Source organism: Bradyrhizobium murdochi, from assembly GCF_000472965.1.
In the GTDB taxonomy this organism is placed as follows: Bacteria; Pseudomonadota; Alphaproteobacteria; order Rhizobiales; family Xanthobacteraceae; genus Bradyrhizobium; species Bradyrhizobium murdochi.
In genome coordinates, this window is sequence record NZ_AXAU01000001.1 from 1016702 (window position 1) to 1070900 (window position 54199).

Consider the following 54199-nt stretch of genomic DNA (forward strand, 5'->3'; position numbering starts at 1 on the left):
ATCGAACCAATCCTCCTGTTTGGCATACCCGTCGATTTTCTGCTGTTCGCGCTGACGCTGCTAGGCGTCGCGCTGTTCCATCATCACACGCTGCCCGTTGCGCTGACGGGACTGGCCGCCATCGTGATCTACAAGCTGATCTTCACCGGCTTCAAATACGGTGCGGGTCTCAATGGCCTCGGCCACCACATGGTCCATGAATGGGTTACGCTCGGCAATCTGTTCCTGCTGCTGATGGGCTTTGCGCTGCTGTCCCGGCATTTCGAGGAAAGCCGGATTCCGGATGAGATGCCGGCATTGCTGCCGGACGATTGGAAGGGCGGCGTCGTGCTGCTCGGCCTTGTGTTCGTGCTCTCGAGCTTCCTCGATAACATCGCCGCGGCGCTGATCGGCGGCACCGTCGCGCGCCACGTGTTCCGCGGCAAGGTTCATATCGGTTATCTCGCCGCGATCGTCGCAGCCTCGAACGCCGGCGGTGCCGGCAGCGTCGTCGGCGACACCACCACCACCATGATGTGGATCGCCGGCGTCAGTCCGCTCGCTGTTATCGAAGCCTACATTGCCGCCATCGTCGCGATGTTGATTTTTGCGGTGCCGGCCTCGATCCAGCAGCACCGCTATTCGCCAATTCAGAAAGACGCGCCGAAGGGGCTCAGCATCGACCCGACCCGGGTGTTCATTGTTGCGGTCATCCTCGCTGCAGCGCTGGTGGCAAACGTCACGGCAAACCTGAAATTTCCTGCACTGCTCGATACCGTTCCGGTTCTGGGCCTTGCGGTCTGGGCGGCCATCCTGCTCACGGCAGGATTACGCGCGCCGGATTGGAAGGTGATGCCGGAAACCTTCAAGGGAACCATCTTCCTGCTCGCCCTCGTCACGGCGGCCTCCCTTATGCCGGTCGAGCGGCTGCCGGTGGCGTCATGGCCGACCGCGCTTGGACTGGGCTTCGTCTCCGCGGTGTTCGACAACATTCCCCTCACCGCGCTTGCCCTGAAACAGGGCGGCTATGACTGGGGCTTCCTGGCTTACGCCGTCGGATTCGGCGGTTCGATGATCTGGTTCGGCTCATCGGCCGGCGTCGCCTTGTCGAACATGTATCCGGAGGCGAAGTCCGTCGGGCGCTGGGTTAGCCATGGCTGGCCGGTGGCGGTGGCCTACGTCGTCGGTTTCCTGGTGATGCTCGCTATCCTTGGCTGGCACCCCGACGCCCGGCTTTAGCGCGGTCGAAGGTGATTGCCGGCCTCGTGTCGGCGATCATCCATTGGCCGACAAGGCTGTACCGACTCAGGCCGCAATGTTATCCAAGTTTCCGACTAGCTCTCGCACGCAACAACTCTGCCGGTGATTCGGCAGCAATCCGCGAGGTGATTGCAATGGCATTTTTCAGGCGCGAGCTCGGCCCGATCGAGCGCTTCGAGGTTGCGCTGAAGGACAAGCTGACGGCGCGGCAGAAGTTGGCCGATCGATTGAGCGTCGCCGAATCGGAACTCGCAGAAAAGCGTGCCGCTGCCGAACGGCTGGCGGTAGCCGGTGCCGACAATTCCCGGCTCGATCGGGCCGAAGCCAGCATGCGCGCCGTTGAAGACCGCGCCAAGACGTTGCGCGCCGAATTGGTGGAATTCGACGATCAGGTGGCCTCGGCCGAGCGCGCCCTCGCTGACGCCAAGGCCCAGCGCGACCGTGACGCGATGGCTGACGAGATCGAGGCGATGGCTGCGGCGATCGAGCGGGCGGCGCCCGGATTCGAAGCCGGCACCACAGCGCTCGTCGAGGCCGTTGCAAAAAGCTCGCTGTCGATCCCTGAAGCCACCCGGTTTTCGGCCAGCGTGGATGCGGTGCGTAGTGAAGTCCGCGCGGCGGCGGATTTGATCTGCTGGGAGCTGCGTTCCGCCGCGGTGCGCACGCGCGCGGGCAACGCCAACCTCGCCAACCCCGCGCCATCCCTGTCGGAGGAGCCGCGATCGGCAGAGACCGAGCGGCAATTGATGTACACCCTCCATCCCCTGTGCTGGCGCGAGGACGGCAAGGTGCGCAAAGTTCCCGCCTTTGCGCTGGTCGGGTTGCCCAAGGCGCTGCTGCCGGTAGCGCTGCAGCATCAGCACGTAGACCATCTCAATGCCCGCCGCGTGCAGACGTTGATGCATCTTCATGGCAGCGCAGGAAACGGCGAACCGCAGGACGACGATCCGCAGCTTGTCGATCTGGACGCCTTGCTCACCGAGGAAACGCAGAGCGCGCAAGCCGACGTTGCCTGAGCCAGCGCAGGCGGGCACCGGCAAGCGGCGCTGAACCAACCGCTCCAGCGGACGTTGTCGGGTTGGTACATGAAGCCGGCTTACGAGGATGCGGCTACGCGTCGTCACGCTCAACGTCTGGAATCGGCAAGGCGATCCGAAACGAACCGGTTTGATCAATCTGGAACTGCGCCGGCTGGATCCCGATCTTGTATCATTCCAGGAAGTGGTCAAATCGCCGGACCATTCGCAACTCGACGAGTTGATCCACGACACCGGTCTGCATGGAACACATCAGGCTGACGTGCTGCGCACCATCCCGCCCGATGCCGATCGTTTTGGCGGAAGCGCCGTCGCGACGCGATGGCCGCATCGCGTCGAGGAAGTCCTCGATCTGCGCATGTCGGATGCGAACGATGTCCCCTGGTGTTCGCTGGCAGTAACGGTGCCGCTACCCGGCGAAGGCGATCTTTTGTTCATCGCCGCTACGACCTCATGGCGGCTCGCCGCGGAATCGGCCCGGGAACGGCAGGTCGTTGCGCTGACGGACCTCGACGCGCGTCACCGGCAGCCGCTTCCCACCATCATCGCCGGCGACTTCAACGCAACGCCTGACGCGGCCAGCATTCGCTACCTCACCGGACTGCAGTCGCTCGGCGGACGAAGCGTCAAGTATCACGACGCCTGGGAAGTCGCAGGCGAAGGTCAGGGGTACACCTGGAGCGTCGACAATCCAAATGCACAGTCGGAGATCGGCAGGATCGTCCGTCAGCCGCGTCATCGGCGCAGGGTCGATTACGTCTTCGTGGGCTCCTGGGACGCCCACCCGGAGGCGGGCTGCGAGGTTCAGGCCGCCTCGCTCGCATTCGACCTGGCGGTCGACGGCATCTGGCCCAGCGACCATTTCGGTGTCGTGGCCGATCTGGAAATCAGCGCCGCTCACTCCGCGTGAGAAGGTTACCCCGCCCCTTGCAGCCGGATTCGAAATCGTCTACGGCAGCATCGTCACCACAGTTCCTTCGGGAATCGGGTGGCGGCGACGCCTTCATCCTGCGATCCCCAAGCTCACGAACCAAGCCGTGCCGTTGAACCAAGGCAAGGCGACTGCAGTTGGAGAAGGCCAATGAAATCCGAAAGCGATCTCACGACCCGAAATCCGTTCGGCGTCATGGACGTTCCAAATCCCGGTGATGACGACGTGATGCAGTTCGCCCGCATCACGATGCCGGAAGAATCCGCCACCGACGAGAATGCAAAGCCATGGAGCCCTGGAGATGCGAGCTACCAGCGCGGCACGATCGATGGTGAGTGGTCGAGCCGCTGGAAGGGTGCCGCAGACCCTACCATCCCGGGCGACGCCCCCGATAAATGGAAACAGGGCCGGGGCGAAGCAAGAACCGTGGGAGACCGCGTGTACCTGTTGTTCGACTGGAATTCCGGCGCGCGCCGGGGACTGATCGAGGCACGGCGCGAAGGTCCGCGGCGGCTGGTCGGCAAATATATCAACCTGAACAATCCGGAGATCACCGTGCCCTGGGTCGGCCTGGTGGTGAGCGATCAGCGAATCGACGGTTACTTTGCGCAAGGCCGGGTGGATTTCCGGAGGTAGCGGCTTCCATTCACCCTGCCCGCGCCGCGCGGCGCAGCGATTGCGGGGGCTGGCCGAAGGCGCGGATGAAGGCGCGGCGCATCCGCTCGGGGTCGCGGAAGCCGGTGGTCTGCGCGACGCGCTCGATCGCCTCGCTGGAGGACTGCACGCGTTGCCGTGCCACCTCGATCCGCAGCCGCTCCACCGCCTTTGACGGCGTGGTGCCGGTCTCGGCCATGAAGGCGCGGGTGAAATGGCGCGAACTCATACCGGCCTGCTCCGCGAGATCCTCGACGGTGAGCGGCGCATCGAGGTTTTCGCGCGCCCAGGCCAGCAGCGGCCCGAAGCGGCCGTTCGGCGCCTTCAATTCCAGAAGCGAGGAGAATTGCGACTGGCCGCCGCTGCGGCGGTGATAGAGCACGAGCTGCTTCGCGGTCTTCTGCGCGATCTCGTCGCCATAGTCCTCCGCGATCATCGCCAGCGACAGATCGATGCCGGCCGATATCCCCGCCGAGGTCCAGACGTGGCCGTCGCGCACGAAGATGCGATCGGGCTCCAGTTTCACCTGCGGATAGGTTTTCAGAAAATGCCGCGTGCGCTGCCAATGCGTGGTGGCGCGGCGGCCGTCGAGCAGGCCGGCTTCTGCGAGGACATAGGCGCCGGAGCAGACGCTGGCGATGCGGATGCCGCGTTTGGCAATCATGCGCACGAAGCCGATCGTCTTCTCGCAGGCGGCGGCCTGCCGCACGCCCTCGCCGCCGGCAACGATCAGCGTCGTGATCGCGGAAGCCGACTTTAATCCTCGCGCAACGATTTCGACGCCCGACGAGGAGCGCACCGGCCCCGGCGTCACCGCCAGGACGCGGATCGCGGGTGCCCCCTCGGCAAAGCGCGCCGCGATCTCGAACGCCGATATCGGCCCGGCCGCGTCGAGCAACTGGAAATCCGGAAACACGAGAACGCCGATCATGATGCTTGCCTGTTTTGGGTGGATGTCCTGAAACGAGATGCCCTACGAGATGTCCTGAAATGAGGGAAATATGCCATTTCGGACAAGAAGCGACCATGGCACGATGCCCTTCGTCAAGCCAAATTTTCCGGAGGTCACGATGTCCGCGCCATCTCAATCGTCCACGCCACTTCAGATCGGTCTCGTGCTGTTTCCGCGCGTCACCCAGCTCGACTTCACCGGTCCCTTGCAGGTGTTCTCCAGCCTGCCCGGCGCCAACGTACATTTGATCTGGAAACGGATTGAGCCGGTGACGAGTGATTCCGTGCTGGTGCTGACGCCGACCACGACCTCTGCCGACTGTCCTCAACTCGACGTGATCTGCGTGCCCGGCGGGTTCGGCACCGACGACATGATCAACGACGAGGAGATGCTGGCCTTCCTGCGCAAGCAGGCGCCGGGCGCGAAATACATCACCTCGGTTTGCACGGGGTCGCTGGTGCTGGGCGCCGCCGGCCTGCTCAAGGGTTTTCGCGCGGCGACGCACTGGACGGCGATGGATTTTCTGAGCGCGTTCGGCGCGATCCCGACCAAAACGCGCGTCTGCGTCGACGGCAACCGCGTCACCGGCGGCGGAGTTACCGCGGGGATCGATTTCGCGCTGACGCTGGTCTCGCTACTGCACGATCAGAAGACCGCGGAGGCGATCCAGCTCCGGCTCGAATACAACCCGGCGCCGCCGTTCAATTCCGGTTCACCCGACACCGCGCCGCCGGAAGTGCTTGCCTTCATGAAGGATAGAATCGCGCCAGCGCAAATCCGCCGCGGCGAGATGATCAACCGCGCCGCCGCACGGCTGGGGTAGCGCTGTGCCTCTGCAATCGTGTCCCGCACGCGGCACCAGCAGCGCGTTTACGCGCGTCTTCGACGCGCTATGGTGACGCGACGCGGAGCCGGGACCCATCTGAATAGGTCCCGGCTCTGCGGCGTAGCGTACCGGACGATGCTTCGCATCGCCGGGAGAACGCTGCACCGCGTCCGGGACACGAACCGGTGCAAGCCCCTCTGGCGTTTGGCACAAAAGAAAAAGGCCGCCTGGTTTCCCAGACGGCCTTTCCTGTCCTACGGCAGCCACACATTGGCGGGCGATTTCAGAACTTCTGCACCGGGGGCCTATCTCCCGGCCGTGTCCTACTCGGTGACCGCTGCAAATCGGGGCAGTCGCGACTGGAGCCCGACACCGACGCGATGGTTTCCCATCTCCGTAAGATGGCTACATTGAGCCGCGATAACGCGGATGACGCAAGGCGGCTGCGGCGGATGTCCCCGCTGATCCCGTTATTCACAGACCTGGACCAAGCTCCAACGTGACCTCGCGGCGCACGCGGATGGCCGACCGTCCGACGCACGGTCATCGTTGCGCGGCCTCGCCGCCTCTACCGGACCACGCCAGTTGCCCAAAAATGACAGCGTGCACGATCAGGAACATCGGCACCAGCACGGTCGGGATCAGCGACCATGGCAGCATCTGCACCGCTTCCGAGCCTGCCCCGGCGTGGATCATCTGCAACGGCGAGCCGTTCGCCGAGATGACGCCGAGCGTGATCGCAGCCACGAGATCAAGCATGCCGAATCCGTTCCAGGCCCAGACCAGCGCTTTGCCTTGCCCGCGTAGCGCGAGCCAGGCCACTGGCAACGCGAGCACGCCGGTGATGATATCACCCCAACCTGCCGAATAGGGAAATGGTCCGCCAAGCCGGCCTTCGGCCGCAAGCAGGATGAAGAGCCCTCCCGCCACGCGCCAGACGTTGAGGCCGATCAGGAACGGCATCGGCATCCCGAGCAGCGAAGCTCGTACTGGCGCGGAAATTGAGGTCGCAACGGCAGTCGCCACCAGCGGAAATGCGATCACGATGCCAATCATCAGGGGGCCCAGCGGACTGGCGCCGCGGAATTGGTTCGCGGCTGCCAGCGCGGCGGCCAGACCCGTCCAAAGACCGGCGCCGACCGAAAGGGCGATACCCTGCGATGTATTAATCGGCATCGCGCCGGTAAGCGCATTGATGCTGACAATGATTGCGGGGGCGAGAACGATGGTTCCGATGAAGTCGAGCATGACGTCTCTCCTTTACGTGTAACTACACTCATTGAGCCAAACGTCGGACGAAGTCCCTTCGTCTCATCCCAAATTCCGGGAGTCCAAAAGCTTCAGCGCGGCCTGGCCGTCAGCGCCGAGCAGCTTGCCGATATGCGCCTGCGCCTTCGACCAGAACGGAAAGCTGCGGCGCACCACGCTCCTGCCCTGCCCGGTGATGCCGATCATCCGCGCGCGCGGGTCGTCGCCGGCCTTGATCGAAATCCACTTTTGCTGCTCGAGCACCGCGAGATTTCGCGTGAGCGTCGTGCGCTCCATGCCGAGAATGCCGGCCAGCCTGCCGATCGGCATCTCCCCTCGCAGCATCAACTGCGACAGGATAGTGAACTGGGTGATTCGAATTCCGGATTCCTGCATGTACGAATCGTACAGCCGCGTGATCTTTCGTGCAGCCTGCCGCGACGCCAGACAGAAACAGCCGGCGGTGGCCATATAGTCAGCGGTGCCGGGGTCGCTTGGCTGCTTCATGAAATGAGTGTATCTACACCTATTTGCCTCCGCAAGCGCAACCCGAAGCTGTTCCCGCTAAAATAAATGTGAAGTCAGCTTCCCGGCGTCCAGGGCTGGTAATCGCCGGTCGCCTTGGGGCGGCGGCCGCTTGCCAGAGTCGAACCGGAGGGGCGGTAGGCGGCGGGCGTGCCGGTCAGGTTCGGCACGTGCGGCTTCTCCCACTCGCGCGGGGTATAGCTCTCTTCGGTCGGCGCGGTATCGACAACGTGATGCAGCCAGCCATGCCATGACGGCGGCACTCGGCTCGCCTCGGCAAGCCCGTTGTAGATCACCCAGCGCCGCTCGAAACCCAGCGTCGGATCGATCTTGCCGCCCTTGGTGCGGTAGTAGCGGTTGCCCTGCTCGTCCTGGCCGACCAATTCGCCGAACCGCCACGTCCACAATTGCGTGCCGAACGTCTGGCCGTTCCACCAAGTGAAAAATTTCAGCAGAAACAGCTTCATGAGGGCTCGGCCGGTTCGAGATATCGTGCCGCTCTGATGCCACCGGCGGGACGGATTGTCCAGACAGAGGCTGATCGGCCCTGCCGGAAGGGCGGCTTGCCGCCCGTCCATGGTCGCGGAATCGGCGCAATCCGGTTCATCCGGCCGGATACAAGTTCCGCGATCCGACAGGCTGAATTCGCGTGCAATCAATGCGCGGGCTCTGGAACGTCCGCCCTTTGAGCGGGTTAGGGCCTATATCCCGCAAATGGAGCCTAAAATGATCAATCTAAAGGTTTTGAGTGCCGCGGCAGCGATGGCGCTTGTGTTGCCGGTGGTCGCGCCAAGCCTCAGCGCCGTTCAGGCGCAGGATAGAGGCGGTGGCGGTCCTTCTATCGGTGGCGCCAGGGGCGGTGGCGGCGGTGGCGGTGCAGCCATCGGTGGTGGTGGCGGCGGAGCTATCGGCGGCGGCGGTGGCGCGGCTATCGGCGGTGGCGGTGGCTTTAGAGGCGGTGGCGGCGGCGCCGTCGCACCCGGCGGCGGCGGCTTTAGAGGCGGCGGCATGGCCGTTGCACCCGGCGGTAGAGGTGGCGGCGTGGCCGTTGCACCCGGTAGTCCCGGCTTTAGGGCTGGCGCCGTCGCCAGCACAGAAGGCCGCGGAACCGGCTTTGTCCGGCCCGGCGTCGGTGGAGGTACCGTCACGGGTGGCACTTGGCACGGGGGCGGCCGTCATTTTCATCACCGCCACCGGCACGGCGGCTTCTGGCCAGGCTTCGCGATCGGCGCTGGCATCGGGTCTGCCTACGGCTACTACGGCAGCCCCTATTATTACGACGATCCCTATTACTACGACGACACCGTAGTCGCAGCGGCGCCGGTCGGCGATGATGCCGTGGCGTATTGCATGCGGCGGTACAAGTCCTACGACCCGGCGTCAGGAACGTATCTCGGCTATGACGGGCAACGTCATCCCTGCCCGGCGCAATAGCAGGACACATCGTGAGTTCGAAGGGCGGCGCATTCCGGTGCGCCGCCTTTTCGTTTGAAATTACTTACGAGCGCAGCGCCACCGCGACGCCGCCAAGCGTAAACACCAGTGCCGCGACCTCGCGCACGCCGAGCGGCTGTCGCCGCTCCGCGCCGTCGCGCTGACGGTCGGGCTTGCCGGCATCACCGTGCTACGCGGCACGCTCAATTTCTGCCGCCGTGCGAGCGCAAACAGGGCCAATGCCGCGGCGCCGACGATGCCGCACAGGCCGCGCGAGGACAATTGCGGCCATTCGGTCAGCAAAAGTTTCATGATCGGAAAGTTGAGGCCCCACCCCACTGACGTCACGGCGAACAGGATGAGCCGAGTGGCGACAGCCGGGCGGCAGCGGCGCGCCTCGCATGGTTGATCGGCGACATGACGGGATTGGGTCCGGAACTGGCGGTTGAATTTGTTATCGTTCTGATACAGCGAAACGGAATTGCCCTCGGCAACTTTTATGGGCACTCTACCATGCAGACGACCTGTCGATGTTTCGACTTAATCGTCACATGGGACGTGGACTTGCCGCCGCCCCGAGGAAGAAGGAATCATCGTGCCGCGCGTTCTCGTGGTCGATGACGACCCGATGGTGTGCGTTGCCATCGAGGTTTGTCTGACGCGCAAGGGTTTCGAGGTCACCGTTGCCGACGGTGGTGAAGCGGGAATGCGCGCGCTGGAAACGTCCGATTTCGATGTCATGCTGATCGATGTGTTCATGCCGCATATGCGCGGCTTCGAGTCGATCCGGATGTTCCACGAGCGCAAGCCGGATGTACCGATCGTTGCGATGTCAGGCTACGCCTTCGCCAACACCGAACGCGCACCGGATTTCCTGCGGATGACCATCGAGCTCGGCGCGGCATGCTGCCTGCGCAAGCCGTTCACGCCGGACGCGTTGTTGACCTCGGTCAATCAATGCATCACCAAACCGAAAGCTTCCGCGCAGCAGTCGAAATCGTGAAGTAAACAACTGGCAATGGCCTCGCAGCGTATCATTCTTGGAATTGGCCTCGCGATCCTCCTCGTTATCGGCGCTGCCTCGATCGGTCTCGACCTCAAGTCGCGGTCCGACGCAGCCTCGGTCGACCGTGCGCTTGGAATTCTCAGCAAAATCTCGGATATGCGCCCGCTGCTGCGCCGGACGGAAAGCGCGGCGCGCGCCTTTGCGCTATCGGGCGATCAGGAATTTGCCAGGGAATACCGCGAGGCCAGCGACGCGACCCTGCCGGCGCTGGCGGCACTGGTCGAGGCGGTCCAGGATAATCCCACCGAAAAGCGGCTGATCGAGGAAACCAAGGCGCTGGTCGAGCGGCAGATTGCCGTCAATGGCGAACTGATCAGGCTCCGGACCGCGGGAGATGGCGCCGCTGTCGCGGCGCTCGTCAACCAGGAGGACCGTGCGGCGACGGCCGCAATTACTGGAAACCTCGAGAAAGCGGTTGCGGAAGAGCGCAGGCTGCTTTTTGCCAGACGCGCCGAATCCGAAACCAACGGGACGCTCCTGCTGGCGATCGATCTCGCCGGCGTCCTGCTGATTCTGGTCCTCGCCACTCTTCTGACGGTCTCAACCCGCCGCTCGCGGCGGGAACTGCAGGATTCGCTGAGCGCCACCAAGGCCACCAACGAAGCATTGGAGGCCGCGGTCGCCGAGCGCACCGAGCATCTGGTTGCCGCGCACGAGGAACTCAGGCTTTCGGCCGCGGTGTTGCGCAGCACCTTTCACAGCATGGCGGAGGCGGTGCTCGTCATCGACACCAGGGGCGAGGTTTTGCTGTCGAACCCGGCCGCCGAGAAGATGCTGCGCTACCGGCCGGGCATGACGGTCGAGCACTTACGGTCGCTCAGCGCGGTTTTCCATGCCGACGGCGTCACGCCGCTACCTGTCCATGACATGCCCGCCTCGCGCGCGCTGCGCGGCGAAGCGTTCGACGCCAGCGAAATCGTGTTGCGCCCGGTCAGCGGCAATTCGCCTGTCCATCTCGTAATCAGCGGCCGGCCGCTGCGCGATGCCTCGGGCGCCATCAGCGCCGCGGCGCTGGTCTACCACGACATCACGGAGTCGCGCGAAACCGAGCACAAGCTGCAGCAAGCGCAAAAGCTCGACGCCATCGGCAAGCTCACCGGCGGCGTCGCGCACGACTTCAACAACATGCTGACCGTGATCACCGGCACCACTGAAACGCTGGTGGCCAACCTTGCGCATGAGCCGGCGTTGCAGAAGACCGCCGAACTGATCGACCAGGCGGCGGAGCGCTGCAGCGAGTTGATCCAGCATCTGCTCGCCTTCGCCCGCCGCCAGCCGTTGCAGCCGCGCAATGTCGACATCAACGCGACCGTGCTCGATATCGCAAAACTGCTTCGCCCGACGCTCGGCGAGCAGATCGAGGTCAACTCCATTCTCGAACAGGAAGTGGCGATTGCCCATATCGACGCATCGCAGCTCGCCAACTCCCTGCTCAACATGGCGATCAACGCGCGCGATGCGATGCCGAACGGCGGCAAATTGCTTTTGGAGACGCGCAACGTCGTGCTCGACGAGGCCTATGCGCAGGCCAACCCGGACGCAAAGCCAGGTCCCTATGTAATGCTCGCGGTCAGCGACACCGGTGCCGGCATGCCGCAGCACGTGCTGGACAAGGTGTTCGAGCCGTTCTTCACCACCAAGGAGGTCGGCAAGGGCTCAGGCCTCGGCTTGAGCATGGTCTACGGCTTCGTCAAGCAGTCCGGCGGGCACATCCGGATCTACAGCGAGGTCGGCCACGGCACCACGATCAAGCTCTATCTGCCCCCTGCCCGCGGCCAGGTCGAGGCCGCGCCGCCGGCGGCAGCGGCACTGCCGCATGGCAACGAAACCATCATGGTGGTGGAAGACGACGCGCTGGTGCGCAACTTCGTCACCACGCAATTGCAGAGCCTCGGCTATCGCACGGTTGCCGCCGCCAACGGACCGGCGGCGATGAAGCTTATCGAAGGCGGCCAGGCGTTCGATTTGCTGTTCACCGATGTCATCATGCCCGGCGGCATGACCGGACGCGAACTCGCGGACAAGGTGCTGAAGCTCCGGCCCGGCATCAAGGTGCTATATACGTCCGGCTATACCGACAACGCGATCGTGCACCAGGGCCGCCTCGATCCCGGCGTGCTGCTGCTGACCAAGCCGTACCGGCAGTCGCAGTTGGCGAACATGGTCCGCCGTGCGCTGTCGGGATAAACGAGGCGCAAGCCTCTCCTCCTGCGGCGTCGTTTTCAATGCCGACTTGATGTATGAAAGGGTGAGACGTTGGACGAAGAGATTCGGGGGAAGAGCCAAGGCTAATGGCCGACGTGATCTACAAACGCTGCTATTTCGATTGGGGCGGACGATGCGCTTACTGCGACGTTGGACTGCCCCGGCAAAAGACGGGCGGCAAGGTCAAGGCCAGCATCGACCATTTCATCCCGCTCTCCAAGGGAGGCCAGAATGGCAGGAGCAACCGCGTGCTGTCCTGCTACCCCTGCAATCTCGCCAAGGGCGATACCGACCCGCGCGAGACGAATCAATGGCCGCACGTCGAACAGCGCCTCGCCGAGATCGCCGCTTCGCCGCTGATCAGCCACGGCAAGCTCAGACAACTTATTCCCGAATTGGTGAAACAAATCGGCGTAGAGGCATGACCCCGCACCAGAAGGGCCGTTGGTGTTCATCTATGACGGCAAGCCACCAACCTGTTGTTGACGCACCGCGTCTATTCGGCGCTCTCGTCGGGGACAGGTGGGAGATGACGCTGAAGGTCCATTCTGTCATGCAGGATTCGCACGATTTCGATCGTCATTCCTGGTGCCACCCGGTACATCAGGAAGTGACTTCCGCGCCGACCGTGCCGCGCGATGTGGAGCGTGCGAAGACCTGACATAATCTCGCCTCGCGCTTTGGAGCCCGCAACCTCCGGACCGTCGGCAAGTTCGCCAATCGCCTGAACGAGCGTGTCCCGATAGACACGCGATTGCCGCGCACCAAAATTCTCAGTGATCCACTTGACGATGTTCGCAAAATCGACTTCTGCAGCAGCGCCGAGGCGGACACGCCATTTCCGCTCGACCATTGGCGGAATCTATCCGGCGGTCTTGGAGATGACCTTCTCCGAGAGGTCATTCAAATAGTCTCGCAACTCTTCGATGTCTCCGAACTCTTTGAATTCGCCTCGATCCAGTGCACCAACACCGACCCGAGCCGCTGATCGCAGGGCCTTCAGCTTGCTCGCGTCTTCCGCCTCGCGTTGCTCCACGAGCCGCAACCCGTCGCGCAGCACTTCGCTGGCGTTTTGGTAGCGGCCGGACTCGACCAGGGACTCAATGAGGTCAGCTTGTCGCTCCGTCAGCACAACATTTCTGGTGGGCACTGCCATCCTCCCAACTTGCTCGAGCTCCCGCGCTGATGGCATAATATGCCATCACACGTAGTCACCTCAAGCCCCGATATGTACGCGTCCCCGCGGCAGCCAGCGCGGAACACCATCACCCATCTTCATCCGCCGTGACGCGCCATTCCCGAACTGCGATCGCGAGCCGCCTACTGCGCCCCCGATCCCCCCGCCACGATCTTCTCGTTCAGCTTCTGGTCCACGATCTCGACGGTGCGGTCGATCTCGGCGCTGGGCGCGCCGAGCTGGTGCGAGATCAGCTTCACGAGCAGGTCGACGCGCTCGATGAACGGCGCGCCGGCCGCGACCGCACGGGCCGCCGATGACGGCTTGAGCAGGCTCTCGGCCGCCTTGGCATACTTCCCGAACGGCACCTGGTCCTGCGGATCGGCGCCGAGGCGCCGGGCGATGCCATCGACATGATCGTAGATCGACTGCGACAGCTTGAGATCGCCGTGCACGGCGTCGCGGATCGACTGCGGATCGTTCGGCGTGATGCAGCGGTAATTTCCGGTCAAGAGCATCGACCATTTGGCGAGCGGCACGAACAGCGAGTCGAACACTTTCAGCTTCACCGGAACGTCGTGGCCATCCAGCGTCACCGCATCGATACCAGCTTCCAGCTCGCGAAGCAGCTTGTTGTGCTTCTCGTCGGCAAAGGCGGCAGCCTTGAAGTTGGTGGGCAGGCCGACATGCAGCACGTTTGCTGCCTCTTCCGGCGGCCGGAAGGCCTGCGGATCGGGCGAGCACAGCGTCACCAGTCCGGGCTGGAAGCGTTCCCACACCTGCGCGTTGGTGTAGGCCTCCTCGAGGTCCATGTCCGCCAGCGCCGGAATGCGCTTGAGATAGGGTAGCGGCGGCATGTTCATGATCGACAGACAAGGCAGCTTCGCCTCGGCGATCTTGATCATCAGAACGCGGATCGTGTGGTTGGTATATTGCGGCTCCTGCATCGCAAGACCGACCAGGTCATAGCGGGAGAGGTCAACCTCGGCAGGCGTCGTCGCATCCAGTCTGCCCGGCAGGTCGCGCGAAAAGATCGCGCGGTGCACCGCCTCGTCGCGCAGCTTGATGCGAACTTCGGTGCCGTCGCGGTTGATGAGCTCTGCCGTCTTCTTCCGGCACACCAGGGTCACGTTGTGACCCGCCATCAAAAGCTTCGTCGCCAGCAAGGAGCCATACGAGGCCCCGAGGATCAAAATGTTGCGCGCCATTCTCTCTCTTTCACAGATAAAACCAGGCCCCCATAGGTCTGGCACCCATTATACCAGAACTATCTCAGCAGGAGGCGTACTGCAAACTGGGAGATATTACAATCAGATAGCGGCTCTCAATTTTACCGTCCGGCTACGCCGTCGGTTTGCCAATGATGCTGTAGGTTAGATTGGAACGCCGATAGAAGAATCGACTTCGTGAAAAATGGAGCGCGCAATGAGGACGATCATCCTTGTTCTTTTGTCTCTCGCGATTTCATGTGAAGTGTCTCTTGCGCAGCAATTAAATCGGTTCTGTATCGGAGAACGACGTTGCCCGATCGGCAGCCACACGCTGTACCCATGTGGGTCGGATGCCGACACTATTGCTGAGGAGCTCTGCACGGTTCGGCTGGGAGGCGGCCAGACAAAAGTGCTCCCGCATCAGCTCCGGAAGGATGGCATGAAAGCCGGCAAACGGTGCGGATACGCTTGGTACAGCGTGAGTTGTATGAAGAATTAGCCAGGTCAGGCATACGCCCAAGCTGCTGATTTTCCTTCTCAGATCATGGCGCCGTAGTCGTCGCACCATCTTCTGCCGCCACAGCGCCCGGCAAACATGTAGCGAGCATTGATTTCGCAACGCCGTCATCTGGAAACCGCTCAAGGATTTCGCGGTAGCGACGCGCAGCGCCTTGAAGGTCTCCGGCTTCAAAACGCTTTGAAGCGAGCCAAGTCATTTCACTCAATACTTGATCATCGCGCCGGACTTCGAGTTCCGGATCGCGGCTGTTTGCAAATCCGAGCAACTCGTAAATCATGAAATCCTGTTTCCGCCCTTTAACCCGAACACGACGCAAGGGCCTTGCTACGACTGCGGATGCGACAGCGCCAAATACGCTATCGCTGATACAAATCCTGGTGCCGAATGCCTTGTTCGTTCCTTCAAGGCGCGCCGCAGCGTTCACGCCATCCCCAATTGCAGTATAACTGAATCGGTTCGTCGCGCCGACGTTACCAACCAATACCTCGGCGCTGTTAAGCCCGATTCGGATTTCAAAGGTTGGCCTGCCTTCCGCGCGCCATGCCTCGTTGATCCGCTCCATTCGCCGCGCAGCCCGCACGGCTCCTGCGCAAGCGCGCAGCGCGTGATCCGACAGGGCGATCGGTGCGCCCCAGAACGCCATGATGCCATCGCCAATGAACTTGTCGACCGTCCCCTGTTCGTCTGAAATCGCGCCTGAGACCTGCTCAAAATACACCGACATCTGGTCGAGCAGCGTATCCGGCGGCAACTGCTCTGCGTGCGTCGAAAAATTCTCCAGGTCGGCAAATAAAATCGTCAAGGACCGCCGTTCCACGCCAAGGGCCAGCGGAATGCCGGACTTGATCAGGCCACGAACCACATCGACCGGTGCGAACGAGCAGAAGGATTGGAGCGAGTTGCGGAGAAGCGAGGTCGCAGACTGAAGCTGGGCAATTTCGCGCACTCTGGACGGACGGATCGCCGGCTGATCGAAGGATAGAGTCTCGACAAATTTCAGGTCCCTCGAGATACTTTCGATCGGATGCGACAAGCCCGTGACAGAAAGTAGATCAGCAAAAGCTCTGCCACCGAAAGCGCGACAATTATAACAACGATCTCCTGGTTCGTGGCCTTGAGCTCGCCGATGAAGTCGTCCGTCGGGGTGAGGATGATCGCCTGCCACGGACGTCCGAAGCTTTCCGGAAACCGGGCAAACGATGCGCTCAACTCCTGTCCGTCCCGGGGGGATCGAAACACGAACTCGTTCTCATTTGATTGCGTTCGCAATCGATACGCCTCGCGTGCGTCTTCATCGTTAATATTGGCCAGCCGCGCCACTTCGAGGCGGCCGTCCACCATCCGAACGCTCTTTTGCTGCTCTGAGGCCGCTATGATCTCGCCGTCCGTCAGGTCCGCAATGATTGTCCTGCTGTGCGGACTGACCCGGTGCGTAGCCAGAAATCTCGACAAGATACCGAGTGTGATGGTGGCGCCAGCACAGCCTATGAAAGCGCCGCTGTGGTAGACTGGCACTCTGAGATTGATGATCGGATAGCCGGTATCGACATTAACCTGCGGCTTTGTGACAGCCAGAGTTCCCGCGTGCTTCGCTTCCGGATAGCCGGACGTCGTTCGGTAGTCGGTCGTTGTCACAACGTCGTACTCGCCGACGACATGTCCCCAGGTATCGAAGAATGTCCGATGTCGGCGACGGTTCTCGCTCAGCGAGAAATCATCGATGAAGTTTACATGCCAGTTCGCGTTCGGCGGTATCTTGGAATCGGAGCGCCTGCGGTCATCATCAATCCTTGTCACTGCTCGATGATACCCGTCTTCGAAGCTTACAACGGCAGCGTCGATCTCTTCGGCCGTGGTCAATGCTCGAAATAGGATTTCGTGACTCCGCTCGGTTCGGAAGAAGCCGGGATCGGCCGCCGCCACTTCTGCGAGCAGGCCGACAGTCCCCGCCACGCCCCGTATCATGGCTTCCACATTTTCGATGCTGATCTGGCGCGTCTTAGCGACTTCTGCGTGCAAAGTAGCAATGATAGTTTGGGAGTTTCGGTGGTAATTGTAGACCAGGATAAAAATCAGGATAGGAATACTGAGGCAGACGAAGAAGCCCGCCATGATCGCACTGAGCTTTGGCTTTTTCATCACTCGTGCGAACTGAGCCCCAGCTCGCTGCGACAGCAAGCCGCCGATCGACTTTAGCCGTGCTCCAGACGACGCTCGCATCGTGATGCACCCCGCGAGTGATGACGAGCCTGATCACCACATGATAGCCGAAACGAGGTGTCTATCCAAGACGGTCGCTAAGCTGGTGAGTTTCTCCCAATGCTATGCCTAACCCTCGGGCTCCATTGTGAAGCAGAATAGCGCAACAACGACGTTATGAGCACGTCGCGACGCACCATCAGCGAAAGATCAGCATACCTCAGGACTTGCGACAACGGCGCTTCAGTCAAAGAACTCCGCCGCACCTGTCTCCAGATTGTACATTGCGCCGGCGATCTTGATTTCACCCTTCGCTTCCAGCTCGGCAAGTACGGGGCTGTCCTTCCGGATGCCCGCAACGGTCATTTCTACGTTCTTTCTAGCGACTGCATCGACGAAGGCGTAGTTCTTTGCCAGGCGCTCGCCGGTATAGGTCGTCTCCTCCACTGCCGGTTTGATCTTGGTCAGCAAGCCCGTCAAATTTCCCAATTCGGCATTATCAATGGCGCCCTTGATGGCGCCGCATGCGGTGTGGCCCATTACGAGTACGACCTTTGCCCCCGCCAATTTGCAGGCGAATTCCATGCTGCCCAGGATGTCCGCGTTTCTGACGTTACCCGCAACCCGGCAATTGAAAATGTCGCCAAGTCCAAGATCCATGATCACCTCGGCAGGCGCGCGCGAATCTATACACGTCAGCAAGACGGCCGCGGGGTATTGACCTTTTGCACTTGCTTTCTGTTCGCGAAGGTAATTGCGCTCCTTTCTTATCCCCATGCGAAAACGCTTATTACCGTTCTTCATTGCCTGGATGATTTGCTCCGGCGTCAGCTTGTCGCGCAGCTCCTTGGTAAGGGCGTCTGCACGTGCCCGATCTGCAAGAAAGACGCTGCCACCGCTAATGCCGACTGCAGCAGCTCCGGTAGCTAGCTTGAGAAAACCACGGCGACCCAGGCAATCGCAGCCAAGAGGATGTCCAAGCGTCTGGCGCATGTGCGATCTCCCTTCCTACAATTGCATCTCCAACGCGGCCACAATCGCTAGGTTTGGCCGGTGAAGGCCAGCGGGATCACAAAAAAGCGTTTCAAACGAGCAACTCAGTGTCCGCTCAGCACAAGTGTCTTGATCGGAAGCAGCAGGGCCTGGATGCGCAACAGCATCGCGTGCACGATGCCGACGGTGTCAACGGCATGCAACGCAAGCCGCTTGAAAAAGCCAGTCTCGTTCGAGGCAATCCGTTCGTGGTTACTGGTATAGGCGTTGACGATGCAACTGCTTCCCGGTGTCACGCCGCTAAGGCCGCCTTTATAGATCGGCTCCAGATAGGTGAGAATGGTGCCTGGACGCATCACCTGCTGCGCGTCGAGCAACTGCTCGCCAGCGCGGACCTGGCCTGCTGCGATGTAATCCTGCACACCGGTCACCACCATCGGAATGACAGTCCAGGGCTTCGAGATGCATGTGGCCTCAGCGACCATTCCAACCTTCATGACCTGCGCCTCGATCTGTCCAAAGCCCGCAAAAAGCGCGCGTTGTCCTGCCCCCTCCGGAATGAGAACGCCAGCCGAGCGCATCATAGGATTGACGACATCGCCCACACGCAGCGTGAACTGCTCTACCCGGCCGGCGACACCGGCTCGAATGTATGATTTGTCCAGATCCACCTGCGCATCGGCCAACGCCGCCTCCGCGCTTGCCTTCTCCGCGGGCAGAAGCGCGCTCACGCGAGTCATTGCTGATTGTTTCGAAGCTGTCGCGGAATCAAGGCTCCCTTGCCGACCCGCAAGCAGCACCTCGAGCTTTTCGATGTCACGCTGCGGGACGATGCCGGGATTGCGCCTCTGAAGTTCGCGTTTGGTGTCCAGCTCATCCGAAGCTTGCTGATAGGCGCCCTTGGCCTCCTGAATCTGTCCTTCGGCCTTGAGGATGTCGGCCTGCGCCACGAGCAAAGCGGCCTCGACTTCGGCGATCTTGCGCCGGGCCGCTTCGATTGCTGCTTCCTGCTTTGACGTGTCCAGCTTGAAGATCACATCACCCTGTTGGACGGGAGCGCTGAAATCAGCGCGAACTTCTGCGACCCGCCCAATTCTCTCAGGAACGATCGGAATGGTCCTGTAGAACAGCGTCGCCGTGTTGGTCGACGGATGAAAATAGAAGATGACCGTAATCAGGCCGACCGTCAGCATGAGGCAGGTGACGATGCCCCACCTCAGCTCAAACCATACTGAATAGAAGGTGATCTCCCGGCCGAGACGCTTCCCTTGCCAGTAGCGACGATAGAGGTAATCCGGAAAGATCGTGACCAGGGAGCAGAGCAGCAGTTCAAGCATGGCTGCGCACTCCCCTGACGCCGGCTTTTGTCGCATCCGGTCCCTCGGGGCGAGCGGCGTGGGCCGGGCCTTCTTCGGCTACCTCAGCCGCTTCGTTTCCCGGCGGAACGCCGGCCATCTTCTCGACCGACCCCGCGATGCTGCGCAGCGGCGTGCTGAAATCAGGTAAATCGATCATAGCGAGCAACAGCCCGATTACCCAAAACAGGTGGATGTGGGTAAAGAGCGCCAACAAACCCAACACAGCCACGATCTCGAATTGCAGCTTCTGCGATTTGTGCGCCATCCGCTCCGGCAAAGAGTGCAAACGCAGATAAAGATTACCGACCAGCAGAACGACACCGAGCAGAACGATGCCGACCACCACCATGAGGATATCGGTGCTGTCAGGAGCGGTGATGAAGCCCGGCAGGTGATGCGGGGCGTTTGGATGAAGTAACTCGCTCACGGCATACTCCATTCCAAAATGCAGACTGTTGTACTGATCCGAAGCCAGACACTCAGCTTCGCCGAGCAGTTGTATCTTTGCACAAAACTGAAACTTGGCAAGCTCGGGCTGGGGGCTCAGATAAGCAACACGCCGCTAGCTTTGCGGAGCCATCAGGCCGGCGGGCGGCACCGGCAGCTTTTTCGCCAGCACCGTGCCGAGCGCAAAGCCGAACGCGCCGCGCAGCGCCATCACCATGCCCGGCAGCTTTTTTCATCTTACAATCTTATTGATACTCAACCGCGGGCTTGCACCGGGAGCTTGCAAAGTCTTGGGCCAAACGCTGTTTTGCAGAGCAAATGCCTGCAAGTGATTACAAATTTCCCATCCTCGTTGAGACGTTCTTAAGCCGACTTGCATGAACCTCTATCGGGAAAAGTATGCAATTGCGCGCAGGAGAGGTCATGAGCCTGGGAAAGATCTGCAGCCGCGTTGGCCGAATTTCACACCAATCGTCGCAGGATCAAGTTGGTCGGCGCCCGAACCGGATCCATCTATTTCGTCACTTCATTCGTGATGAATCGGGCAGCTATGTGATCCTCTCTGCGATGATGATGCCCGTTTTGGTTGGTGCCGCCAGTCTTGGCACCGAGGTCGGATGGTGGCTCTACAAGCACAAGAACATGCAGAGCGCGGCAGATTCTGGCGCGGTGAGCGCAGCGACCGCTGGCAGCAACCTGATGGCTGAAGCCAATGCGGTCACCGCTACCTATGGCTACGCAAATGCAGTGAACAACGTAACCATAACCGTCAACCAGCCACCGAAGACGGGCAACTTTACTTCGAACGCCCAGGCAGTCGAAGTCGTCGTCAGCCAGCCGCAGCCACGGCTCTTGTCCTCGCTATTCGGATCCGACCCCGTGCTCATCACGGCGCGCGCGGTGGCGCTGCCAAATGCCGGAACGGGCTGCGTGTTAGCCCTCAACTCGACCGCCAGCCCCGCTGTGAACGTGAGCGGCAGCAACAAGCTCAATTTGGTCAACTGCAATCTCTACAGCAACTCAAGCGCCAGTCCATCGCTGAACGTCAGCGGCAGCGCCACAGTTTCTGCCAATCAGGTCGGCGTTGTCGGCGACGTCTCGGGGGCGGGCAACATCACGGCAACCAATGGCATCCGCACTCACGTGAAGCCGACCGCTGATCCCTATGCGGACGTATCTCCTCCCTTCAAGCCGAGTTGCACCAGCGCCAAGATCACCGTGAACGCCAATAACAAGACCAACTCCCTCAGCCCGGGTTGTTATAGCGGCGATATCACCGTTAATGCAGGAGCGACGCTAAACCTGGAGCCTGGAATTTACTATCTGGACGGAGCGAACCTGAGCGTGGCGGGCAATGCCACGATCACAGGTACCGGCGTGACCCTGGTCTTTACCGGTTCGGGCAGCAGCTGGGGCACAGCTTCGATTGGCAGCAATGCGATCGTTAATCTGACGGCGCCAACCTCAGGAACGATGCAAGGCATTGTCCTGTATGGCGACCGTAAAATGACCGCGGGTACGGCGTTCAATCTGACGGGCGGCGGCACGCAGAATTTCGGTGGCGCCATTTACCTGCCAAGGGCGAACCTAAGCTTCAGCGGCGGAAGTGGCACGACCACCTCCTGCACAAAAATCATCGCAGATACTGTCACCTTCACCGGCACGTCAAATGTTCAGGTCAATTGCTCCGCGCTTGGCACCGCGACCATCGGCACGCTGACCGCGCAACTGGTTCAATGAGGTTGCCCACATGAGCGCTCGAAACTTGTCATGCGACGCCCAATTCCGACGATTTGGCTCACTTCATCGCCTTTTTCGGAACGTCCTGCGCGATACAGGCGGCGCCGCGGCGATCGAATTCGCAATCATGATCCCGCTATTCTCCCTGATGGTGATCTCCGTGACCGATATCGGTCTCGCGGTCTACCGCAAGATGCAAGTCGAGAATGCCGCGCAGGCTGGGACTCAGTACGCCATTGTGCGTGGCTTTAATAAGACCGCCATCTCCAACGCCGTGATCAGCGCCACGAATTCCTCCGCGGTCTCTGCATCACCTGAGCCGGTTCAGTTTTGCGGCTGCCCGACGGGCACGGGGATCAACACCGTGAGCTGCGGTACAGTCTGCCCGGGCGGCGCAGTGGCCGGAACATATGCCAAAGTTTCGGCGCGGGCGACGTACTATACGCTCATCGATTATCAGCTCGTCGCCAACACCTATAGTTTCAACGCAGAGTCCACAGCGAGGCTGCAGTGAAGCTCACAAGGCTATGGCGCGACAATCGCGGAGCTTCAGCGCTCGAATTCGGTTTGACCGCTCCGGTTTTCTTCCTGTTCATATTTGGAGTAATCGAGCTTGGGCTGCTATTGTGGACCCAGATCGGCCTGCAACATGGGGCCGAAATGGCAGCGCGCTGTGCAACCGTCGATTCCACGCTTTGCAGCAATCCAGACGCTATTACCAGCTACGCTGCCCAGCAGACGTTCGGCCTCGTTCTCCCTTCACAGACGTTCACCTACTCCACGCCGGATTGTGGCAATCAGGTAAGTGCAAGCTATTCGTTTCAGTTTCCGGCAATTCTCAATCTCTCTCCCTTAACGCTGACCGCGCAAGCTTGCTTTCCAAGTTAGGAGCTTGCGCGGCCCGGGTCGAGCGCGGATAGGTCCACTATGATGCAGCCTAGCTGACGCAAGGAGTAATTGCTTCTAAGACCTTGTCGCCAGCACCACGCCCGCCAGCGTGAACAACAGAGCTGCGATCTGGATCAGCCCGAGCGGCTCGCCGAGTGCGATGGCCGAGGCGACGACGCCGATCACGGGCACCGCCATGGTGCCGATCGCGGCGACTGATGCCGGCAGGCGGGCGAGCGCGGCGAACCAGCTCACATAGGCGATGCAGAACTGGATCACGGTGGAATAGATCAGGAGCCACCAGCCGAGCTGTGTCACATCATCGATATGCGTGGTCTCGACGGCGAGGCCGATGATGACGATCGGAAAACATCCCAGCCCGATCTGCCAGGCCGCGGCCGGGATCGGCGGCAGCGGCACCGGCAACTTCTTCGCCAGCACCGTGCCGAGCGCAAAGCCGAACGCGCCGCCAAGCGCCATCACCATGCCCGGCAGCTTTGCAGCGGTCGCGCTGAAGCCGTTGCCGCCCATGATGGCGGCAAGCCCAGCGAACGCCATCACCAGCGCCACCGTGCGCAGAATAGTCGGCCGCTCGCCGAGCACCGGCCAGGCCAAGAGCGAGGCCCACACCGGCATGGTGTAGGCGATCAGCGCCGCTTCGCTGGCCGGCAGCCACAACAACGCTAGCCCCATCAGCACCATCCATCCCGTGACGTTGAGCAGCGCCGAGAGCATCAGCCGCGGCCACAAATGCCGCTCGACCTTGAGGCTTTGCGAGCGCGCCAGCGCCAGCACGGCCAGGAGCGCCGCGCCGATCACCCCGGTCGAGCCCCGCAGCGTCAGCGGCGGCAACTCGCTCAACAGATACTTCGTGACAGGCCAGTTAAAGCCCCAGCCCACCGAGGTGATGGCGAGGAACATCAGGCCTGCGGGCGCGATCCGCATCGGCGCGCTGGTCGGTTTTGATTCTGTCATGGAGCCCGGCAGGGACGGAAAAAACGGTGGAATCGGCCGCACCTTGCCGCTTATCGGCGGGCGCGACCACGGGCTCGCGGGCATGCCAGCCCTCCCCGTTCCGTAGCGTTACGTGAGTCTTTCGAACGCAATCCCGAAGGGAGAAAAAATACCTGCCCTGTGAACAGCGGGACGAAGCCCGTTTCCACATGCGAGGAACAAATTTTTGGGTTGGGAATCCCTGAGGACTCACCGATACTTGGCACCATCACAGGCGCGGGAACACCCCTGTTATCCCTCACTTTCCACCATATTTAGTATTTGATTCAGGAACTCGTACTACTCCTTGACGGGCGCAACGGGTTTGGCCTAGCCTTATTGCTGGACGGCGCGAGTTAAGTTCTGGGTCCCGCCGATCGCTCCCAAATGGGTTCCGAACGAACACTCCGTCAGCCGGTTAAGGCACGGATCGAGGGCTTGTCTGCCCAAAATTCGGGGGCGATCCGGGCCTTAAAAAACGAGCCGAATGGCTCAAGGCGACGAGTTGCGGCGTTGAGTTGGAGCATGGTCCGGAAAAGTGGGTACCGGTTTTCCGAACAGACCATGCTCAAACCGAAGGAAGGGGTTGGGCTCGCCGAGAAGGCGGGACGAGCCCTTGGGGTGGCGAAGACAGAAACAGGGCCGGGTCCACCGGTAGAGCTTGCGGATCTCAAGGGCCAAGGTTGTCTTCAACCTTGGTCCCGAAGGTTCGCTCACTGAAACATCCGGCAACCGCAGGAAATGCGGACCGGGCAAGAAGACGGGGCACGACAACTATGCGAATCGAACGGCGCAACACCACTTCCGGCCAGTCACCCTATGCAGGGATTGATTTCAGGCTGACGACATCGGAGATCCGCAACCCCGACGGTTCGGTCGTGTTTCGGCTTGAGAATGTCGAAGTGCCCCAGTTCTGGTCGCAGGTCGCCTCCGACGTGCTGGCGCAGAAATACTTCCGTAAAGCCGGCGTTGCCGCGCGCCTGAAGAAGGTCGAGGAAGAGACCGTCCCATCGTGGCTGTGGCGCTCGGTGCCCGACACCGAGGCCCTCGCCCTGCTCCCTGAAAGCGAGCGCTATGTCGGCGAGACCAGCGCAAAACAGGTGTTCGATCGCCTCGCCGGCTGCTGGACCTATTGGGGCTGGAAGGGCGGCTACTTCTCCAGCGATGAAGACGCGCAGGCGTTTTACGACGAGCTGCGCTACCAGCTCGCCAAGCAGATGGTCGCGCCGAACTCGCCGCAATGGTTCAACACCGGGCTGCACTGGGCCTATGGCATCGATGGCCCCGGCCAGGGCCACTATTACGTCGACTGGAAGACCGGCAAGCTGACGAAATCGAAGTCGGCCTACGAGCATCCGCAGCCGCACGCCTGCTTCATCCAGGGCATCGAGGACGACCTCGTCAACGAGGGCGGCATCATGGACCTCTGGGTGCGCGAGGCGCGCCTGTTCAAATACGGCTCCGGCACCGGCTCGAACTTCTCCCGCCTGCGCGGCGAAGGCGAGCGCCTGTCCGGCGGCGGCCGCTCGTCCGGCTTGATGTCTTTCCTCAAGATCGGCGACCGCGCAGCGGGAGCCATCAAGAGCGGCGGCACCACGCGCCGCGCGGCCAAGATGGTCGTGGTCGACGTCGATCACCCCGACATCGAGACCTATATCGACTGGAAAGTGAAGGAGGAGCAGAAGGTTGCAGCCCTCGTCACCGGCTCCAAGATCAACCAGAAGCACCTCAAGGCCGTGCTGAAGGCCTGCGTGAACTGCGAAGGCAGTGGCGACGACTGCTTCGACCCCGAGAAGAACCCTGCCCTTCGCCGCGAAATCAAGCTGGCGCGCCGCGCGCTGGTGCCCGACAATTACATCAAGCGGGTGATTCAGTTCGCCAAGCAGGGCTACAAGGACATCGATTTCCCGATCTACGACACCGACTGGGATTCGGAAGCCTACCTGACCGTCTCCGGCCAGAACTCCAACAACTCGGTCTCGCTGAAGGACGATTTCCTCCGCGCCGTCGAAACCGATGGCGAGTGGAATCTGATCGGCCGCACCAACAAGAAGATTACCAAGACTCTCAAGGCCCGCGAGCTCTGGGAGAAGATCGGCCACGCTGCCTGGGCCTCGGCCGATCCCGGCCTGCACTTCAACACCACCATGAACGACTGGCACACCTGCAAGGCGTCTGGCGACATCCGCGCGTCGAACCCGTGCTCGGAATACATGTTCCTGGACGACACGGCGTGTAACCTCGCCTCCGCCAATCTGCTGACGTTCTATTCGACCACCACCAAGCGGTTCGACGTCGAGGCCTACGAGCACCTGTGCCGGCTCTGGACCATCGTGCTCGAAATCTCCGTGATGATGGCGCAATTCCCTTCGAAGGCGATCGCCGAACTCTCCTACGAGTTCCGCACGCTGGGCCTGGGCTTTGCCAACATCGGCGGCCTCCTGATGACCATGGGCCTGCCCTATGACTCGAAGGAAGGCCGTTCGCTGTGCGGCGCGCTGACCGCTGTGATGACCGGCATCGCCTACAAGACCTCGGCCGAGATGGCGGCCGAGCTCGGCACCTTCCCCGGCTACAAGAAGAACGCCCAGCACATGCTGCGCGTGATCCGCAACCACCGCCGCGCCGCGCACGGCCACGCCTCGGGCTATGAGGCGCTCTCGGTCAACCCGGTGCCGCTCGACCACGCCTCCTGCCCGCAAGGCGACGTGATCGCGCATGCGACGAAAGCCTGGGACGACGCCCTGGCGCTCGGCGAAGCCAACGGCTTCCGCAATGCGCAGACGACGGTTGTGGCGCCGACCGGCACCATCGGCCTCGTGATGGATTGCGACACCACCGGCATCGAGCCTGACTTTGCGCTGGTGAAGTTCAAGAAGCTCGCCGGCGGCGGCTACTGGAAGATCATCAACCAGGCCGTGCCCGAAGCGCTGCGGGCGCTCGGCTACAGCGAAGCGCATATCGCGGAGATCGAGGCCTACGCCGTCGGCCACGGCTCGCTCTCCAACGCGCCCGGCATCAACGCCACCACGCTGAAGGCAAAAGGCTTCACCGACGAAGCGCTGGCCAAGGTGGAAAAGGCGTTGCCGACCGCCTTCGACATCAAGTTCGCCTTCAACAAGTGGACCTTTGGCGAAGACTTCCTGCGCGACACGCTGAACCTTGCGCCGGAAGCGATCGCCGCCCCCGGCTTCGACCTGCTCGCCGCGCTCGGCTTCACCAAGCGCGAGATCGAGGCTGCGAATGTGCACATCTGCGGCGCGATGACGGTGGAGGGAGCTCCCCACCTCAAGGCAGAACATTACGCGGTGTTCGACTGCGCCAACCCCTGCGGCAAGATCGGCAAGCGCTACCTCTCGGTCGAGAGCCACATCCGCATGATGGCGGCGTCGCAGCCGTTCATCTCGGGTGCGATCTCCAAGACGATCAACATGCCGAACGACGCCACGGTGGAGGACTGCAAGGCGGCGTATCTCTTGTCCTGGAAGCTCGCGCTGAAGGCTAACGCGCTCTACCGCGACGGCTCAAAACTCTCCCAGCCCTTGAACTCGCAGCTCATCGCCGACGATGACGACGAGGACGATGCGGTGGAGGCGCTCTACGAGAAGCCGATGGCGGCGCGCACCGCGCAGGTCTCGGAAAAGATCGTCGAGAAGCTGGTCGAGCGCATCGTCGTGATGCGCGAGCGCGAGAAGATGCCGGATCGCCGCAAGGGTTACACCCAGAAGGCGGTGGTCGGCGGCCACAAGGTGTACTTGCGCACCGGCGAATATGACGACGGCCGTCTCGGCGAGATCTTCATCGACATGCACAAGGAAGGCGCGGCGCTTCGCTCCTTCATCAACAACTTTGCGATCGCCGTCTCGCTCGGCCTGCAATACGGCGTGCCGCTGGAGGAATATGTCGACGCCTTCACCTTCACCCGCTTCGAGCCGGCCGGCCCGGTGCAGGGCAACGACTCCATCAAGTATGCGACCTCGATCCTCGACTATGTGTTCCGCGAGCTCGCGGTCAGCTACATGTCGCGCTTCGACCTCGCCCATGTCGATCCGACCGAGTCGAATTTCGACGCGCTCGGCAAGGGCGTCGAGGAAGGCAAGGAGCCGTCCGACCAGGGCCAGCAGGCCACCAAATATCTGTCGAAGGGCCTGACTCGCTCGCGCACGGACAACCTCGTCGTCATGCGCGGCGGCGATACGGACGCCCGCGGGTCCCACAACGTCACCGCAATCGGCGGCCACGGCCCCAGCGCCCGCGCCTCCGATGCGCACGAAGGCGCGGTGGCCTTAAGGCAGGAATCCCAGCACGACCTGTCGCCGACAGAAAAGCTGGGAGCCCTGCAATGGAGCAAGGCCGGCAGCGCTGCGGTAGCGGTCGCGCCGAGCAAGGCCGAACGCCGGGCAGAAGCCAAGGCCAAGGGCTACGAAGGCGAGATGTGCTCGGAGTGCGGCAACTTTACCTTGGTGCGGAATGGGACGTGTATGAAGTGCGATACGTGTGGCAGCACGACGGGGTGTAGCTGATAGTCGGCTGCCGCCGCCATTGAAGATGACCCTCGTCCCTGTGCCTTTTAATCATGGGGACGAGGGTTAGAGTCCCTCCAATTCGCGATCCACCAATCCAAGGAGCACCAAACACGATGCCACTTCTCTCGGATGAAGCCTGCACGGTCGTCGCATCGGACGGCACGATCCGAGCCACGCGAAAGGCCAAGTTTGCAGGTCGCGATCTCATTATTGTAGCCGCGACGGCAGATGCCGTTGTTGAGCCCGGCGATGAAATTCGGCGGAAGCTTCCCAATGGCACCGAGGAAACCTTCGAGGTAATCGATCCCACGTTCTACAACGTAGGCGTGGCCGGCATGGGTCCACATTTCCAAATCAAAGTAAGGCGCAAGGGCACCTTTCCGCTCAATTCCGGAGGCAACTACACCTTTCATGTGAGCGGATCGAACTCTCGCGTTAACGTTGGGTCGCAAGACAATTCGGTGAACGTTGTCGCTGACAGTGTTTTTGGCGATGTGGCCGCCGCTCTTCGGAATGGCGTTGGTGATCAAAACAAGCTGGACGAGATGCTGGCAGCGCTCGAAGACATGAAGCGCGAGCGCGGGCGAGGTGGATTCTTGCAGGCCTATCAAAAATTCATTGGTGTCTGCGCGGACCACATTGGCGTGGTTAGCCCCTTTCTTCCAGCCCTTACAAGTTTCATTGGCGGCGGAGGTTAGTCATTGGATCTCAAAACTTTCGTTGCACGGAGCCTCACACAGATCCTCGATGGAATCCGCGAGGCACAGAAACTCCCCGGAGGGGATAACGTGGCGGCTGAAGGGTATATTGGCTCTGAGGGCAATCTCATGTCAGGCGGAACGAGCGGTTTTTTCACGCGAGTTGATTTCGACGTGCTTGTTCTTGCGGAGACCAAGGACGGTGAGCCCAGCGTTCAGGTCGGTGACTCTCACATCGTATCTACGGCATCCAGTACCGATCAAAGAGCCAGTAGAGTAAAATTTTCAGTTCACGTCCGCCTCCCCCAAGGCGGAGCTGTCAGAGAGCCATTATCCCGTGGTGATCATCAATATCGCTATGATCCATACGAGGATGCATGAGACGCAAAAAGTGAGAAAGCCCGCCTAGTTACGCAATTGCGGCATTACGGTGCCAGCACTGTCACCGTAATCCGACGTCGACCACATCAAGGTGTTCGCTAATCAGGATGCCGCTGAAACGTGGTTTGCGGAGAACGACCCTGAGGGCGTGGCCTTCGAGTATGAGGTTCTGAAAGAGGCCGCCAACTGAGGCGGCCTTACCTTGTTAGCCTATCCAGCGCGCGCAATCGCGCGCTGGTGTAGCTTGTCCCGCTACTTCTTCTTCATGCCGGAGTCGCGTTGATTTTTCTCATATAGCTCGCGGTCCTTGGCACTAACCTGGCCCAACATGGGTGGAGCTGCGCCAACCGTGGTCGTGGTCGTGGCGGCGGCGGCAGGTGCCTTCGGCTTCGTCGTTTTCTTAGCTGCCAAAGCGCCAGAAGTGGAGACAGCGAAGATCGCAAGACCGACAAGAACTATTTTCTTCATGCTCAGCTCTCCCTTAACTTGGAAAAAGGACGCGCCGGCAGTCGAGCATAAAGCTCGCATCACGGCAAGCTGGAGTGCTGCGCTCTAAGCATGACATGTTCCCATCGCGAAAGGCCGCCAGCGTGAACCGGCGGGCCTTGATTTTTTCTCACTTGCGAAGGGTGAGCACGTTGTCGGACAAGGGCTCTGCCGGATGGCCATTACGGTGACAGTGCACTCAATTTTCGGAAAGTCGGTAGCAAGGCCGTACGGCCCGAACATCCGAATTACGGTGACAGTGCACTTAACTTTGCCAATGATGCACCGGTAATGGACGGCGCAATACGCTTCGCTATTGCGCCCTACAGACCTAATCAGCCGCAATTCCAGATCGGCGATTACGGTGACAGCAAGCGTAGGGCGGATTAGCCGAAGGCGTAATCCGCCGTTCTCCGCGACTGAGCCGGCGGGTTACGCTTCGCTAACCCGCCCTACTTGCTTGAAAATTTGCGTCGATTTATTTCGACGAACCAGCGGGGGAGCAGGCTCTCCCCTCCGCTGACGACGGAGTCGTCGTTAGGGTCCGGGTGACGATACTCGCAGGGAAACTATGCGGCGCGGGTTTTGCTTTTCCCCGATCGGGCAGTCTTTGCCTTAGCGGATTTCGTCGCAACAAATCCCGTGTCGAGGGGTGCTGCGGCGGGAGCGTTGCTGCCCGAGCTTTCAAGCGATGTCATGAGAATTTCGCGTTGAGCATTGAGCCAATAGATGTCTGCCTGGCCCTCGGGCTGACCGTCGGCCATCCACAGGTGGTAGGCACGTTCGCGGATGGCCTCTTCCAGATTTGGCATGGGGTTTTCCTTTCATGATGCGCCCAGCCCCGGCAGGCAAAGTCTTGCTCTCGTAAGGTTAACGAAATCTTACCAATTGCTAGCGCTCGGGTCGTTGTAAGGCCCGCCGGAATGGCAGGCCGCAATGGAGGCGCTGATCGACACCAGCAAAGACGTTAACGACCCCGAGCACGTCTTCGCAAGTGCGGACGCCGCGCAAAACTGGTTCGACGAAAACGACCCTGAAGGCGTGGGAATTGCGGCGACAGTGCATTTAATTCACCGGGGAATTGCGGTGACAGCGCATTCAATTCACCGATGACGAAGTGCTAGTTTACTGCACTGTCATCGTAATACATCTGCGCTTTCCCTAGGGTTCGTCAGTCCCATCACCCACGCACAGACAACGGCGGGTAACCCCCACACAAGTGCCACATAGAACCAGTCCTGCCGGAAGGTCTTCGCATGCTCGGCCGCCGAGGGGCCCTCGTGCATGAGGCCGTAGTACAGGACGAAAGCGATTCCGAAGCCCGCCAGGCCACAGGCGAGTGAACGCCACCATCTGTCTGACAGGCGGCGGTCCACCCACGCGGTAAAGAGCATGGGAAGAATCGAGAACGCGTAGCAGACCATGAGAGACGGCAGCCAATACCGCCCATCCTCGAAAATCGGCCCGTCAGTCCGGGCGGCGAGAAACGCGATGCAGTAGAGCCAGGCAAGAAACGGCCCGAGGGCGGCAAAGAGCCGAAGCCTTGTCGTTTCGGTCACGATGGCAGCGATTTCCATTTCGGACTTGCCGGGATGCTTTCTCCAACTCGATAAACCTTTGTCGCTGCGAGGCCTCCTCTCGTTCAGGCTCAAGGGTTTTCCGCCTCACCGCTGCCTTTGCGCCAGATAGAAGCCGAGCAGCACCGTGACCAGTCCGGCCGCCTGCAGCGCGGTCGGGGGCTCGCCGAGCAGGAGCCAGCCGGCGAGGATCGTCAGCGCCGGCACGGTCGCGGGGAACACCGCGGCGCGGGCGACGCCGATGGTCTGAACCGAGAATGCGAACAGATACAACGCAGCGGGGCCGGCCAGGATGCCCTGTGCCAGCGCCTGCAGCGCGTTTTCGCCAAGGCCCAGCGCCGCCACGCAGGCAAACCCACTAATAACAGCATAGAGCGGCAGCAGCGTCAGCGACAGCACGCTGATGACGGTGGCGGCCGAGAACGCGGAGACACGCCAATGGCGCAGCAGCGTGCCGAACACGGCGAACATCAATCCGGTCATCACGAACAGCAGATCGCCCAGCACGCCATCGGCGCCGATATGGCCGATCGACTCGGCGCCGATCACCGCAAGGCCGCCGATGATGACGACCGCCCCCAGCACGCGCGAGGGCGGAACCCGCTCGCGCAAGAACATCGCGGCCAGCAGCAGGCCGCCGAGCGTCGCGCTGGAAGGCTGGATGACGCTGCCATGTCCGAGCGGCACGAACAGGAAGCCGGTATAGCTGATGAGCGACATCACAGGCCCGCCCAGCACCATCAGCACCAGCCCGCGGCCCCATCCTATGCCGCTGAGATTGGCGATGCCGGCGCGAAGCACGAACGGCAGGAACACGAGCCCCGACCACACGAAGCGGTGCATCAGCAAGTCCGGCGGCGTGAAGCCGACCTTCAGCCCGTGCCGGGTCGCGACAAAGCCGAGCGCCCAGAACAGCGCCGCGCCAGCGCCGCACGCCACCCCAAGCAGGGCCGATTTCGTGTCAGGTTTCTGGGCTGGAGCATCGCCGCCGCTGGTCGGCTGGTTCATTGGGGACGCTTACGTCACCCTGCATCCCTGTTCAACCCACGCTCCTGCAGGGCTGACGGGCGCGCCGCCGCAAGCACAGGGGTGAGAACACGTCGCAGGTTTCGCAAGCAAGCGCAGGACGAGAAGGCGTCATCCGCCCTACGCTCGCTACTTTGCATGGGGTTGTTTTCGCGATTTTGTATCTGGACCCTGCGGTGTACTGCAGAAGAGTATCTGCACCGGGTCCGGGAGGCGATATCGTCAGCAAGCAGTAAGTAGCCCGGATGAGCGAAGCGACATCCGGGACAACTCTAGCACCGCCCGGATATCGCTTCGCTCATCCGGGCTACGGCGCCACTCACTATTCACTTACTTCGCCAGCCCGAGCGACTTCAGCGCCTTGCCGTTGTCCTCGTTGTCCGCCTTCATGAACTCTCCGAACTTCGCCGAGTCCAGATAGATCATGTCGAAGCCGCGCCTGTTCATGAACTCCTTGAACTCTTCGCTGTCCCAGATCTTCTTGATTGCGGTCTCGTACTGCGCGGCAATCTCCTTCGGCAGGCCCTTCGGCGCCGCAAAGCCGCGCCACACACCCTTGTGCCACTTGTGACCCGTCGCCTCCTCGGTGGTCGGCACATCAGGGAAGTTCGGCGCGCGGTTGGGTGAGAAGAACACGAGGCTGCGGATACGCCCCGCCTTGATCAGCGCCTCGGCTTCCGGCATCGAGCACGCGACGAAGTCGACGCCGCCGGCCGCCAGATCGGTCAGCGCGGTCGCGGCGCCGGTGGACGGCACCCAACGGATCGAGCTGGGCGAAACGCCGTCGGCCTGCATCAGGCCGGCGAGCGCGACATGCCAGCTTCCGCCCTGCCCCGTACCCGAGGCCACCACCTTGTTCGGGTTCGCCTTGATATGCGCGAACAGCTCTTTGACGGTCTTGTAGGGCGAGTCCGCCTTGACGTGGATCGCGGCGGGGTCCTGATTGACCAGCGCGATCGGCGTATACTTCTCCCAGGTGAGATCGGTGAGCCCCACCCAGTGCATCAGGTTGATCTCGAGCGTGATGAGACCGAACGTGTAACCGTCAGGCGCGGCGGTGGCGATCGCCTGGTGGCCGACCACGCCCGACCCGCCCGTGCGGTTCACGACGTTCACCGGCTGCTTGAGATCGCGTTCCAGCATGCTCGCGATCTGGCGCGCGACCGCGTCGGTGCCGCCGCCGGCGGCCCACGGCACGATCAGCGTGATCGGCCGCTCCGGGAAGGCCGCTTGCGCGTTTCCGGCGCCGAGCAGGCTTGCGGCCGCAAGCACCGCAAGCGCGAGATTTCTGACCAAATTGCTGACCTGGCGAAACATCCGCAAACCCTCCCGTTTTTTTTGCGCCGGGTGAGACACCGCGACGGGCGCTTATGCGCTGTTCGCCATTCGGGCGGCGGAGCGCTGACATGTCAAGGAGAAGCAAGCGTAGGGCGGATTAGCCGAAGGCGAGCCGCGGACATCCCTCATTGCGACCTTCAGCGAATCCGCCGATCCTCCGATCGACATGGGGTGATTCGTGCTCGCTGAAACTACCGATCAATACCTGGAAAGCCTCAATCCCGAGCAGCGCAGGGCCGTCGAGCATGGTATCGCCCCGGACGGAACCATAGGCTCGCCGCTTCTTGTCATTGCCGGCGCTGGATCGGGAAAGACCAACACGCTTGCGCACCGGGTTGCCCACCTGATCATCAAGGGCGCGGATCCGCGCCGCATGCTGCTGATGACGTTTTCGCGCCGTGCCGCCGCCGAGATGACGCAGCGTGTCGAACGCATCGCGCGCCGCGTGCTCGGCGACAAGGCCGGTATCATGACGGAGGCGCTGACCTGGGCCGGGACCTTCCATGGCATCGGGGCGCGGCTGCTGCGCGAATACGCTGAAGCTATCGGCTTCGATCCGGCCTTCACGATCCACGATCGCGAGGATTCGGCAGACCTGCTCAATCTGGTGCGCCACGAGCTCGGATTTTCAAAGACCGAGAGTCGTTTTCCCACCAAGGGCACATGCCTTGCGATCTATTCCCGTTGCGTGAACGCGCAGATGCCTATCGATGCGGTGCTCGGGCAGCATTATCCGTGGTGTTCGGGCTGGGCGGACGAACTCAAGCAATTGTTCGCTGGCTACGTCGAGGCCAAGCAGAAGCAGAACGTGCTCGACTATGACGACCTCCTGCTGTGGTGGTCGCAGATGGTATCCGAGCCGGGAATCGCGCAGGAGATCGGCGGCCGGTTCGATCATGTCATGGTCGACGAATATCAGGACACCAATCGGCTTCAGGCAACGATACTCCTGGCGCTCAAGCCGGATGGACGAGGCCTTACCGTGGTGGGGGACGACGCCCAATCGATCTATTCGTTTCGCGCGGCCACCGTCAGAAACATTCTGGATTTTCCCGATCACTTCAGCCCAAAAGCAGAGATGGTCACGCTCGACCGCAACTATCGCTCCACGCAGCCGGTTCTGGCGGCCGCCAATGGCGTGATTGGACTCGCCAGAGAACGGTTCACCAAAAACCTCTGGACCGAGCGTAATTCGGCGCAACTGCCGCGTCTGGTCACGGTTCGCGATGAGGCCGACCAGGCGCGCTACATCGTCGAGCAGGTGCTGTCGAACCGCGAGGAAGGATCGCGTCTCAAGGAGCAGGCTGTTCTGTTCCGGACGTCCTCACACAGCGGCCCGCTGGAGGTCGAGCTCACGCGGCGCAATATTCCCTTCGTCAAGTTCGGCGGCCTGAAGTTTTTGGACGCCGCCCACGTCAAGGATGTGCTTGCGCTGCTCAAGTTCGTCGAGAACCCGCGGGACCGCGTCGCCGGATTCCGCGTGCTTCATTTGCTGCCCGGCATCGGCCCCGCGTCGGCCCAGCGCATTCTCGATCAAACCACCGTAATGGCCGATCCGATCTCCGCGCTCGCAGCGCTTCCGACGCCTCCCCGCGCCGGCCAGGATTGGAGCGCCTTTGTCGAAACGCTGACTAACCTCCGTTATTCGGAATGGCCTGTTGACATCGAACGTATCAGGCTCTGGTACACCCCGTATCTGGAGCGAATCCACGAGGATGCTGAGGTCCGGCTCGCCGACCTCTTACAGCTCGAGCAGATCGCCTCGGGTTATCCGTCGCGCGAGCGCTTCCTGACCGAGCTCACGCTCGATCCGCCTGATGCGACCAGCGATCGCGCCGGGCCACCACTGCGAGACGAAGACTATCTGATCCTGTCCACGATCCACTCTGCAAAAGGACAAGAATGGAAGTCCGTATACGCCCTGAACGTTGTCGACGGCTGCATGCCGTCTGATCTCGGCGCCGGCACGACGGCTGAACTCGAAGAGGAGCGCCGCCTTCTCTATGTCGCGATGACGCGCGCCAAGGACGATCTGCATCTGATCGTGCCGCAGCGCTTCTTCGTGCATGGTCAGCATGCCCGCGGCGACCGTCATGTCTATGCATCCCGGACACGTTTCATACCGGATCATCTGGTCAAGCTGTTCGAACGGCAGATATGGCCGGCGGCGACACCGGCGGCACGCCCGACGTCAGGTCAAAACGTGCAGATCGACATTCGCGAACGCATGCGCGGCATGTGGCGCTAGTAGCGTAGCAAACGTAGCCCGGATGAGCGCAGCGATATCCGGGATCACTCCATCCCAGGCACATCTCGCCCCGCATATCGCTTTGCTCATGCAGGCTGCTTGCTACTCGTTACTCGCCGGTGCGAACGCGACTACCATCCGCGATTCATGTGGCGCACCTCGCCGGTTCGCGAGTCGACATAGACTTCCATCCAGCGGCCCGCGCGGTCGCGGCCTTTGATCTCCCACTGATCGCCTTGGAACTGGGTATAGGACACCGTCATGACGCCGAGACCGGTCGCGACGTCGAGCGCGGTTTCCATCGAGATCTGGTCACCGGAATCGAAGGCGACGGCAGGTGTCGCTGCACCAAGCGCTAAGGCAGTGACAATCGGAAGAATGACATTTCGCATGGACACTCCTGTCGAACGCGTTGAGCTGTTACGCCAGTTAGAACGAGCGGCAGGGTCGTGTGTTCCGACACCAGAAATCGCGGAACAGCATGAAATTTCGGCAGTTGAGGCGATTTCGCGGCGGTTCCCGCTCGCTAACTAATTTTACTGCGTCATAACTTCTCAACCCCTCATCCTGAGGAGCCCGCAGAGCGGGCGTCTCGAAGGATGTAGGCCACAGACGGGGCCTCATGGTTCGAGACGCGCTTCGCGCTCCTCACCATGAGGGTTTATGACGCAGTAGGACGAACTCGCCATACACGCTTGGAGCAGCGTAGTACCCAAGCGTGGTCCGGATGATCGTCGAGCAAAAGAAAAGCCCGGCTCAAGGCCGGGCTTTTCGTGTATCAGCGCCTGTCCTGACCGGGGCCTCCACCACCGCCCGGTCCACCGCCACCACCGCGCGGTGCGATCTGCGGCGCGGCGCCGCCCCGCGGCGTCGCGGGCGCTGCTGCGCGCGGAGCGGCCGGAGCCGGCGTCTGCTGCGCGCGTACGTTCGGCGGGCCGCCGCCACCGCGCGCCGCATCGGGCTGCGTCATGCGGGGCGTGGCACGCTCCATCCGCGGCGCAGCCGCACGCGGTTCGTCATGGCCGCGCGCCATGATCGGCGGCGTCTGCGGGCGGCCGCGGGTCGCCGGCTGCTCGCGCACCGTCGCTCTTGCGTCCTCACGCGTCATCCGCCGCGCGCTCTCACGCGCCGTCCGCGCGTCTTCGCGCGTCATGCGGTCCCGCACCACCGCGCGTTCGCGCCCTTCGCGTGCGTCACGCGTCGTGATGTCCCTCTCCCGCGTCACGCGTTCCGCCACGCCGGCGCGGCTCCGCTCTGTCACACCGGCGCGCGTCCGTTCCTCGACGCGGGCACGCGACCTCTCCTCGACACCGACACGCGTCCTTGCCCCGGGGAGCGCAGCATCGCGCGCGACCGCCGCGCGGCCGATCCGGGCCGCCGAGCGGTCGATCGTCAACCGCGTCGCGACATGCTCATGCGATCGCCAGTAGCCGCTCCAGTGGGCGCGGCGGTGATACCAGGGACGTCCCGCATAGTGGCTTGACCAGTACGTGGTCAGCACGAACGGCACGATAGGAACGTCGATCTCGTCGACATAGTCGGGCAGATAGACGTAGCGGTTGCGGTAGAGATATTGCAGATATCGCGACGACACCCAGCCACGATCCTCCGACCAGCTCACATCGCACCAGGCCTTGCCTCTGAAGCACCCGTGGATGTTGACGCGGGTGCCGCCGGGAATGCGGTCGACCGTCGGAAAGCCTTCACCGGGCCCGGCCTTCAGGCTGACCGTGGTGGTAACGACGCCCGGCGCCGCCAATGCGGCGGCCGGCATCAGCAGCACGGCTGCTGCAATGAACAATGCTCTAAATTTCATGGCGAATTCCTCCTCTCGAGCAGAAACGCCGCAGCGAAACAGGTGTTCCCTGAGGAGGGAGGAGTAGCCGAAGAAAGCAGGCGTCTCGCAGGCGCGAGACGCGGCGCTTTCATTTTGTCGCTCTCGTTTGTCATGGGCTCTGCAACTCTCAAGGCGATCTCGGCAGGCGAGGCTCGGAGACCACGAGCATCCCTCCCCCTTACCCACCTTCCGGCTTGATTCCCGCCGCCTTCATGATCGGCAACAACCGCGCTTCCTCGCTATCACGATAAGCCGTGATCTCCTGCGGCGTGGTCGGCCACGTTGTGGCGCCTAAGTCGGCGTAGCGCTGTTTGAGCCAGGGGTCGTTCAGCGCCTTTGCGGTGAGCGCGTTGATCTGCGCGACGAGGTCGGGCGGCATGTTGGCGGGGCCGATGAGCGCGGTCCATGAGGTCATCTCGTAGCCGGGCAACAGTTCGGCGAACGCGGGCACGTCGGGAAGCTCCGCGATCCGCTTCTTCGCGGTGACCGCCACGGGGCGGATCGCGCCGGAGCGCACGCTCGGCAGCGAGCCCGGCAGGTTGTCGAACAGCAGATCGACATTGCCGCCGAGCAGATCGTTCAGCGCTGGAGCTGCGCCGCGATAGGGCACGTGGCGGAGCTGGACGCCGGCCATGCTGTTCAGCATCTCGCCGGAGAGATGCAGCGTGGTGCCGAAGCCCGCGGAAGCGTAGGTGTATTTGCCCGGCTCCTTCTTGAATGCCGCGAGCAATTCCTTCAGGTCCGCGGAGAACAGGTCCTTCTTCGCGCACAAAATGTTCGGCAATTGCCACATGCCGGTGATGAAGGTGAAATCCTCGCGCGGGCGATACGGCAGTTTTGCGTAGCTGCCGATCGCAAGCACGTTGGAGGCGATGCCGCCCAGCCCGACCGTGTAGCCGTCCGACGGCGCCTTTGCGATCGCGTCCGTGCCCAGCACCCCACCGGCGCCGGCCTTGTTCTCAACCACGAAGGACTGGCCGGAAAGATCGCTCATCTTCTGGCAGAGCAGGCGCGAGAGCGTGTCGGTGGCGCCGCCGGCCGGAAAACCGTTGACATATTTTACGGGCCGGATCGGCCAGGCCTCTGCCGCGCGTCCCGCACGCGGCACAAGCCACGGCGCGGCGACGGAAGAGCCAAGGAGCGCAAGCGCGCGACGGCGGTCGATAGACAGCAGCATCGGTGTCCTCCCTTTCTCAAGGCCATGCCGCGTCGCAGCTTGCGCTGTTCTCTCCTCCTTCTCCGTCTTCGATCGGCGTTCCGCGATGATCTCTGACGAGAGGTGGGACGCGTTCGGCTGACACAGCTTACGGGCTGCCCGCGATGCTGGGAACCCGCTCACCAGAACAAAAGGGCCCCGACGATGGCGCAGCCCGTTTCACCTCGGGGCATTCGAGTCCGGATCTGTGATCTGGCGCATACGCGGTTCAAACCACCCGCCCTACACTTGCTCCCATGGTGCTCGAGTTCCGGGGACGGATATGGACGACGAGTTTTGCAGGGAAAGGGCAAGGACAGTCAGGGCCCTCGCCGAGCAAGCTGACCCGTTGGTCAAGAGGCGGTTGCTGCAACTGGCCTCCCACTACGAGCGCAGGATCACGCGACCATCCGATATCCGCGGCGACCAGACGGCGGCAGTGTCCCGGCCGTTTGACGGCGCGTGGGAGCAAGAGCTCGAGCAATCGACCGAACGACCGGACCCTGATCGTCAATAGCCTGCCCTACTCACTGACGCCGCCAGCGCGGCATTCTCTATCGGCGTGCACCGCGCGGTTTGACTGCCCCCTTCTTCCATAGCCGAAATCCGCCCTCGAACGCGTTGGTGTTGGCGCCGAGGCGGACCTTGCGCGGCAGCTTGTCGATCTTGTCGGCGTTGCCGCCGCCCAGCATGACGTAATCCGGCTCCAATGCGGCGAGCAGACGCTTCAGGACGTCATCGACCGCGCGTTGCCATTTCTTCCTGCCAATGCGCTTGAGGGCTACGGCGCCGACGCATTGCTCGAATGTCTTGCCATTGCGGTACGGCAGGTGAGCGAGCTCCATCGGCTCCAGAATGCCATCCACGATCATCGCGGAGCCAAGACCCGTTCCCAGCCCTAAGAAAAGCATCCGGCCGCCCTGATAGCTGCCGATCGCCTGCATCAGCGCATCGTTGACGACCTTCGTCGGGCGGCCGAAGGCCTTTTCGAAATTGAAACCGGCCCACCCGAGACCGAGATTGTGAGGCTCCGACAAGGGCCGGTTGTTGACCACAGGTCCCGGATACCCGACCGCGATGACGTCATAGGACCAGTCCTTCGTCAGCGCCTTGACCTTCCTCACCATCACTTTCGCCGATAGCTCGGGACCGGACGCAAACGCGCGCCTGATTCGCTCCCTGCTGGTCATGACCTTCACGCGCGAACCGCCGATGTCGATCACGAGGACCGTATGTCGCGACGCCCGCTTGCCCGTTTTCTTCGTCATGAATTCGCGCCCTGCGCTGTCGGACGATCATAACCCCAGCCGATGCCCACCTGAAGCAGAGAGACAAGCAGCACCACAGCTTTGTTCTGCATCCGACTCTATTTTGTTCGCAAGGAACGAATCGGAATCGTGCAAATCAGCGCGGGCCAATTCTTAACAACGCGTTTGCTTCGTGCTTGCGCGCGGATGCCGTGCTCGACCCGTTGGCTAACCCGCGCTACTGCTCAACGTCATACCCCAGCCCCGGCCGCAGCGTCCGCATCCTCTCGGCCAGTCTTCTGCTCCCCGTCTCCTCCGCGCGCGCCAACTGGTTAGCCACCGCCACATGGTCCTCATCGCTCTTGTGCTGATTGAGCTTTGACTGGCCCTCGATCTCATCGACGACGAGGTCGATGACGCGGATCGAGGCGAGCATCGTCTCGCGCTTGGTGGGCTCCATCTGCGCGAGGTCCCAGGGCGGTTTCGGCAGGCGCGCCTCGGCGGCCGCGAGCAGCGCGTCGCCGTGGGCGCGGTTCTCGTCGCGCTCGGCCAAGTGCGCGACGCCGGAGAAATGCACGGCCTCATAGAGCCAGGTCGAGACGTTGTCGCGCGAGGCATACCAGTCGTTGGAGACATAGGCGTCGTCGCCCGAGACGATCAGCAGGAAGCGCCTGTTGCCGTCGGCAAGTTGAACAAGCGGATTTTTGGCCGTGAGGTGGATCTGGACGATCACGCGATCGTCGCGCTGCTCAATGACAAACGGCACGTGCGAGGCGCGCGGGCCGCGCTCGTCCGCGGCAACGATCACGCCAAAGCCGCGCTCGGCCGCGAACGCCAGCGCGCGGCTCTCCTCGATGCGAAACTGGGGGCGAAGAATGTGCATGGCCAAGCGCTCGAAGGTTGAGGTGGCAGGCTCCAGCGAGGCTAGTCCATTCTGCGCCAGGGGTCACCGCGTCGGTCTCACTTCCGGTGGCATCGCTGCTGTGCCATACCGCTGGGGTGGCAGAGGCGCACCCGCCGGCGGTTTCGGCGGGACCACGGCGATGGGGACTTGATGGGAATGGCTGGGGCTCTCCTCGATTGCAAAACATGTGTCGCGGCGGCGTTGCGGCGCTTGTGCCTGGCGATTGGGCTCGTGGCGCTTCTCGCCCCGCCCGCCCTCGCCTTCGACTTCTGCCGCTACCAGGCGGCCGATCTCGACGATGTGCTGGCGCAGCGGCATCCGCAGACTGGCCTCGATCTCTATCGCGCAACGCCGTTGCGGCTCGAGTTCAAGCTCGTCTCGTATGAAGAGACATGCGCCGTGCAGTCGATCCCACTGGCCATGCGAATGCTCGGGTTCACTGAGGAGCAGATCGACGGCGTTCAGGCGACGCGCTGCATCAAGGTGCGCTCGGCCAAAGGTAAGGAGGCACGGCTCTTCATCCAGGACGTGGTCCGGGCGCACCTGCCCGGCGAGGTGCCGCTCGGCGGCCCCGTCACCTTGTTTGCAATCCATCTCTTCCGGACATCCGAGGGGCCAGGGCTTCTGGTCAACGAATTCGAGGCTCCCAAGAAGCCCGATAAAAGCGACGTGGCCGCTGCCTAGACCGAGAACTGCGGCTGCGGCACTCCGGAATTCCATCCCGGCGTCGACATGACCAACGACAAGGCAGGCGCGCCGGTTCGGCCGATGGACGACGGCGTCGTGGTCAGCGTCGAGCAGGATGAACAGGCCTCCGTCGACGCCTTCGGCATCGGCCGTTGCGGGCGCTATGTCGTGCTGAAGCACACCTATCCCAACGGCCGTGTCGTCTTCACGCGCTACGCCCAGCTTGGCCGCATTGCCGGCACCGACGGCCGGCCGGTCGTCGTGGGCGCGACGATCGGCAAGAATGACGGATCGGCGAAACCGGCCCGACCAAAACCCTGCATTTCGAAATCCGGCCGGTTGCCCCCGGCACGCCCCAGACCGATGCCGCCTGGCAGGCGCGCTACGGCAACGACCCCTCCATGGACTGGTCGCGCTACGACCCCGTCGATCCCCAGAAATTCGATGCGGATGTCTTCGGCGGCCGAAAGCGCAAGCCGTGAGCAACAGATGCCGCCACTAAAGCCCCAACCTCTAAAGCCCCAAGCCACCTACGATGATTTTGCCCGCCTCGATATCCGGATCGGGAAGGTCGTGGAGTGCAACCGTTTCTCCGCGCGCGCAATCCGTCCTACAAAGTCGGAGTCGATATCGGCGCTGACAGGATCATGTGGTCGAGCGCGCAAATCACCAACTATGAGCGGCTGCCCTGCTCGGCTCGCTGGTCGTATGCGTCTGCAATCTCGGTGCTAAGAACATCGCAGGCTTCACGTCCGAACTCCTGATCCTCGGCGCGAAGGATGCGGACGGCAATGTGATCGTGCTGGGCCCGCGCAGTGAAGTTGCGATCGGCGAGCCGATCTTTTGATGCCGCGCGTTACGCAGCTCGCACGAATGCGATAGCGACGGTGCCAGCAAAGAAAAAGCAGCACCGCAGCTTTGTTCTTCATCCGACTCCATTTTGTTCGCAAAGAACGAATCGGAATCGCACAAATCAGCGCGGGCCGATTCTTAACAACACGTTTGCTTCGTGCTTGCGCGGATGCCGCACGCACTCATCACAAAAAAGCCCGCGAGGACATCGCGGGCTTTTGAAACTTCGGCAAGGCGCTCAGTCGGCGCCAGCTCAAGCGCCGATCAAGCGGCTGCGCTCAGCGAACGGCGCGACCGGTGGTGTCGATCTGGCCTTGTGCGGTCGTGATCTTGCCCCGCGGCGTCAGCACGCTGAGCTGAAACGGCGTGGCCGACGCGGCGACCCGCGATGCCTCCTGGACGTTTTCAGCGCCCAGCACCTGAACCTGCACGGCCGAAACCGGAAAGCCCGCCTTTTCATAGGACGGCAACTCGGCTGCGACAGCGCCAGTTGCAGCCGGGATCGCGAGCAGAGCGGCGGCAGCGATGGACAGGGAAATCTTCTTCACTTCAATTCTCCATAGGTAGCTGAAATACGGACCTAATAATCATTTTGCTGCGCTGCAATAGTCGATTGTTGCAATGCACACATGCGGTGGCAGAATGCGGAACCGGCCGTTGGTCGCGCGACCAGCCGCAAAGGTTCGCTGGAATTTTCCGCATTGCAGCCGGAAAATCCGCCACTCTCGCGATTGAATGGCGGGGCCGCCATCTACGCCATTGCGCGATGACGCACAAAGACGTGTATGGCCGGGCATAGGCGAGCGCAAGCGACGCCGTCCTTTGGACGGCTATGCCCGGCCATGACGAAAAATGAGTTGTATTCAGAAATGTGCCGGCAGGCTCAAGCCGCCTTCGCTTCCTTCTCCGGCGGCGCGGTTTCCATGGCGCGCATGTAGAGATCGAGCAGGCTTTCGCGCTCGTCGCGCTCGTCCTGGTCCTGCTTGCGCAGCTTGATGATCTCTTTCAGGATCTTCACGTCAAACCCTTCGCCCTTGGCCTCCGAAAACACTTCCTTCTTCTGCTCGTTCAGCTCCTGCAATTCGCTGTCGATGTTCTCGATCCGCTCAACGAAAGAACGAATCCGCCCGCCGGGAATGGTGATGTCAGACATGGTGCCTCTTTGTTGAATAGGATCGTGAAAATGCCCGCAAACAAATAACCAATGTGTTAACCTCGGCAGGTTCCCGCCCCGGCAATTCGGCATTTCCCAGACTTATCCGCATGAACGTGATTTCGATTCAGTCGCAGGTCGCTTTCGGCCATGTCGGCAACAGCGCCGCGGTGTTTCCGATGCAGATGCACGGGATCGACGTGGTGGCGGTGCCGACCACGCTGCTTTCCAACCGGCCGGGCTATCCGACCATCCGCGGCCGCGTGCTCGATGCAGATCTCGTTGCCGATCTGCTGCGCGGCATCGAGGAGCGCGGCGCGGTCGATGGCGCGCAGATGATTTTGTCGGGCTATCTCGGCTCGGCCGATAACGCCAAGGTGGTCGCGGACTTTGTCGCGCGCGCCAAGGCTCGTAATCCGGCGCTGCGCTATTGCTGCGATCCCGTGCTCGGGGATCGCGACCGCGGCCTGTTCGTCCACGCCGATATCCCGCCGCTGGTGCGCGATCATCTCTGCGCGCTCGCCGATATCACCACGCCCAATCATTTCGAATTCGAATGGCTGTGCGGAACGAAAGCCGCGACGATCGATCAGGCGATCGCGGCGGCGCGCGCGCTGATGGCGCATGGCCCGTCGACAATCGTCGTCACCAGCGCCGAGCTGGCCGATACGCCGGAGGGCGAGATCGAGACGCTGGCCATCGAGCGCGCAAAGGCGTGGCGCGTGCGCACGCCGAAAGTACCGATCAGCCCGAACGGCACCGGCGATCTCTTTGCCGCGCTGTTGGTATCCGCCCGCCTCCGCGGCGCAGGCACGCCGGAAGCGCTCAGCCACGCCGCCTCCGCCATCTTCGCCGTGCTGGAACGCACCGCGAAGAGCGGGACCGAGGAAATGCGCATCGTCGAGAGCGCCGAACTGCTGACGCATCCGCCGCGCAAATTCGAGTGTATTGCGATTATCCGGTAGCCGCTACTGCACGACGTCGAGTTTGACCTTGGCAACGCCCTTCCCCACCATTCCCAGCGCGTCGGCTGCGGAATAGGAGACGTCGACAATGCGCCCCCGAACATAGGGACCGCGGTCATTGACCCGCACCGTCACCGACTGGCCGCTCGCGACGTTTGTCACGCGCAACTTGGTGCCGAACGGCAATGTCGGATGGGCGGCGGTCATTTCGAGCGTGTTGAATTTTTCGCCGCTCGCTGTCTTCGTTCCCTCGGTGTAGAAGCTGGCGATGCCATGCGAAGCCGTCTTGGTCCCGCGTGCATCCTTGCGCGAGGCGGTGTGTTTTCTCACCGCCGCTACCCGCCTTTTCATCATGGACGTTGTCGTTCGATCCTGATCGAACGACGCCTGCCGGCTGGCGCGAAGTTCGGATTTTTGGGTAACGACCGAGGACTGCGCGCAGGCCGCGAGCGACGCCGCTCCCAGCGTAACAGCAAGCAGTCGGATGAATTTCCGTGTGCGCGCGGCCGCAATCAATGGCGCTTCAAGTTTAGTACGGCCTGCCCTGATGTCGACGCACGAAGTACTGGTGCAGCCAATGCAAGACACGTTGCAATCCCCCGCTCGCGCCCCAGCCCAAGCCGAAAACCAACACGCGGCAATCGCGGGCCTGAATCCGGGCGGAAGCGTGGCCGAACGCGATCAGGCACGGCCTCCTCGACGCAATTCAGTTCGAGTGTGGTGATTGGGTCACAGGAATTAGAGGTCAGCCCCGGAATTGCGGCATCGGCTCAGATCAGCTACCGACCCACTCAGCCGAAGGGAGAGAACATGCAAGTCGCAGTCGTCGGAGCCGGAGCGGTCGGATGCTACTATGGCGGACTGCTGCTCAAAGCCGGGCATGACGTGACCTTCATCGGCCGGCAGCCGCATGTCGACGCCATCAATGCCCATGGCCTCTTGCTGGACACCAAGAGTTTCAAGCAGCACCTGCCCGCCCACGCCGCGACCGACACGACCACCCTCGCCCCACCCGATCTGGTGCTGGTCTGCGTGAAGTCGGCCGATACCGAAGAGGCCGGCCAGTCGCTCGTCGGACGACTGCGGCCGGAAACCTCCGTGCTCAGCCTGCAGAACGGCGTCGACAATGCACCGCGTCTCTCTGCCGTCACCGGCCACGCCGTCATTCCCGTCGTCGTCTATGTCGGCAGCGAGATGGCCGGCCCCGGCCACGTCAGGCATCACGGCGGCGGCGATCTCGCCATCGGCCCCTCGGCTGCGAGCGCTGCGCTGGCCGAGATGCTTCAGGCCGCCGGCATCGGCATCACGATCGCCGACGACATCGAACGGACGCTGTGGAGCAAGCTGATCATCAACTGCGCCTTCAACGCGCTGTCTGCGGTGGCGAGCATCCCCTACGGACCGATGCTGGAAGTCAAAGGCACGCGGGATGTCGTCACAAGCGCGGTGCAGGAAGCGATATCCGTCGCTCGCGCCAGCGGTGTTTCGATTCCCGATGACCTCATGGAGCATATCCTGAACATCCCCGCCATGATGCCGAACCAGATGTCGTCGACCGCGCAGGATCTTGCCCGCGGCAAGCCCAGCGAGATCGATTTCCTCAACGGCCATGTGGTGCGCAAGGGCGCCGAACTCGGCATCGCGACGCCGACCAATCAGGCGCTGCAGGTGATGGTGAAGCTCGCCGAACGCGGCAAGGAGTTATCGCGGCGGCCCTAACAAGTAGCCTGCGCGCTCTCACCCACCCATCACATTCCCCCAGCCGTTGAACACATATTGCCGCCAAGCCACCGTGCCGTCGTCGCGCGCGCGGCTGAAGCGGCGAAAGTCGTCGGCCTCGTCGCCGGTCCAGGTGATGATCTCGTCGCTTGCAAGGTCGTGCAGGATTGCGGGCTCTGATGGGTTGAAGTCCGTCATGGGGTGCATCGTCGGGTGTTCCGTCATGTCATTGCAACGCTTTCGCAGCGGCGAAGGTTGCGCATCCTCGCAACCTCCTCCCCGCAACGGCGTTGTCGCAAATCCCTCAAGGAGGTACGCAACATGCGGAACAAGGCGCCAAATCCGAAAAGCACCAAATCGCGCTCGAACGCCCAGATGCAGGCGGCGAATTCAATGCTCAATCCCGGCGATGAAGCACCCCGTGGAACGCCCGGCACCGGCGACGACATCTGCCCCGAATGTCACGGCAAGGGCCGAATCAACGGCTCTCCATGCCCCAATTGCGGCGGCGGCGGAACGATCACCCGCGCCATCGGCGGCGCGTGAGTACATAGATGTCAATCCGTCACGCGCCGAAGGCCGGCGGACTACGCGGAGCCTGTCATCGGGCCGCGCGTCGCGCGGACCCGTTGGCTATCCGCCCTACTTTGTGATACCGCCCTACGCGGTTCGTGATACCGCCCTACGCGGTTCGCTTCTCGAGAATCTTGCGGAAATCGGTGGCCAGGCTCGCGTAGTAGCCGGCCAGCCCTTCGTAGAAGGCCTGCTGCGCCTTGTCCGTGGCCTCCTTGGCCTTTGCTTCGCACTTGCCGGCCCGGCTCTCGTACTTCTCCACCTTGGTCTGAAGTTCAGCCACTACCATCGTCACTACTCCCCGCCACCACACATGTTCATGATGCTATGCCGGCAAAAGTCGAAAAGATGGCCGCGTCGGGGAGATTTCGCAGCGCTGCCGTGAGCAAGCGATGGCGACGCGGTCTATCGCGACGGCACCGGCGCCGGCGGACGCATCGATGATCGCGACTTGGCTGACGCTGCCTGCGGCTTCGCCGCGGCGCGCTTTTCGCTATCGATGGATTCCAGATAGGACGTCAGCGCCCAGGCCGAGCTCGCGCCGGTGGAATAGTGCTTTTGCAAAAACAAATAGAGCGTGAGGTGGAAGCGGCCCTTGGCGAGCCCACGCGGGCTGCGATGGCAGGACGCGCAACCTTCGGCAAACAGTTTTGATGCCGGTTTGCCCTGATCGAGATTCTGCGCGACAGCCGGGCCGGAGAGCGCGGCCATCAACGCAAGAACAAGCAGGCCGCAGCGCGCTTTCGTTGGCGACATCAATTCTACCCGTGCATGAAGCAAATGGACGAGCTGCCTGCGGCAGCTCAAGAAAGGCGGAAGATGGCAGGCAATTCGCAATCTGCTGTCCAGCCGTGGCGAAAAGTGGGTGCGTTTTCGCCAACATTGCGCTTCATTCGAGGCATGGGAGATACGCCCCTCAATATGGCGGCTTCTTGCGCTCCCGCTGCGCCCGTGCCGCTTCCATCCACCATACGAGATCATCGGCGAAGCGCGGAAACGCGTGCGCCAGCGCCTTGCCGCCCTCGCCGATCGGCTTGGCGTCTTCACTCAGCGTCTGCGCGATCGGCCCGGCCGCGAGCGAGCTCGAAATCACCACCATGCCCATTTCCGAGAGCGTGCCGTGCCAGGCGAGCGCGGCGCGTGCGCCGGAGAAGCGGCCGGCCGAATAGCTCGCGATCGCCACCGGCCGCCAGAACCATTCTTCCAGAAAGTGGTCGGTGAGATTTTTCAGCCCCGGCTGCATGCCCCAATTATATTCGCCGGTCACCAACACAAAGCCGTCGGCGCTGCGGATCTTTCCCGCAAGTTCTTCGAGCGCCGCGGGCGCACCGCCTTTCGGATATTCCTTGTACATCCTGTCCAGCATCGGCAGGCCGATCGCCTTGGCGTCGATCAACTCGACATCATCGCCGCGCGCGAGAAACCCCTCGACAACGAACTGCGCGAGACGAATGCCCATGCGGTCGGAACGGTAAGAGCCATAAAGGACGAGAATGCGGTTGCTCATGAGACCTCAACCCTCAGGACATTGGATGATGACACTGGAACCATGCGCGCCATTCGCATGCAAGGCCTGAGCCGCCTTGATGGCGTTGGCAAGGCGATCGAGTTCGTCCTCGGCGCGACCGTGCTGAACACGATCATCTGCCTCGCGCTGCTGTCGTCCTATGCCGCAGCCACCCGCTGAAGGTCCAAGCAGCCGACAAAAAAGCGGCCTTGCGGCCGCTTTTTTGAAATTGCTAGTCCGGCTCTACCAATAGCCGGGCCCGTCATAATAGGCATATGAATCGACGTACGGCGCACCCGCGATTGCAGCCGCCGTTCCGACTGCCACGCCAACCGGTCCGCCGACATAGCCCGGGCGATAATACACGCGCGGGCCATACACGCGCGGGCCGTAGTAGTAGCTGTAGTCATAACGGCTCGGCGTGCGCACGCCGTATCCGCCGAGCAGATAGTCGGAGTTCGGGTGGGAGAAGCCGATCATGCCGGGCTCCTGGGTGGCTTCCTGCGAGAGCGCAGGCGTCGCGAGCCCCATCGCAAGGATGGCGGCCGCGCCGAGCAGTGTGAGTTTTGTCATCGCTCATTCTCCATGTGAACATGAAGAGCGAACGGGCAAGGTAAGATGCCGGTTCCGGCGGCGAATTCACAGCGCTGTGAATATCAGTGACGATTGCTGCGGGTCGTAAAGAGAAAAGGCCGACGGGCGTTACGCCGCCGGCCTTCTCTTGCAACTGCCGGCTCGGGAGGTCCGGTTCCGCTGCGATTCCATGCCTAAAGTTTGATCACTACAGTCTTAACAAAATCTTAAGCGACGACTGTGAGGCGTATCACAGAGTCCCAGAACCTTGTCCGGCTAGCCTGCGACCAACAATGCAGATCGCCTGCGAGAGGAGGCCCGACATGACCCAGGTCTATTTCCACTGCTCAAACTCCCGGGAAGTCCGGCTCGACCGAAGCGGCGAAGCGGTGAGCGACCTCGCCGAGGCGCGCGACCGCGCCGCCTGCATCGTTCGATCGCTCATCATGGGGCGGGATGCGGAAGACTGGCGCGACTGGGTCGTGCATGTCAGCGACGATTTCGACGAAGAGATCTTCGTTCTGCCCTTCGCCTTCGTCCTCGGCAAGCCGCACTGAGAGGTTGCCATGTTGCTCCGCCGCCTGGATGCGATCATGGCACGGTGGCACCGCCTGATCGAGCGCGCCTGCGACCCCTATCGTCCCCAGCGGCATTACATGCGCGGCCCCGGTCCAAAGTGGCACGCCCGGCATCCGCCTCGCGCTGCCGGCTCCGTCCTCTAACCTTACTGCGTCATAAGCCCTTCATTGGTGAGAAGCGCCAACGGGTCTGCGCGTAGCGCGGCGGCCCGATGACAGGCTCCGCGCCCGTGCCCCGCCGCCTGCAGGTATGATCGCGGCGCCCGGGTTCCAGCCCGGCGGCGGGAGCCGCGGCCCCAACCTCTCCACGCTCTTGCCTTGCTTTGGTCAAACCTCGCTGGCCGTGTGGTGGCCAGGGCAGAGGTTTTCCACGCAGCAGAGCATGCTTGCCGCCCCGATCCGGGTGACATTGGACTGAGCAAGGGACCGCCAATGCAATCCACGCCAACTTTGAAAGAGGCTGATCCGCACGACGTTTTTGCGATCGAATCGGTGCTGGCCGCACACGCCCACAAGGCGCCGCCGCTGGCCCACGATCCGGCCGCCCCTCCCGTAGCGCCTCAAGTCCAACCGGTAGCGCCGCAGGTTCATGTCGCGCCGCAAGCTGAAGTCGCGGCCAAGCCGCAAGTGCAAGCCGCGGCCAGGCCGCAGGTTCACGTCGCGCCCGCGATTTCGATCAGCGCGCCAACCCCGCAGGTCGAACCGACGTTTCGCACCACCGACATACGCGATGTCCAGATGCGCGATGTCCAGGTCAACAACATCAGACCGGGCGAGGAGATCAAGCTGGATGGCCTGAAGCCCGCCGGCGAGCGGCCAATAGCCAAATGGACGAAGCGCGTAGTGATGGCGCTGTTGGCCTTGGTCGGCGCCATTGCTGCCGCCGCCTGGCAGCATTATGGCGATCAGGCCAAGGCCATGGCTGCCGAATGGGCGCCGCCCTTCGTGCTGGCAGCCTTGCCTTCGGCGGCCAAGCCCGCCGTGGCCGAGGAACCGAGCGCGCCGGCCGCTCCCGCGACCGCAACCGATCAGGCCGCAGCGGAGCCGGCGGCAACGGCAGCACCGACTCAGCCCGAACCCACAGCTACTGCCGCGGCGGCTCCCTCCGCGGAATCGGCCCAGTTGCAATCGATGGCACAGGATCTCGCCGCGATGGGCCAGCAGGTTGAAGAACTCAAAGCCACCATCGCGCAGCTCAAGGCAGGCCAGGCGCAAATGGCGCGGGAATTTGCCAAGGCTGCCGAAATGAAAGCTGCGGAAGCGAGGGCTGCTGAGGTCCGGCCCGAGCAGAATTTTCGCCCGAGGGTAACAGCCGCGCCGCCGCCGCCCCGATCCGCGAATGCGCCTGTCGCGCCTGTCCGGAAGCCGAAGCCGGCTTACTACCCACCGGCTCAAGCCGCCTATGTCCCCCCACCGCCGCCAGCCGCCGCCCCCGCGCCGCTGCCGCCGGCACCGCCGCAGCAATCGATGGCTGATGACGGCGAGCCGGTGGTCCGCCCGCCGATGCCGCTGCGGTAAGTAACTGCGTGTCCCGGATGCTGCGCGCTGCGCCGCGCCGCATCCGAGACAAATCCGTTAGCTCTGATGCGGGCCTCGCATCAGCTTCATGGCGTCTTCGATATGACGCCATTCCTTGGCTTCCTCGATGTCGCCGCTGCTCTCGCAAGCCTGTGCGTTGTGTGCGGCTTGTGCGATCGCGGTGAGGCCGTGCTTCTCCATCATCTGACGTGCAATCGTGTGGATCTGCATTTCTGACATCATGTTGCTCTCCCGGGGTTGCATCCGTCCTCGCCGCGGCGATTCGAATGTCGCGGCTTCCTCGTCAAAACGGCCGAACCGAAAATCTCGTTCCTCCTGCCGCAGTAGATTATAATTTTAGGACAAGTCTGGGGACGCGCGGTTCCACTCGAGGCCACTCGCCCCCGTAAAATCCCGCCCCGCAATCTCCCCGAATATCAAGCCGGTCTTCCGCCTGATATTTTTCAGCGTGAATCGCAATCGCGGGAGTCGGACATGGCACTAGTCTATTTCCACTGCTCCAATTCCGACGGCGTACGCATCGATCAGCGTGGCTTTGCCGTCGGAAATCTGGCCGAAGTGCGTGACCACGCCGCCCGCGTCGTGCAGTCGCTGATTACGGCGCAGTGCCCGGAAGACTGGCGCGACTGGACGCTGCATGCGAGCGACGATCTCGACGTCGAAATCTTCGCCCTGCCGTTTTCGTCCGTGCTCGGCGAGCCGCATTGAGAGGTCGCCATGCTGGCCATGCAATCGCTTCTTCGATACCTGAACCAGGTCGCCGCGCGATGGCAGGTTCTGCTCGACCTTGCCCGCAACCGCTATCGCCCCGAGTTGCACTACATGCGCGGCCCCGGCCCGAAATGGCACGAGAAGCATCAAGGCGGCGCCATCTGATAGTCCCCGTAGGATGGGTTGAGCGAAAGCGAAATCCATCATTCGGGCCGCAAAGGTGATGGGTATCGCTTCGCTCCACCCATCCTACAAGCTACAAATCCCCCAGCTCCGGGGGCTCGAACCAGTTCGTCAGCGACAGCCCGCCGTCGATCGCGATCGCGGCGCCCGTGACATAGGCCGATATCCGGTTCGACAGCACCGCCAGCGCCAGCGGCGCAAGGTCTTCGGCCTGGCCGAGCCGGCCGAGCGGAATGTGTCTTGCGAGCGCGGGATCGGCAACGAAGCCGCCGGCCGCAATCGCGCCCGGCACCAAGGCGTTGACGCGAATGTTGAAGCGGCCGAACGTCTTGGCCAATTCCTTCACCAGCATCGAAAGCCCCGCCTTCGCCGTCGAGTAATGCGGCAGGTTGCGCGGCGTGCCGGCATGCAGCGAGGTCAGCAGCAGGAACGAGCCGGGCTGTTTGTCGGCGATCAGTCTTTTCGCCAATTCGCGCGAAAGATGGAATCCGGCATCCAGATTCACCGCGTGCATCTGCGCCCAAATCTCCGTGGTGACGCCGAGCGCATGATCGGCTTCGCGCCGCGGCGGCGAGGCGCTGTGCACGAAATGCGTCACGCGCCCGACGGCAGACGCGGCGTCAGCCAGCAGCGCTTCGCGCGCCGCTGGATCGGCGAGATCGCCGACCCAGGGCAGCGCCAACTCCGGCCGCGGCGACGCTTTGGCTGCCGCCGTGACCGTGTCCCGGTTCACATCGGCAAACACCGTGCGGACGCCCTCGCCCACCAGCGCCTGCGCAATCGCGCGGCCGATTCCGTTACCTGCGCCGGTTACGAGCGCCGCCTCGCGCGCGGGATCGAATGGCGTATCCAACAGACTCATGTTCGCGTCTCCATCGAAGCAGGCATAGCCAATTCTACAGGCCGACACATCTTGCGCTGTATCAATTCGGCGCACTACCTGCACCGCTAAGTTGCTTTCACCTTGTTGGAAACCGTCCTAAGCTTCCTTCCATAACCGGCGGGCTCACCGTCATGCAAACCGGCGTTCGAAAAGTCGCCCACGTCCTGGAACGCCTCGGGCTTGCCATGGCCGGCGCCGCGAGCGGGTTGTTTGTGGCCGCTCTGGTTGGGACGAGCCACTCCGCACTCACCAATCAGGCCTTCCTGCTGCTGATGATGATCGGTGGCGCTATCGGCTTTTACCTCGGAATCGATACGCCGCTGCGCCTCACCGCATCGAACGACCGATCTCGCGATGACGCTTGGGTCGACAGAGTGGATACGCCGGAACTGCTCGGCTCGATTGGGACCTTCCTCGCGGCTTTCTCGGCGTTCGCCTGCGTCGGCCTAATCGTGCTGCGCCACGATCCGCATTTGGCATGGATTTGGATGATCATGGCCGGATGGGTGGTCGGCGTCGCCATGCAGATCACCGCCGGCACGATCGCCCGCCTGCGCCGCTGATCAGGCGGTCCGACCTCAGCTCTCGTCTTCCAGCGTCAACACCAAACCGGTCAGCGCTGCGCCGATGCCGAACATTAGCCCGTAGGTTGTCACCAGCATCACCGTGGTCTGAACAGGTGCGCCGCTCTTGGCGACGAGGTCTCTGACATGGAAGGCATCGATGAGGCCGAGCAACAGGACCAGCGTTAGTCCAAGCGCCACGCCCATCAGAAAATGGGTGAGCAGCGCATTGAAGAGTGACTTTTCCCGACGCATGGAGGTCGTGCCTCTCGGCGTGATGCCAAGCCAACGCACGGCCGAAGAAACTGGTTCCATACCGCGAGAACAGAATTCAACTTCCGCTGCAGCGCGTCGGCGGCCTTCAGACGTTTGCAAAACGTTAAGCAAGTGCCGGTACGTCCATCAGCATTCCCAAAAAATTCCACAATCCTTTTTAGGAAGAACACATCGTTTTCGATAAAGGAGAATTTCCCATGCGGTTAGGGCAAGCGATCTTCTTCGGTTCGGCGGCCGCCCTCCTCACTTTGGCAGCGCCGACGCTCGCCAGGAACTCCAACACGAATTCCCAACCGGCAAAGACGAACGAAGCACCCGCTTCCGCCTCCTG

At 62.2% G+C, this 54199-nt stretch carries 63 protein-coding genes and 1 pseudogene (2 of these 64 cut by a window edge); 29 read left to right on the forward strand and 35 right to left on the reverse strand.

Annotated elements, in window-relative coordinates; genetic code table 11:
* From YUO_RS0105125 to YUO_RS0105140, 4 genes are all read left to right on the forward strand, one after another.
* Positions 1-1218 carry the 3' portion of a citrate transporter gene (locus YUO_RS0105125; protein ID WP_028346321.1) on the forward strand. Its footprint begins 3 nt before the window's first position, so only the last 1218 of its 1221 coding nucleotides appear in the window; the start codon falls outside the window, past its left edge; its stop codon occupies positions 1216-1218.
* 155 nt (positions 1219-1373) lie between these two features.
* Positions 1374-2255: a hypothetical protein gene (locus tag YUO_RS0105130; RefSeq protein WP_028346322.1), complete on the forward strand. Its 882-nt coding sequence runs from the start codon at positions 1374-1376 to the stop codon at positions 2253-2255.
* An 88-nt stretch (positions 2256-2343) separates the two neighbouring features.
* Entirely contained in the window at positions 2344-3186 is an 843-nt protein-coding gene (locus YUO_RS0105135) for an endonuclease/exonuclease/phosphatase family protein (protein ID WP_028346323.1), read from the forward strand.
* A 171-nt stretch (positions 3187-3357) separates the two neighbouring features.
* Positions 3358-3843, forward strand: coding sequence for a hypothetical protein (locus YUO_RS0105140; RefSeq protein ID WP_028346324.1), 486 nt, complete (start codon positions 3358-3360; stop codon positions 3841-3843).
* Positions 3844-3853: 10 nt separating this feature from the next.
* Here YUO_RS0105140 and YUO_RS0105145 read toward each other — a convergent pair whose 3' ends face one another.
* A complete protein-coding gene (locus tag YUO_RS0105145) occupies positions 3854-4792 on the reverse strand; it encodes a GlxA family transcriptional regulator (RefSeq protein ID WP_028346325.1) in 939 nt (312 codons plus the stop codon).
* 139 nt (positions 4793-4931) lie between these two features.
* Here YUO_RS0105145 and YUO_RS0105150 point away from each other — a divergent pair, with 139 nt between their 5' ends.
* Positions 4932-5636: a DJ-1/PfpI family protein gene (locus YUO_RS0105150; RefSeq protein ID WP_035726138.1), complete on the forward strand. Its 705-nt coding sequence runs from the start codon at positions 4932-4934 to the stop codon at positions 5634-5636.
* 546 nt (positions 5637-6182) lie between these two features.
* On the opposite strand, the gene YUO_RS43600 is transcribed toward YUO_RS0105150, so the two are convergent.
* The 3 genes from YUO_RS43600 to YUO_RS0105165 form a co-directional block, all read right to left on the reverse strand.
* Complete coding sequence (locus YUO_RS43600; RefSeq protein ID WP_051379227.1) at positions 6183-6887, reverse strand: hypothetical protein; 705 nt, start codon at positions 6885-6887, stop codon at positions 6183-6185.
* 63 nt (positions 6888-6950) lie between these two features.
* Positions 6951-7394, reverse strand: a complete 444-nt coding sequence (locus YUO_RS39780; RefSeq protein WP_051379228.1) for a MarR family winged helix-turn-helix transcriptional regulator — start codon at positions 7392-7394, stop codon at positions 6951-6953.
* 74 nt (positions 7395-7468) lie between these two features.
* Complete coding sequence (locus tag YUO_RS0105165) at positions 7469-7879, reverse strand: NADH:ubiquinone oxidoreductase subunit NDUFA12 (RefSeq protein ID WP_028346327.1); 411 nt, start codon at positions 7877-7879, stop codon at positions 7469-7471.
* Positions 7880-8138: 259 nt separating this feature from the next.
* Between YUO_RS0105165 and YUO_RS0105170 the strand changes: the two genes are divergently transcribed.
* Positions 8139-8846, forward strand: a complete 708-nt coding sequence (locus YUO_RS0105170; protein WP_028346328.1) for a BA14K family protein — start codon at positions 8139-8141, stop codon at positions 8844-8846.
* 60 nt (positions 8847-8906) lie between these two features.
* Here the strand turns inward: YUO_RS0105170 and YUO_RS47010 are convergent, their stop codons facing one another.
* A complete protein-coding gene (locus YUO_RS47010) occupies positions 8907-9353 on the reverse strand; it encodes a hypothetical protein (RefSeq protein WP_028346329.1) in 447 nt (148 codons plus the stop codon).
* Between the two features lie 88 nt (positions 9354-9441).
* On the opposite strand from YUO_RS47010, the gene YUO_RS0105180 reads away from it, so the two are divergent.
* The 3 genes from YUO_RS0105180 to YUO_RS0105190 all read left to right on the forward strand — a co-directional run bounded on the left by YUO_RS0105180 (position 9442) and on the right by YUO_RS0105190 (position 12542).
* Positions 9442-9849, forward strand: a complete 408-nt coding sequence (locus YUO_RS0105180; protein ID WP_028346330.1) for a response regulator — start codon at positions 9442-9444, stop codon at positions 9847-9849.
* Between the two features lie 15 nt (positions 9850-9864).
* Positions 9865-12099 (forward strand): CHASE3 domain-containing protein, encoded by a 2235-nt coding sequence (locus YUO_RS0105185; RefSeq protein ID WP_028346331.1) that lies wholly within the window; start codon positions 9865-9867, stop codon positions 12097-12099.
* 104 nt (positions 12100-12203) lie between these two features.
* Positions 12204-12542 (forward strand): HNH endonuclease, encoded by a 339-nt coding sequence (locus tag YUO_RS0105190; protein WP_028346332.1) that lies wholly within the window; start codon positions 12204-12206, stop codon positions 12540-12542.
* A gap of 71 nt (positions 12543-12613) precedes the next feature.
* On the opposite strand, the gene YUO_RS0105195 is transcribed toward YUO_RS0105190, so the two are convergent.
* The 8 genes from YUO_RS0105195 to YUO_RS0105235 form a co-directional block, all read right to left on the reverse strand.
* Complete coding sequence (locus tag YUO_RS0105195; protein ID WP_028346333.1) at positions 12614-12970, reverse strand: type II toxin-antitoxin system RelE/ParE family toxin; 357 nt, start codon at positions 12968-12970, stop codon at positions 12614-12616.
* Positions 12971-12979: 9 nt separating this feature from the next.
* A complete protein-coding gene (locus YUO_RS0105200) occupies positions 12980-13267 on the reverse strand; it encodes a type II toxin-antitoxin system ParD family antitoxin (protein ID WP_028346334.1) in 288 nt (95 codons plus the stop codon).
* Positions 13268-13437: 170 nt separating this feature from the next.
* Entirely contained in the window at positions 13438-14502 is a 1065-nt protein-coding gene (locus YUO_RS0105205) for a ketopantoate reductase family protein (protein ID WP_028346335.1), read from the reverse strand.
* Positions 14503-15047: 545 nt separating this feature from the next.
* Positions 15048-15971, reverse strand: coding sequence for an adenylate/guanylate cyclase domain-containing protein (locus tag YUO_RS0105215; RefSeq protein ID WP_198027969.1), 924 nt, complete (start codon positions 15969-15971; stop codon positions 15048-15050).
* Between the two features lie 50 nt (positions 15972-16021).
* Positions 16022-17164, reverse strand: a complete 1143-nt coding sequence (locus YUO_RS47015) for a PDC sensor domain-containing protein (protein WP_028346338.1) — start codon at positions 17162-17164, stop codon at positions 16022-16024.
* Between the two features lie 303 nt (positions 17165-17467).
* Complete coding sequence (locus YUO_RS0105225) at positions 17468-18217, reverse strand: carbonic anhydrase family protein (protein WP_028346339.1); 750 nt, start codon at positions 18215-18217, stop codon at positions 17468-17470.
* Between the two features lie 104 nt (positions 18218-18321).
* Positions 18322-19554 (reverse strand): HlyD family secretion protein, encoded by a 1233-nt coding sequence (locus YUO_RS0105230; RefSeq protein ID WP_028346340.1) that lies wholly within the window; start codon positions 19552-19554, stop codon positions 18322-18324.
* On the reverse strand, positions 19547-20002 hold the full coding sequence (locus tag YUO_RS0105235) for a hypothetical protein (RefSeq protein ID WP_028346341.1): 456 nt from the start codon (positions 20000-20002) through the stop codon (positions 19547-19549). Before YUO_RS0105235 ends, YUO_RS0105230 begins: the two co-directional genes overlap by 8 nt.
* Positions 20003-20445: 443 nt before the next feature.
* On the opposite strand from YUO_RS0105235, the gene YUO_RS0105245 reads away from it, so the two are divergent.
* The 3 genes from YUO_RS0105245 to YUO_RS0105255 all read left to right on the forward strand — a co-directional run bounded on the left by YUO_RS0105245 (position 20446) and on the right by YUO_RS0105255 (position 22650).
* Entirely contained in the window at positions 20446-21762 is a 1317-nt protein-coding gene (locus tag YUO_RS0105245; protein ID WP_083754466.1) for a TadE/TadG family type IV pilus assembly protein, read from the forward strand.
* Between the two features lie 112 nt (positions 21763-21874).
* The gene (locus YUO_RS0105250) at positions 21875-22276 is read left to right on the forward strand and encodes a TadE/TadG family type IV pilus assembly protein (protein ID WP_283806402.1); all 402 of its coding nucleotides are present in this window, start codon (positions 21875-21877) and stop codon (positions 22274-22276) included.
* The gene (locus YUO_RS0105255; RefSeq protein ID WP_028346344.1) at positions 22273-22650 is read left to right on the forward strand and encodes a TadE/TadG family type IV pilus assembly protein; all 378 of its coding nucleotides are present in this window, start codon (positions 22273-22275) and stop codon (positions 22648-22650) included. The genes YUO_RS0105250 and YUO_RS0105255 overlap by 4 nt, the downstream gene beginning before the upstream one ends.
* Positions 22651-22725: 75 nt before the next feature.
* On the opposite strand, the gene YUO_RS0105260 is transcribed toward YUO_RS0105255, so the two are convergent.
* Positions 22726-23625 carry a DMT family transporter gene (locus tag YUO_RS0105260; protein WP_028346345.1) on the reverse strand — a complete coding sequence of 300 codons (900 nt, stop codon included), beginning with the start codon at positions 23623-23625 and terminating at the stop codon, positions 22726-22728.
* Between the two features lie 794 nt (positions 23626-24419).
* Between YUO_RS0105260 and YUO_RS0105265 the strand changes: the two genes are divergently transcribed.
* Together YUO_RS0105265 and YUO_RS43605 are read left to right on the forward strand one after the other, a co-directional pair.
* Positions 24420-28166: a vitamin B12-dependent ribonucleotide reductase gene (locus YUO_RS0105265; protein WP_028346346.1), complete on the forward strand. Its 3747-nt coding sequence runs from the start codon at positions 24420-24422 to the stop codon at positions 28164-28166.
* A gap of 116 nt (positions 28167-28282) precedes the next feature.
* On the forward strand, positions 28283-28867 hold the full coding sequence (locus YUO_RS43605) for a hypothetical protein (RefSeq protein WP_051379229.1): 585 nt from the start codon (positions 28283-28285) through the stop codon (positions 28865-28867).
* 633 nt (positions 28868-29500) lie between these two features.
* On the opposite strand, the gene YUO_RS0105280 is transcribed toward YUO_RS43605, so the two are convergent.
* Together YUO_RS0105280 and YUO_RS39790 are read right to left on the reverse strand one after the other, a co-directional pair.
* Entirely contained in the window at positions 29501-29716 is a 216-nt protein-coding gene (locus YUO_RS0105280; RefSeq protein WP_156908481.1) for a hypothetical protein, read from the reverse strand.
* Between the two features lie 587 nt (positions 29717-30303).
* A complete protein-coding gene (locus YUO_RS39790; RefSeq protein WP_035725889.1) occupies positions 30304-30546 on the reverse strand; it encodes a DUF2934 domain-containing protein in 243 nt (80 codons plus the stop codon).
* A gap of 124 nt (positions 30547-30670) precedes the next feature.
* On the opposite strand from YUO_RS39790, the gene YUO_RS45970 reads away from it, so the two are divergent.
* The gene (locus tag YUO_RS45970; RefSeq protein ID WP_156908482.1) at positions 30671-30847 is read left to right on the forward strand and encodes a hypothetical protein; all 177 of its coding nucleotides are present in this window, start codon (positions 30671-30673) and stop codon (positions 30845-30847) included.
* Positions 30848-30870: 23 nt separating this feature from the next.
* Here the strand turns inward: YUO_RS45970 and YUO_RS0105295 are convergent, their stop codons facing one another.
* The 3 genes from YUO_RS0105295 to YUO_RS0105305 form a co-directional block, all read right to left on the reverse strand.
* A complete protein-coding gene (locus YUO_RS0105295) occupies positions 30871-31386 on the reverse strand; it encodes a hypothetical protein (RefSeq protein WP_156908483.1) in 516 nt (171 codons plus the stop codon).
* Positions 31387-31398: 12 nt separating this feature from the next.
* Positions 31399-32319 carry a DMT family transporter gene (locus YUO_RS0105300; RefSeq protein ID WP_028346349.1) on the reverse strand — a complete coding sequence of 307 codons (921 nt, stop codon included), beginning with the start codon at positions 32317-32319 and terminating at the stop codon, positions 31399-31401.
* Positions 32320-32667: 348 nt separating this feature from the next.
* Entirely contained in the window at positions 32668-33654 is a 987-nt protein-coding gene (locus tag YUO_RS0105305; protein ID WP_051379230.1) for a tripartite tricarboxylate transporter substrate binding protein, read from the reverse strand.
* Between the two features lie 199 nt (positions 33655-33853).
* On the opposite strand from YUO_RS0105305, the gene YUO_RS0105310 reads away from it, so the two are divergent.
* Positions 33854-35923: an ATP-dependent helicase gene (locus tag YUO_RS0105310; RefSeq protein ID WP_028346351.1), complete on the forward strand. Its 2070-nt coding sequence runs from the start codon at positions 33854-33856 to the stop codon at positions 35921-35923.
* Between the two features lie 131 nt (positions 35924-36054).
* On the opposite strand, the gene YUO_RS0105315 is transcribed toward YUO_RS0105310, so the two are convergent.
* From YUO_RS0105315 to YUO_RS0105345, 5 genes are all read right to left on the reverse strand, one after another.
* The gene (locus tag YUO_RS0105315) at positions 36055-36315 is read right to left on the reverse strand and encodes a PepSY domain-containing protein (protein WP_028346352.1); all 261 of its coding nucleotides are present in this window, start codon (positions 36313-36315) and stop codon (positions 36055-36057) included.
* Positions 36316-36701: 386 nt separating this feature from the next.
* Positions 36702-37739 carry an SH3 domain-containing protein gene (locus YUO_RS0105320; protein WP_028346353.1) on the reverse strand — a complete coding sequence of 346 codons (1038 nt, stop codon included), beginning with the start codon at positions 37737-37739 and terminating at the stop codon, positions 36702-36704.
* 199 nt (positions 37740-37938) lie between these two features.
* Entirely contained in the window at positions 37939-38937 is a 999-nt protein-coding gene (locus YUO_RS0105325) for a Bug family tripartite tricarboxylate transporter substrate binding protein (protein ID WP_028346354.1), read from the reverse strand.
* Between the two features lie 572 nt (positions 38938-39509).
* Entirely contained in the window at positions 39510-40223 is a 714-nt protein-coding gene (locus tag YUO_RS0105335; RefSeq protein WP_028346355.1) for an ROK family protein, read from the reverse strand.
* Positions 40224-40440: 217 nt separating this feature from the next.
* Entirely contained in the window at positions 40441-41085 is a 645-nt protein-coding gene (locus YUO_RS0105345; RefSeq protein ID WP_028346356.1) for an FMN-binding negative transcriptional regulator, read from the reverse strand.
* 252 nt (positions 41086-41337) lie between these two features.
* Between YUO_RS0105345 and YUO_RS0105350 the strand changes: the two genes are divergently transcribed.
* From YUO_RS0105350 to YUO_RS47595, 3 genes and pseudogenes are all read left to right on the forward strand, one after another.
* Positions 41338-41790, forward strand: coding sequence for a hypothetical protein (locus tag YUO_RS0105350; protein ID WP_156908484.1), 453 nt, complete (start codon positions 41338-41340; stop codon positions 41788-41790).
* A 42-nt stretch (positions 41791-41832) separates the two neighbouring features.
* Positions 41833-42525 (forward strand): annotated as a pseudogene (locus tag YUO_RS47590) (hypothetical protein); the annotation flags it as partial.
* 4 nt (positions 42526-42529) lie between these two features.
* A complete protein-coding gene (locus YUO_RS47595; RefSeq protein ID WP_235782644.1) occupies positions 42530-42640 on the forward strand; it encodes a hypothetical protein in 111 nt (36 codons plus the stop codon).
* Positions 42641-42923: 283 nt separating this feature from the next.
* On the opposite strand, the gene YUO_RS0105370 is transcribed toward YUO_RS47595, so the two are convergent.
* Positions 42924-43193 (reverse strand): hypothetical protein, encoded by a 270-nt coding sequence (locus YUO_RS0105370; RefSeq protein WP_028346358.1) that lies wholly within the window; start codon positions 43191-43193, stop codon positions 42924-42926.
* A 335-nt stretch (positions 43194-43528) separates the two neighbouring features.
* Complete coding sequence (locus YUO_RS0105380; protein ID WP_028346359.1) at positions 43529-43798, reverse strand: DUF2312 domain-containing protein; 270 nt, start codon at positions 43796-43798, stop codon at positions 43529-43531.
* A gap of 110 nt (positions 43799-43908) precedes the next feature.
* Here YUO_RS0105380 and pdxY point away from each other — a divergent pair, with 110 nt between their 5' ends.
* Positions 43909-44763 (forward strand): pyridoxal kinase PdxY, encoded by an 855-nt coding sequence (gene pdxY, locus YUO_RS39800; protein WP_035725894.1) that lies wholly within the window; start codon positions 43909-43911, stop codon positions 44761-44763.
* A 3-nt stretch (positions 44764-44766) separates the two neighbouring features.
* On the opposite strand, the gene YUO_RS48870 is transcribed toward pdxY, so the two are convergent.
* Positions 44767-45279 carry a septal ring lytic transglycosylase RlpA family protein gene (locus tag YUO_RS48870; protein WP_051379231.1) on the reverse strand — a complete coding sequence of 171 codons (513 nt, stop codon included), beginning with the start codon at positions 45277-45279 and terminating at the stop codon, positions 44767-44769.
* Positions 45280-45573: 294 nt separating this feature from the next.
* On the opposite strand from YUO_RS48870, the gene YUO_RS0105395 reads away from it, so the two are divergent.
* Entirely contained in the window at positions 45574-46482 is a 909-nt protein-coding gene (locus YUO_RS0105395) for a ketopantoate reductase family protein (protein ID WP_028346361.1), read from the forward strand.
* An 18-nt stretch (positions 46483-46500) separates the two neighbouring features.
* On the opposite strand, the gene YUO_RS0105400 is transcribed toward YUO_RS0105395, so the two are convergent.
* Positions 46501-46680, reverse strand: a complete 180-nt coding sequence (locus YUO_RS0105400) for a hypothetical protein (RefSeq protein WP_235782625.1) — start codon at positions 46678-46680, stop codon at positions 46501-46503.
* 123 nt (positions 46681-46803) lie between these two features.
* On the opposite strand from YUO_RS0105400, the gene YUO_RS39805 reads away from it, so the two are divergent.
* A complete protein-coding gene (locus tag YUO_RS39805; protein ID WP_035725896.1) occupies positions 46804-47028 on the forward strand; it encodes a J domain-containing protein in 225 nt (74 codons plus the stop codon).
* A gap of 136 nt (positions 47029-47164) precedes the next feature.
* On the opposite strand, the gene YUO_RS0105410 is transcribed toward YUO_RS39805, so the two are convergent.
* The 3 genes from YUO_RS0105410 to YUO_RS0105420 form a co-directional block, all read right to left on the reverse strand.
* Complete coding sequence (locus YUO_RS0105410; RefSeq protein WP_028346363.1) at positions 47165-47344, reverse strand: hypothetical protein; 180 nt, start codon at positions 47342-47344, stop codon at positions 47165-47167.
* Positions 47345-47460: 116 nt separating this feature from the next.
* On the reverse strand, positions 47461-47811 hold the full coding sequence (locus tag YUO_RS0105415; RefSeq protein WP_035725898.1) for a hypothetical protein: 351 nt from the start codon (positions 47809-47811) through the stop codon (positions 47461-47463).
* A 160-nt stretch (positions 47812-47971) separates the two neighbouring features.
* Positions 47972-48562, reverse strand: coding sequence for an NADPH-dependent FMN reductase (locus YUO_RS0105420; protein ID WP_028346365.1), 591 nt, complete (start codon positions 48560-48562; stop codon positions 47972-47974).
* A gap of 42 nt (positions 48563-48604) precedes the next feature.
* Here YUO_RS0105420 and YUO_RS45975 point away from each other — a divergent pair, with 42 nt between their 5' ends.
* Entirely contained in the window at positions 48605-48742 is a 138-nt protein-coding gene (locus tag YUO_RS45975; RefSeq protein ID WP_156908486.1) for a hypothetical protein, read from the forward strand.
* 63 nt (positions 48743-48805) lie between these two features.
* On the opposite strand, the gene YUO_RS39810 is transcribed toward YUO_RS45975, so the two are convergent.
* Complete coding sequence (locus tag YUO_RS39810; RefSeq protein ID WP_051379232.1) at positions 48806-49135, reverse strand: hypothetical protein; 330 nt, start codon at positions 49133-49135, stop codon at positions 48806-48808.
* 323 nt (positions 49136-49458) lie between these two features.
* Here YUO_RS39810 and YUO_RS0105435 point away from each other — a divergent pair, with 323 nt between their 5' ends.
* Both YUO_RS0105435 and YUO_RS43610 read left to right on the forward strand, forming a co-directional pair.
* Complete coding sequence (locus YUO_RS0105435) at positions 49459-49692, forward strand: DUF6894 family protein (protein WP_028346366.1); 234 nt, start codon at positions 49459-49461, stop codon at positions 49690-49692.
* A gap of 453 nt (positions 49693-50145) precedes the next feature.
* A complete protein-coding gene (locus tag YUO_RS43610) occupies positions 50146-51231 on the forward strand; it encodes a hypothetical protein (RefSeq protein ID WP_051379233.1) in 1086 nt (361 codons plus the stop codon).
* A gap of 57 nt (positions 51232-51288) precedes the next feature.
* On the opposite strand, the gene YUO_RS0105450 is transcribed toward YUO_RS43610, so the two are convergent.
* Entirely contained in the window at positions 51289-51474 is a 186-nt protein-coding gene (locus YUO_RS0105450) for a hypothetical protein (protein WP_028346367.1), read from the reverse strand.
* Positions 51475-51726: 252 nt separating this feature from the next.
* Between YUO_RS0105450 and YUO_RS0105460 the strand changes: the two genes are divergently transcribed.
* Positions 51727-51960, forward strand: a complete 234-nt coding sequence (locus YUO_RS0105460; protein WP_028346368.1) for a DUF6894 family protein — start codon at positions 51727-51729, stop codon at positions 51958-51960.
* Between the two features lie 9 nt (positions 51961-51969).
* Positions 51970-52128: a hypothetical protein gene (locus YUO_RS47020; RefSeq protein WP_198027970.1), complete on the forward strand. Its 159-nt coding sequence runs from the start codon at positions 51970-51972 to the stop codon at positions 52126-52128.
* 91 nt (positions 52129-52219) lie between these two features.
* Here the strand turns inward: YUO_RS47020 and YUO_RS0105470 are convergent, their stop codons facing one another.
* The gene (locus tag YUO_RS0105470) at positions 52220-53008 is read right to left on the reverse strand and encodes an SDR family NAD(P)-dependent oxidoreductase (protein ID WP_028346369.1); all 789 of its coding nucleotides are present in this window, start codon (positions 53006-53008) and stop codon (positions 52220-52222) included.
* Positions 53009-53160: 152 nt separating this feature from the next.
* Between YUO_RS0105470 and YUO_RS0105475 the strand changes: the two genes are divergently transcribed.
* On the forward strand, positions 53161-53592 hold the full coding sequence (locus YUO_RS0105475) for a hypothetical protein (RefSeq protein WP_028346370.1): 432 nt from the start codon (positions 53161-53163) through the stop codon (positions 53590-53592).
* Positions 53593-53607: 15 nt separating this feature from the next.
* Here the strand turns inward: YUO_RS0105475 and YUO_RS43615 are convergent, their stop codons facing one another.
* Positions 53608-53847 carry a hypothetical protein gene (locus YUO_RS43615; RefSeq protein WP_063830275.1) on the reverse strand — a complete coding sequence of 80 codons (240 nt, stop codon included), beginning with the start codon at positions 53845-53847 and terminating at the stop codon, positions 53608-53610.
* A gap of 218 nt (positions 53848-54065) precedes the next feature.
* On the opposite strand from YUO_RS43615, the gene YUO_RS0105485 reads away from it, so the two are divergent.
* On the forward strand, positions 54066-54199 hold the 5' portion of the coding sequence (locus YUO_RS0105485) for a hypothetical protein (protein WP_028346371.1). The gene runs 118 nt beyond the window's last position; only the first 134 of its 252 coding nucleotides appear in the window; it begins with the start codon at positions 54066-54068; its stop codon lies off the right edge, out of view.

Excerpts from the sequence above, each read along its gene's own strand:
- YUO_RS0105130 (WP_028346322.1), top strand. The coding sequence starts at position 1,374 with ATGGCATTTTTCAGGCGCGAGCTCGGCCCGATCGAGCGCTTCGAGGTT.
- YUO_RS0105135 (WP_028346323.1), top strand. The coding sequence starts at position 2,344 with ATGCGGCTACGCGTCGTCACGCTCAACGTCTGGAATCGGCAAGGCGAT.
- YUO_RS0105140 (WP_028346324.1), top strand. The coding sequence starts at position 3,358 with ATGAAATCCGAAAGCGATCTCACGACCCGAAATCCGTTCGGCGTCATG.
- YUO_RS0105145 (WP_028346325.1), bottom strand. The coding sequence starts at position 4,792 with ATGATCGGCGTTCTCGTGTTTCCGGATTTCCAGTTGCTCGACGCGGCC.
- YUO_RS0105150 (WP_035726138.1), top strand. The coding sequence starts at position 4,932 with ATGTCCGCGCCATCTCAATCGTCCACGCCACTTCAGATCGGTCTCGTG.
- YUO_RS43600 (WP_051379227.1), bottom strand. The coding sequence starts at position 6,887 with ATGCTCGACTTCATCGGAACCATCGTTCTCGCCCCCGCAATCATTGTC.
- YUO_RS39780 (WP_051379228.1), bottom strand. The coding sequence starts at position 7,394 with ATGAAGCAGCCAAGCGACCCCGGCACCGCTGACTATATGGCCACCGCC.
- YUO_RS0105165 (WP_028346327.1), bottom strand. The coding sequence starts at position 7,879 with ATGAAGCTGTTTCTGCTGAAATTTTTCACTTGGTGGAACGGCCAGACG.
- YUO_RS0105170 (WP_028346328.1), top strand. The coding sequence starts at position 8,139 with ATGATCAATCTAAAGGTTTTGAGTGCCGCGGCAGCGATGGCGCTTGTG.
- YUO_RS0105185 (WP_028346331.1), top strand. The coding sequence starts at position 9,865 with ATGGCCTCGCAGCGTATCATTCTTGGAATTGGCCTCGCGATCCTCCTC.
- YUO_RS0105190 (WP_028346332.1), top strand. The coding sequence starts at position 12,204 with ATGGCCGACGTGATCTACAAACGCTGCTATTTCGATTGGGGCGGACGA.
- YUO_RS0105195 (WP_028346333.1), bottom strand. The coding sequence starts at position 12,970 with ATGGTCGAGCGGAAATGGCGTGTCCGCCTCGGCGCTGCTGCAGAAGTC.
- YUO_RS0105205 (WP_028346335.1), bottom strand. The coding sequence starts at position 14,502 with ATGGCGCGCAACATTTTGATCCTCGGGGCCTCGTATGGCTCCTTGCTG.
- YUO_RS47015 (WP_028346338.1), bottom strand. The coding sequence starts at position 17,164 with ATGAAAAAGCCAAAGCTCAGTGCGATCATGGCGGGCTTCTTCGTCTGC.
- YUO_RS0105225 (WP_028346339.1), bottom strand. The coding sequence starts at position 18,217 with ATGCGCCAGACGCTTGGACATCCTCTTGGCTGCGATTGCCTGGGTCGC.
- YUO_RS0105230 (WP_028346340.1), bottom strand. The coding sequence starts at position 19,554 with ATGCTTGAACTGCTGCTCTGCTCCCTGGTCACGATCTTTCCGGATTAC.
- YUO_RS0105245 (WP_083754466.1), top strand. The coding sequence starts at position 20,446 with ATGAGCCTGGGAAAGATCTGCAGCCGCGTTGGCCGAATTTCACACCAA.
- YUO_RS0105260 (WP_028346345.1), bottom strand. The coding sequence starts at position 23,625 with ATGACAGAATCAAAACCGACCAGCGCGCCGATGCGGATCGCGCCCGCA.
- YUO_RS0105265 (WP_028346346.1), top strand. The coding sequence starts at position 24,420 with ATGCGAATCGAACGGCGCAACACCACTTCCGGCCAGTCACCCTATGCA.
- YUO_RS43605 (WP_051379229.1), top strand. The coding sequence starts at position 28,283 with ATGCCACTTCTCTCGGATGAAGCCTGCACGGTCGTCGCATCGGACGGC.
- YUO_RS0105280 (WP_156908481.1), bottom strand. The coding sequence starts at position 29,716 with ATGAAGAAAATAGTTCTTGTCGGTCTTGCGATCTTCGCTGTCTCCACT.
- YUO_RS39790 (WP_035725889.1), bottom strand. The coding sequence starts at position 30,546 with ATGCCAAATCTGGAAGAGGCCATCCGCGAACGTGCCTACCACCTGTGG.
- YUO_RS45970 (WP_156908482.1), top strand. The coding sequence starts at position 30,671 with ATGGAGGCGCTGATCGACACCAGCAAAGACGTTAACGACCCCGAGCAC.
- YUO_RS0105300 (WP_028346349.1), bottom strand. The coding sequence starts at position 32,319 with ATGAACCAGCCGACCAGCGGCGGCGATGCTCCAGCCCAGAAACCTGAC.
- YUO_RS0105305 (WP_051379230.1), bottom strand. The coding sequence starts at position 33,654 with ATGTTTCGCCAGGTCAGCAATTTGGTCAGAAATCTCGCGCTTGCGGTG.
- YUO_RS0105315 (WP_028346352.1), bottom strand. The coding sequence starts at position 36,315 with ATGCGAAATGTCATTCTTCCGATTGTCACTGCCTTAGCGCTTGGTGCA.
- YUO_RS0105320 (WP_028346353.1), bottom strand. The coding sequence starts at position 37,739 with ATGAAATTTAGAGCATTGTTCATTGCAGCAGCCGTGCTGCTGATGCCG.
- YUO_RS0105325 (WP_028346354.1), bottom strand. The coding sequence starts at position 38,937 with ATGCTGCTGTCTATCGACCGCCGTCGCGCGCTTGCGCTCCTTGGCTCT.
- YUO_RS0105335 (WP_028346355.1), bottom strand. The coding sequence starts at position 40,223 with ATGACGAAGAAAACGGGCAAGCGGGCGTCGCGACATACGGTCCTCGTG.
- YUO_RS0105345 (WP_028346356.1), bottom strand. The coding sequence starts at position 41,085 with ATGCACATTCTTCGCCCCCAGTTTCGCATCGAGGAGAGCCGCGCGCTG.
- YUO_RS0105380 (WP_028346359.1), bottom strand. The coding sequence starts at position 43,798 with ATGTCTGACATCACCATTCCCGGCGGGCGGATTCGTTCTTTCGTTGAG.
- pdxY (WP_035725894.1), top strand. The coding sequence starts at position 43,909 with ATGAACGTGATTTCGATTCAGTCGCAGGTCGCTTTCGGCCATGTCGGC.
- YUO_RS0105395 (WP_028346361.1), top strand. The coding sequence starts at position 45,574 with ATGCAAGTCGCAGTCGTCGGAGCCGGAGCGGTCGGATGCTACTATGGC.
- YUO_RS0105400 (WP_235782625.1), bottom strand. The coding sequence starts at position 46,680 with ATGACGGACTTCAACCCATCAGAGCCCGCAATCCTGCACGACCTTGCA.
- YUO_RS39805 (WP_035725896.1), top strand. The coding sequence starts at position 46,804 with ATGCGGAACAAGGCGCCAAATCCGAAAAGCACCAAATCGCGCTCGAAC.
- YUO_RS0105410 (WP_028346363.1), bottom strand. The coding sequence starts at position 47,344 with ATGGTAGTGGCTGAACTTCAGACCAAGGTGGAGAAGTACGAGAGCCGG.
- YUO_RS0105415 (WP_035725898.1), bottom strand. The coding sequence starts at position 47,811 with ATGTCGCCAACGAAAGCGCGCTGCGGCCTGCTTGTTCTTGCGTTGATG.
- YUO_RS0105420 (WP_028346365.1), bottom strand. The coding sequence starts at position 48,562 with ATGAGCAACCGCATTCTCGTCCTTTATGGCTCTTACCGTTCCGACCGC.
- YUO_RS45975 (WP_156908486.1), top strand. The coding sequence starts at position 48,605 with ATGCGCGCCATTCGCATGCAAGGCCTGAGCCGCCTTGATGGCGTTGGC.
- YUO_RS39810 (WP_051379232.1), bottom strand. The coding sequence starts at position 49,135 with ATGACAAAACTCACACTGCTCGGCGCGGCCGCCATCCTTGCGATGGGG.
- YUO_RS0105435 (WP_028346366.1), top strand. The coding sequence starts at position 49,459 with ATGACCCAGGTCTATTTCCACTGCTCAAACTCCCGGGAAGTCCGGCTC.
- YUO_RS43610 (WP_051379233.1), top strand. The coding sequence starts at position 50,146 with ATGCAATCCACGCCAACTTTGAAAGAGGCTGATCCGCACGACGTTTTT.
- YUO_RS0105450 (WP_028346367.1), bottom strand. The coding sequence starts at position 51,474 with ATGATGTCAGAAATGCAGATCCACACGATTGCACGTCAGATGATGGAG.
- YUO_RS0105460 (WP_028346368.1), top strand. The coding sequence starts at position 51,727 with ATGGCACTAGTCTATTTCCACTGCTCCAATTCCGACGGCGTACGCATC.
- YUO_RS47020 (WP_198027970.1), top strand. The coding sequence starts at position 51,970 with ATGCTGGCCATGCAATCGCTTCTTCGATACCTGAACCAGGTCGCCGCG.
- YUO_RS0105470 (WP_028346369.1), bottom strand. The coding sequence starts at position 53,008 with ATGAGTCTGTTGGATACGCCATTCGATCCCGCGCGCGAGGCGGCGCTC.
- YUO_RS0105475 (WP_028346370.1), top strand. The coding sequence starts at position 53,161 with ATGCAAACCGGCGTTCGAAAAGTCGCCCACGTCCTGGAACGCCTCGGG.
- YUO_RS43615 (WP_063830275.1), bottom strand. The coding sequence starts at position 53,847 with ATGCGTCGGGAAAAGTCACTCTTCAATGCGCTGCTCACCCATTTTCTG.